Consider the following 57671-nt stretch of genomic DNA (forward strand, 5'->3'; position numbering starts at 1 on the left):
CGCCCTTACCGGCGCGGCGATCGGGGCTGCTGCAGGAACCTTGGTCGGTGTCGCACAGACCCGCAACGGCGTGCAATATTGCCGCTACCGTGACCATAACGGCCGCGTTTTCGAAGCACGCTGCCGCTAGGTCGCCAAAACGTCTCTGACATGGTCTCTCGCCAGCCTTGATGATAATCTGCTGGCAGTTGCCTTTTATTGACCTGCACAAAATCGTCGATCCCACATGAAGGATAAAATGATGTGGCGCGTTTTTTTCATCACCCTGCTCATGATGGTCTTTGTTTGCTCGGCCGCGGTCATTGCTCCCGCGCCAGCCTTTGCTCAGGGACGCTCCGTGCAGGTCGGAACCACCATCAATCACGGTCACCGCATCGGTTGTATCCAGGGCAGCAGATTGTTGCGCATGCGCGGGTTTCACACTGTCCGCACTCTTGACTGTCGTGGCAGCCATTTCCTGTATCGGGCCACCCGGTTGGGGCGGACCTATGACATCACCATCAGGGCGCGTGACGGACGCATCACCCATTCACGCCCGTTCAGAGTGCGCCGCTGATGCACCTGCTTGGCGGCTGGGCGACAGGTGAGAAGGACGTGATCCCGTTATCGACACGGGATCAAGGGGGGCCTGCGCCTGATGCGGGCTTTCGCCTGTGCGCTCGCAGATCGTTTTCGCGGCGATTGCGCGGTCATGCAATCGCGCGCTCAACCGCGACAGCCGCGCTTAAAGCAAAGGACCGCGTTTGAACCAGCGCCTGATTGTTGCCCTGTTCCTGCTGATCGTTAGCGGCTGCGCCGGCAACCGGGCGGTCACCGGGCTTGATACTTCTGCGCCGCAGAACCAAGGCGGCGCTGTGGTTTCGCTCAATGTTGCAGGTGTGCGGCAACGTGATGACCAGCCGTCGATCGCCTATTCGCGGGTACGGGCACCGGGGCTCAATCTGTCGAGGATCCGCGTGCATATTCCCCCCGGTCATCGCCCCGGCAACGTCGAGACATCCTCGGTCCGCCCCGACCCCCAAATCCATTTCCGCGCTTCCGATTACCAGCCCATTGCCGACCGGGCAGCAATGATCCGCGCGCTCAACCAGCAATTGTCCGCGCGGGCGCCAGAACAGCGCGAAATCTTCATTTTCGTGCATGGCTATAACAACAACTTTGCCGAGGGCCTGTTCCGCAACGCACAGATCGTCCATGATTACGGCGTCAACTCGGTTCCCATCCATTTCGCCTGGGCCTCGGCCGCATCCTTCACCCGCTATCTCTATGACCGCGACAGTGCCATCATCGCGCGCAGCGGACTGGTCGAAACCCTGGAAATCGCAGCACGCACAAAAGCCAGGGGCATTGTGGTTGTCGGACACTCGATGGGTGCGGTGGTGGTGATGGAAGCGTTACGAACATTGGCAATCGGTCAACGCCGCGACGTGCTGACGCGCATAAATGGCGTGCTGCTGGCCGCAGCCGATATTGACCCCGACCTGTTTCGCGCCCAGGTCGAGGACATCGATGAACTGCCGCAACCCTTCACCATCGTGGTGTCGCGCCGCGACCGCGCGCTTGATATATCGCGTCGTCTGGCCGGTGGCGCACCGCGGATCGGCAGCGGCTTTGACATCGCCTTCCTGCAGAACAAGAATATTCAGGTGCTCGACATTTCTCAGGTCGACCGCGGCGGTCACAGCCTGTTTGCAAGTTCCAACACCCTGATCAAACTGCTGGGATCGGGCTTCCTGCTGCGGCGCCTCATCACCGACGAATATGCGGGCTTGGATGACAGTTTCGTTGCCGCCGGGCAGGGGGCTTTCGAACAAGCCTCGCTCGCCCTGCATCTGCCCGTGCGCGTGATCGATCGCCTGCAGAACCGTTAGCGCGACAGGCCGCCATCCTCGACAATGAACTCAATGACCCGGTCAAGTCCGCTGCCGCGCGTGAGGTCGGTGAAGCCAAAGGGTCTGCCGGCGCGCATCCGTTGCGCATCGGATCGCATCACATCGAGATCCACATGCACATAGGGTGCAAGATCGCTCTTGTTGATGATGAGAAAGTCCGATCGCGTGATGCCGGGACCGCCCTTGCGCGGGATTTCCTCGCCTTGGCAGACCGAGATCACATAAAGAGTGAGATCCGCAAGATCCGGAGAGAAGGTGGCTGCGAGATTGTCTCCACCCGACTCGATAAACACCATATCGAGATCCGGGAATTTCCGGTTCATCTCGGCAATGGCCTGCAGGTTGATCGATGCATCCTCCCTGATGGCCGTGTGCGGACAACCACCGGTTTCAACGCCTAGAATACGGTCCTCCGACAAAGCCTGGCGCCTTGCCAGGATCATGGCATCCTCCTTGGTGTAGATATCGTTTGTGATCACCGCGATCGAATACTGCGCACGCAGTGCCTTGCACAGATGTTCGGTCAAGGTCGTCTTGCCAGAGCCAACCGGCCCGCCAATTCCAATGCGCAATGGTCCATTGTTCGAAGCCATCAAAGCTTTCCTCCCAATTCAAATTGACAGGCACTACCGCGATTGCTCATGCTCATGCTCATGCTCATGCTCATGCTCATGCTCAGGGCTGTGGCTGTGACTATGGGTGTGCCTGTGTGGTTGACCGTGTGGATGACTGGGTTGATGACTGGGGACATCGCCATGGCTCTGCGCATGCGGGTGATTATGATGGTCATGACTGGCGTGGCCGGAATAGGCGCCGCGCAACGGATGGAACGGTGCCACAATCTCTTCGACGTGCGCCCCCAGCCCCTCCAGCATGGTCTTGATGACATGATCGCGCAGGATCAAGATCCGCTCGGGCGAGATTTCGGCTGGAAGGTGTCTGTTGCCGATGTGCCAGGCAAGCGCGCTCAGCGCAGTCGCACTTGATGCGGTGATCGCATAAAGCGCTTCATCCATCGCCTCGATCAACACCAGCGCGCCATCCTCAAGAATGAGCAGGTCGCCGCTTGTCAGAGCAACCGGCTGTGGCAGATCAAAGAAAATCCGGGATCCATCCGTCAGGAAAACCGCCTTGCGACGCAGATGCCGCCCATCATGGGCAAGGATCAGTTTTGCGGTTACCGCCAGGCTCTCATCCCGACCGATCGCGGACACGGGTCGGATCGCTGTCACTTTGCGCATAGGTCCTCCACTAACTTCAAAGTGTTACGAGAAGAAGACAAGACTTAATCGGGTCCGCTTGATTCCGGATACAGGAGCAGACCCTTTTACAATTAAGCTTGTACAAGACAAATTGTCGAGTTATTGTCTTTCAACTTTAGCTTTTTTAGCATTTTCTTGCCGGATATCCCAATCGCATCGAAGTTCTTAAGCTCCATGGGAGTAGCAGTCGTTGATGAGCAAAGGGTGGCATGCCGAGCTCGAACTGTGGTTCGAGCACAACACCTCCTCCACCCGGCTCGTTCGGCGGCGGCATGTGGGTCCGCTTGCAGTGCAACGACCATTCTACCCGGAAGCCGATGGCAGTGCGCATGTCTATCTCCTGCATCCGCCTGGCGGGGTCGCAGCCGGCGATATCCTCTCGATTGACTGCCATTTGGGGGATCGCTCCAGAACCGTGCTGACGACACCGGGCGCAACCAAATTCTATTGCTCGCAACAGCAAAACAGCACCCAGTCGACCCGCATCGCGGTCGGGGCGGGCGGCATATGCGAATATCTCCCGCAGGAAACCATTGTCTTCAATGGCGCCCGCGCCGCAATCAGCACCAAAGTCCACCTGACCGGCGACGCGCGCTATCTGGGATGGGATATTGTCTGCCTGGGCCGGCCAGCCTGCGGAGAGCGTTTTAAGCAGGGTGAAATCCGCCAGCGTCTTGAAATCCTTCGCGATGACAAGCCGATCTGGTTCGAGCAGTTCTGTCTGAAAGGCGGCGACGCGGCCGGTGACGCCGCCTTCGCATTCAACGCCAGACCCATTGTCGCAACCCTGGTCTATGCCGGAGAGGCCGAGGAGGACGCGGTTGATCGCATCAGGGCAGCACAATCGGGCCCATGCGCAAGCCTGTTCTCGGTCAGCCGGCTCGATCGGGTGATCGTCTGTCGGTATCTCGGCGGACGCATGTCCGAGGCCAAGCAACTGTTGCGACAGGCATGGGAAATCCTGCGCGAAACGGGCCTCGGCAAGGTGGCGGCCCCACCAAGGATCTGGGCTACATAAATCAGTTTGGAGAGGGTAAGCCGATGGAATTACTGCCACGCGAAAAGGATAAACTGCTGATCTTTACGGCAGCACTGGTTGCCGAGCGCCGCAAGGCGAGGGGATTGAAGCTCAACTACCCCGAAGTCGTGGCCTATATTTCGGCCGAGATCCTTGAGGGGGCTAGAGACGGCAGAACCGTTGCGGAACTGATGTCATTCGGTGCGACGCTCCTCACCCGTGATGACGTGATGGATGGGGTCGCCGAGATGATTCACGACATCCAGGTCGAAGCCACCTTCCCGGATGGAACCAAGCTCGTCACCGTTCATAACCCCATTCCCTAGGAGGGTCGCATGATACCCGGAGAATATTTCATCGAAGACGGGTCGATCACGCTCAATGAAGGTCGGGAAACCCGCAGCCTGCGGGTTGAGAATAAAGGTGACAGGCCAATCCAGGTCGGCTCGCACTATCATTTCTTCGAAACCAATGAGGCGCTGATCTTTGAACGTGAAACCACACGCGGATTCCGGCTCAATATCCCGGCCGGCACTGCGGTGCGTTTTGAACCCGGACAGGATCGGGTGGTCGAACTGGTGGCGCTCGACGGCGCTCGAGAGGTCTATGGCTTCAACGCCCGGATCAATGGCAAGCTCTAGGAGGGACAGATGGCAAGCATTTCCAGACAGGCCTATGCCGAACTCTACGGTCCCACCACCGGCGATCGACTGCGCCTGGCGGATACCGAGCTGATCATCGAGATTGAGGAAGATCGCTGCATCTATGGCGAGGAAGTCACCTTCGGCGGCGGCAAGGTCATCCGCGACGGTATGGGCCAGGGACAACGTCCCGCAGCGCAAACCGCCGATCTGGTCATTACCAATGTGATCATTCTCGACTATTGGGGGATCATCAAGGCCGATGTGGGTATCAAGAATGGCCGCATTAGCGGGATCGGCAAGGCCGGCAATCCCGACATTCAACCCGGTGTTGATATTGTGATAGGTCCCGGTACCGATGTGATTGCCGGTGAAGGCAAGATTCTCACCGCCGGTGCCATCGACACCCATATCCATTTCATCGCCCCGCAACAGGCAGAGGAAGCGCTGGCCAGCGGAACCACCACTCTGGTAGGGGGGGGCGCCGGTCCCACCGTGGGAACACTCGCCACCACCGTCACCGCAGGCCCCTGGGCGATCCACCGCATGCTCGAGGCCATCGAAGCCCTGCCCATCAATGTCGGCCTGCTCGGCAAAGGCAATGCGAGCATGCCCGAGCCATTGCGCGAACAGATCCGGGCCGGTGCGGTCGGTCTCAAGCTGCATGAGGACTGGGGGACCACACCTGCGGCGATCGACACCTGTCTGAGCGTCGCCGACGAGGAAGATATTCAGGTGGCCCTTCATAGCGATACGCTCAATGAGAGCGGCTTTGTCAAGGACACTTTCGCGGCCATGAAAGGCCGCACCATCCATAGTTTTCATACCGAAGGTGCCGGTGGCGGTCATGCCCCCGACATCATCACAGCGGCGGGGGAAGAGAACATCCTTCCCTCCTCCACCAATCCAACCCGTCCCTATACGATCAATACGGTTGATGAACATCTCGACATGCTGATGGTCTGCCATCACCTCAGTCCGAAGATTCCCGAGGACGTGGCCTTTGCGGAATCCCGGATCAGACGCGAGACCATCGCCGCCGAGGATATTCTTCATGATCTCGGTGTCTTCTCGATGATGTCATCGGACTCCCAGGCCATGGGCCGGATCGGCGAAACCACCCTGCGCTGCTGGCAGACCGCGCATAAAATGAAGGTCCAGCGCGGCCGGCTTCATCCCGACAGCAGCCGCAATGACAATTTTCGCGCCAAGCGCTACATCGCGAAATATACCATCAATCCGGCCATCACCCATGGCTTCGCCCATGAAATCGGTTCGGTCGAAATCGGAAAGCGAGCCGACCTCGTCTTGTGGAAACCCGAATTCTTCGGGGTGAAGCCGAGCCTGGTCATGCTGGGCGGGATGATTGCTATGGCACCGATGGGTGATCCCAATGCCTCCATTTCCACGCCGCAGCCGGTCCACTACCGGCCGATGTACGGGATCATGGGCCGGGCCATCGGCTCGACGGGCGTCACCTTCGTGTCCAAGGCCGCGCTCGATGACGGGATTGGCGAAAAGCTCAAGCTGCAAAAGCAGCTGGTCGCGGTCAAGGGAATCAGAACAATCCGCAAGAAGGACATGATCCACAATGGCCTGACGCCGAAACTGGAGGTCGATCCGCAAAATTATCAGGTGCGGGTAGACGGGGACCTTATCAGCTGCGAACCGGCCGACGTCTTGCCGATGGCACAGCGTTATTTCCTGTTCTAGCAGAAGGGGGACAGGAGGAAGAGGGGAACACCATATGCCGGCTTCAAGCTTGAGTGACTATCCTGCATTACGCTTTGTCGACTGGACCTTGCGCGGCATCTCCCAGGTTGTGTTTCAGAACAATCCGCTCTCAGGCCTGATCATTTTGCTGGGAATCCTGTTCAACTCCTGGATCTACGCCGTGATCTGCCTTTCAGGCGTCGTGGCCAGCACGCTGACTGCCCTGCTGCTCAAAGCCGACCGGGCGCTCATTCGCGACGGACTTTATGGCTTTAATGGTTGTCTGGTCGCGCTGGCGCTTGTCGCCTTCACCAGCGCGGATTTTCAAATGGGTGCCTTACCGTCACCGGCCATGGCCGTCTATCTGGTTTGCGGCGCAGCCTTTTCCACCATGGCCTTTGCAGCCATTGCGACGGTCATGGCGCCCTATAAAGTCGCCCCGCTGACCATGCCCTTCGTGCTGGTTGGCTGGCTGCTGCTGTTTGCCATCCTCAAATTTGATGCCATTGATGCCGGCCCGATGGCAAAGCCGGTCTCACCGGAACAATTCTCCTATGCCGCCCCCTATCTGCTGCCGACCTGGTATATGGGGATCGGCACGGCGATCGGGCAGATCTTCTTCCAGGATAACTGGATTACCGGCTACATCATCCTTTGCGCCATCGCCGTCAATTCCCGCATCTCCGCGATGATGGGACTTATGGGTGCCGGCACCGGTGCTCTGGTGGCTGCTCTCTTCGGGGGACCGGAAGGCGCCATTCGCGATGGGCTGTTCGGCTATAATGCCGCGCTCACCGCGATGGCACTGGGCGGCTTCTTTCTCGTGCTGAACTGGGCCAGCTTCCTCTATGCACTCTTCGCTGCCGTCATCGCCACCTGGCTCTGGGCATCGGTTGCAATCTTTCTCAAGCCGATTGGCATGCCGGTGCTCACCTCGACATTCGTCATCGTCACCTGGATCATGCTGTTGGGGCAATATGCCTTCAAGGCGCTGATACCGGTGCCGCCGGCCGAGGCAACCACACCAGAGCAAAATCGCGCGGCCTTCGGCAATGCCGAGCGATCAGGACCGGAATAGCCGACTATATTGGGTTTCGTGCCAGGCACTGGCCATCGCCAATGCCGGCGCCATATTGCCAATGTCTTCGTCGCTCAAGTTTGCGGCCTTTTGCGCCGCAGTCTCAATGGCGTCAACGGCTGCAATGAGAATCCTCTGACCTGCCGTATGACCGAGCGGCACCAGGCGGATGGCAGCCGTCACCTGACTTTCCACCACCGTCCACATCAGACCCCGCAACGCATCACATGCCGCGATACCCCAGTGATGAGCCGCAAGCGCAAAGGCTGCCGGATAGCTCGCATGCCCACTGAAGCTGAACTGCGCGATACCGTCTTCATTCAAACTGCGCAGCAATGACAACAGGGATTCCGCCATTCGCCGGTCTTCGAGTTCCAGTTCACGGCTTTCGCGGCTGGCGGTGAGCCAGTCATTCAACCGCTCGAATTCGGCATGATCCTGCCGCTGCAAGGCCTGCATCATCCGCCAGAACAGTGCCCCGTCCAGCGTCGCATAGCTGTGGTTGAGCAGCCCGATGATCCAATCCGTACAGCTTTTGGCATCGACGACGATCTCTGCGTGAACCGCCCATTCCAATCCACGCGAATAGGAGAATCCCCCCACCGGCTGGTTGGGACTGACAAGCCGCAGCAGATGCAGCGGCGAGGCGCGCAGCACATCATTGTCCGCACCAGCCTCAAGGTCGGTATCGGTGTCGGATGGCTTGCGCGCAAATGCCGGGGAAACAGGGCTCACTCTATCCAATGGCCAGATAGACCCCGCTCAACGCGGCCAGCGAACCGGCGATGCGGACAGCGAGCTGCCCGGTTCTTCCCTTCGCCAGACTGCCAAGCGCAAGGCCGGCAGCAATGCCTGAAACATGCAGCAAGGCGGTGGCGAGCGCGAAACCGGTTGCATAGGAGAGGAAGCTGGCGCCGCCGATTTCGCCGCCATGGGCAAACCCATGAAAGAATGCGAAAAAGCCGACAATCAGTGCAGCATTGCGTGTTGAGGCGTGAAAGGCCAGCGCCACCAGAAGACCTATCACAATGACCGAGGCAAGAATGACCGGCTCCACATAGGGCAGCGGCAATCCCGAAAGCGCTGCAACAAAGCCCAGAACCATCACGCCAACAAAACTCAAGGGTACCACATAAAGCGCGCGCCCCCCCAGCATAGAAGCCCACAGACCGACGGCGACCATGGCCAGAATATGGTCAGCGCCGGTCAGCGGATGGGTGAAACCCGCAGCAAACGAGCCATGTTCCGCAGGGTTCAAATGCGCGAATGCAGGCGTGCTTGTTATCACGAGCACAAGAACTGCAAGAGCCGAAGACCTTTTCATTGTCGCGTCCTTTCGACAAAAGAGCACAGATTAGAACGAACCAAACATCGATCCCAGCATGAAGACGGCGGCCAGCGAAATGATAACCCCGACAATCACCGTCATCACCATGTCAAAATAGCTCGAGGCATGGGTCTGCTTGCTGATCTGCAACAGCAACAGCACGGTGCCGTTATGTGGCAATGCATCCAGCGTTCCGGCACTGATCACCGTCAGGCGATGCATCAATGCCGGATCAATGCCATATTGGTTGGCAAGCTGCATATATTGCTCGCCCAGCGCATTGAGTGCGATCGCCATGCCGCCTGAAGCAGTGCCGGTCAGCGCCGCCAGCGCGTTCATGGCGACGACCAGTGAAACCAGCGGGCCGCCGGGAACCTCCAGCACCGCATCGCGCACCAGCGTGAAAGCCGGCATGGCCGCAACCACCGCGCCAAAACCAACAAGACTGGCAATCGTCAGAATCGGCAGGACCGAGGAATTGGCACCGGCATCCAGGCTTTCGCGAATGGCTTTCAAGCGCGTAAAATTGGCGATAATCAGGGTGATGATCGCAGCGGCAAGCGCAATCAGCACCGCCCAGAGCCCGATCGCCGAAGAGACATCAATCCCCCAGGGCGGTTGGCTCAGGAAGGAAAAATCCAGCCGCGGAAGAATGATCAGCGCCATCAGAAAATTGACGACGATCACCACCAGAAGCGGCAGCAGCGCCACGAAGAAGGAGGGCTTGTCGGTGGCGCGGACGCCATGGTCGAGTTCGGCCGGATCGAAGTCCCCGGTCAGGGTGGATTGTTCCCTGAGCTTCTCGGTGATTTCCACGCCACTGGGCTCATCGACATAATTTTCCCCCGCCAGCCGCGCCCGCGCTTCCGCGCGCTGCAACCACCACATGCCAAAGGCCAGCGTGATGATGGAGGCAATGATCCCCAATCCCGGCGCGGCAAAGGTCGTGGTGCCGAAATAGGGCATCGGGATGGCATTGTTGGTCGAGGGCGTGCCCGGCATCGCCGACATGGTGAAGGTAAAGGCGCCCAGACCAATCGCCGCCGGCATCAGCCGCGCCGGTATATTGGCCGCCTTGAACATCTCGCGCGCCATCGGAACCAGCACGAAAAACGCCACAAACACACTCACCCCGCCATAGGTCACCACCGCCGAAGCGAGCACCACCGAAAGCATCGTCCGCTTCACGCCAAGCCGCTCTGTCAGCGAATGGGCGATCGCGGTGATCGATCCGCTGTCATCCATCAGCTTGCCGAAAATGCCGCCCAGCAAAAACAATGGAAACCAGCGGGCCACGAAATTCGCCGTCCCGGACATGAAGGTCGTGGTCCAGTTGGCCAGCAGCGGCTCGCCGGAAATCAGCGCCGCCAACAGCGCAGCCGCCGGCGCGAGCATCAACACGCTCCAACCGCGATAGGCAAACCACATAAGAAGAACGAGGCCGAGTAATATTCCGAGCAAACCCATATTATCTGACCCCTCAGTCGATACTGGTAAGAATGCCTGCGAAATTTCCTTCATAAAACAACTTTAATTTGAAGAATACAAGTATCATAATGAAACGATATTTGTGACGGCGCTGTTATGCTCGAATAAAGTTCCAATCAACTGTGGTGTCCCAAGTCCTCGCAGCCATTCATGAAGTCGGAGCAACGATGGATCCTTTCTTGCCGACGCAAGCCGTTGGGCTGCAACAAATCGTGCCATTGACCGGCCGCAGGCAGCCGGCGGTCGCAGCTTTGCCCGTGGCTTTACTGTCTTGTCCATACCGCAGCGCGCAGCGGGCAATCAGGCGGGGGCGCAATATTCAAAGGCAAGCAGGGTCTTGATGACGGAACTTCTCGCACTGCAATCAATCATGCTCAATCTTTGTCTGGCGCTGCTGCTCGGATCGGCCATCGGGCTGGAACGCCAGCTGCGGCAACGCCATTCCGGACTGGTCACCCATGGCCTGGTGGCGCTGGGGGCTGCGGCTTACGCCTCTCTCCCGCATGCGCTGGGGATCGTTGCCGATCCGCGCATGGGTGCCCAGGTGGTCACCGGTATCGGCTTTCTGGGGGCCGGTCTTATCATCAAGGACGGGGCCAGCGTCAAGGGCCTGAGCACTGCGGCGACCATTTGGAGTACCGGGGCCGTCGGCGTGCTGACCGGATATGGTTTCTGGTTTCTGGCGATTGAGACCGCGTTCTTCATTGTCTGCCTCAATCTCTCGCTGCCCAAGATCGCCACGCTGGTCGACCGCTACTCCTTCATCACCCCGCAGAGCGAGCAATATTATCGGGTGCGGTTCCGCTGCCCGCCTGAAAGCGAAATCGCGGTGCGGGCCTTGCTGATCCAGGCGCTGGATCTGAAAAAACTGCGCTTCCACGCCATTCGCAGCCATCGTCTGGAAGGCAGCGATGACATGGAAGTCGAGGCAACCCTGTTTACCGGCAAAGAACAGGATGGAGCGGTGGAGGCACTGGTGGCCCAGTTAAGCTTGCGTTCAAGCATAAGTTCGACCAGCTGGGTAAAACTCGAGCAGAGTGACTGGCCGCATGAGCATTAACTTTGCCAATATTATGCTCTGTACTCTCAAATACAAACGTGCTCATATGAGCAGACCATCACATATTACCCGCAAGCAGTCAGTCCGTTTTCAACCCTGTGAGGATTGAGGGATGAATGTTCCCCAACTGCTGAAAATGCAACGCAGGAGCGTTGAGCAGCGCAAATGGCGCGGCTTCCTGCTGCTGGGCATGCTGCTGCTGCTGGGCGGGGTGGCCTGCCTGCTCTTGCCGGTCTTTTCGGAATTTGCGGCCAGTACCGTGTTTGGACTGGTGCTGGTGGCGATCGGCGTCATCAAGATCATCCAGTCCTTGTGGGTGAAGAGCTGGGCCGGATTTGTCTGGCAGGAATTGTCCGGCGCCGTCGAGCTGGTCGGCGGTATCATGATCTGTCTTAATCCGCTCAAGGGCGCGCTGGCGATCACGCTTTTGATCGCCATTGTGGTCTTTGTTCACGGCTTTCTTCAGATCGCCATGTCGTTGAAGATCCGACCCGAGGGCGGATGGTGGTGGTTCACCCTGTCGGGGATCATTGCCTGGGTGGCCAGCGCCGCGCTTGTTCTCAAATGGCCGCTGATCCGCGAGCTGCCTTCGGGATCAATCGCCGGCATTGCCCTTCTGATCGCCGGAATAGCTTATGTGGGAATTGCCTTTACGACCAGAAATGCGTGACTGAACACCCACCATCTTGAGGGAGATCCGGCGGTGAAAAGGGCTCTGGTTCATCAAAATCTGAAGGGGGCCCTGCTTCTGGCGGTTCTCATCATGGCATCGGCCACCGCAGGCAAGGCGCAACAGCCGCAAGCCGGGCCGGCACCCGCTGTTGTTGTCGAGACGGTCGCTATCGCCCCTGCTGCGGCACCGCAACGGTTCAACGGACAAATCGAAGCCATCGAGGCCGTCGATATTCAGGCGCGTATCACCGGCTTTCTCAAAGCCAAAGCCTTCGAACAGGGTGCGCGCATCAAGACCGGTGATCTGCTTTTTGAGATCGAACCCGATGCGTTGCAGGCGGCGCTCACGCTGGCGCAGGCGCAGCTCGCGCGCGCAACCGCCAATCAGAACGCCACCCGTCAGACGCTGCAGCGAACCAGAACGCTCGCCAGTCGCAATACCGCCTCGCAGGCGGCGCTCGATGACGCCCAGGCTGCCTTCGATATTGCGAGCGCCGATGTCAAGGGTGCTGAGGCCAATCTCAACACGGCCCGCCTGAACCTGTCCTATACAAAGATCCGCTCACCGATCGATGGCACCATCGGCCGCTCGCTGGTGACGGTTGGCAATCTCGTTGGCCCGGGCAGCGGACCGCTGGCGCGTATCGTGCAGCTCGATCCGGTGCGTGTGGTGTTTTCTGTCACCGACCGGGCCCTGGTCAGCCTGCGCCAGCAGGAAGCCGCCGGACAGGCGATCACGCCGCAACAGTTCAAGCTGAGCCTTGTTCTTGCCAATGGCAGCACCTATCCGCAGCGTGGAACCATCCAGTTCATCGATAATGAAGTCAGTACCCAGACCGGAACCGTGGCCGTGCGTGCGCTGTTTGCCAATCCAGATCAGATTCTCGTGCCGGGCCAGGTGGTCGCTGTTCAGCTTCTGGATGAAGCCATCGGTGAGCTTCCCGTCGTTCCGATGTCGGCGGTGCTGCAGGATCGACAGGGCAAATATGTCTTCGTGCTCGGTAAAGACAATAAGGTTTCGCGACGCCCAATTGTCACCGGTGCCCGCATCGGCAATCGATGGGCCGTCACAAGCGGCGTCACGCAAGGCGAACAGATCGTCACGCAAGGGCTGCAACGCATTGCCGATCAGCAGCTGGTCTCACCGCGCGAAGCCAATGATAACGAAGGGGCGGAACAATGATTTCCGAGATCTTCATCCGCCGCAGCCGCCTCGCCATCGTTATTTCAATCCTGATCTCCATTGCCGGTGCCATTGCGATCTTCGCGCTGCCTATCCAGCAATATCCGCAGATCTCGCCCCCGACCGTTACCGTCTCCGCCTTCTATCCCGGCGCCAGTGCCGAAGTCATCGCCGATGTGGTGGGCGGGCCGCTCGAAACCGCCATCAATGGCGTCGATGACATGATGTATATGTCATCCACCAGTTCCAATGCCGGACAATATGCGCTTTCGGTGACGTTTGAAGTGGGTACCGATCCGGAACTCGCCCAGATCAATGTGCAAAATCGCGCGCAGCTGGCGATTTCGCGCCTGCCTGCCGCCGTCGCCCAACAGGGCGTGTCGGTGCGCGCCCGCTCGCCGGACTTCGTGCTCGGTATCGCGTTTTATTCCCCCGATGAGAGCCTCAACGCCCTCGAGATCACCAATTTTACCACCACAACCATCGTTGATGCGATTTCCCGGGTCGCCGGGGTCGGTGAGGCAAGCGTGGTGGGGGCTTCCGAATATTCGATGCGGGTGTGGCTCAATCCGCAAAGAATGGACGCGCTTGGCATATCGGTCGATGAGGTTTCAGCCGCAATCCAGCGCCAGAATATCCAGGCGACGCTCGGCCAGGCCGGTGCGCCGCCGATGCGGGAAGCCACCGAACTGCAATATACGCTGGTCGCGGAAGGCCGCCTGCGCGATGCCGAGGAATTCGGCGCCATCGTCATCCGCACCGGCGCAGACGGGGCCAAAGTCTTCCTGCGCGATATTGCACGGCTGGAACTGGGTGCCCGCAATTACGCCTCCAGCGCGAGTTTTGCCGGCCATCAATCGGCGATGCTGCAGATCAATCAAGCGCCCGGTGCCAACGCGATCGAGACCGCACAGGCCGTGGAGGCAGAGCTTGAGCGTCTGTCTGCACGCTTTCCAGCCGGCCTGCAATATCATGTGGTCTATGATGCGACACGCTTCGTCAAGGCCAGTCTGCAACTCACCACGCGAACGCTTCTGGAAGCCTTCCTGATCGTTCTCGCCGTCACATTCGTGTTTCTGCAGGACTGGCGCGCCACCCTAATTTCCGCCCTTGCGATCCCCGTCTCCATGCTCGGGGCCATCGCGGTGCTTTTGGCGCTCGGCTATTCGCTCAATATGATATCGCTGCTCGCCCTCGTCCTGGCGATCGGACTGGTGGTGGATGACGCCATTCTGGTGGTCGAAAATGTCAAACATGTGCTCGATGATGCACCGCAAATCAGCGTCATCGACGCCACCCGCACGGCCATGCGCCAGATCACCGGTCCCATTATTTCCACAACGCTGGTCCTGCTCGCCGTCGTGACCCCGACAGCTTTTCTGGAGGGAATTGGCGGACAGCTCTATCGGCAGTTCGTTGTCACCATTTCATCGGCTCTGATCATCTCGTCCTTTGTCGGTCTCACACTCAGTCCTGCACTCGCGGCACTGCTGCTCAGACGCGATCAGACCGGTTTCAAACGCGGCCCGTTCGCCTGGTTCACCCGCTTCATGGAACGCACCCGCGATGGTTATGGTCATCTTGTCGGGCTGACGGTCAGACACTGGTATATCCCGCTTGCCGGCATTGTTGCCTGCTTTGCCGGCGCCTATCTGCTGTTTGCCAATCTGCCGGCAACCTTTCTGCCCGATGAGGATCAGGGCGCGCTGTTTGTGGATATTCAGCTGCCCAGTGCCGCATCGCTTGAACGCACCAATCGCATTGTCGAGGATGTGCGCAAAGTGCTCAGCGAGACTGCGGGTGTTGCAGACGTCATTACCGTGTCAGGCTTCAGCATCCTGCAATCCACCAGCACGCCCAATGGTGCCATGGCGGTTGCAGCCCTTGCCCCCTGGGAGGATCGCGAGACCCGGGCCCTGCAGCTCAATAGCATTATCGCCTCCCTGCGTAGCCAGTTCATGCAGATCCCGGGGGCCAATGTCGCCGTCTTCGCGCCGCCGGCCATTGCCGGTATCGGCTCGGTTGGCGGCCTCGATTTCCGCCTGCAGGCCCTTGAGGGCCAACCACCCGAGGATATCGCACAGGTCACCAGCGCTCTGCTTGGCTATATCAACCGGCAAGCGGATATCGGTGGGGCGGCAACCACCTTCAACGCCAATGTGCCGCAAATCTATGTCGATGTAGACCGGACCCGCGCCGAGGCACTTGGCCTGAGCGTCTCCGATATCTATGCCACCATCGGTGCCAATTTCGGCTCCCGCTACGTCAATGATTTCACGCTCAATGGACGGGTGTTCCAGGTTAATCTGCAGGCGGATTCCGACTTTCGCGCCCATGCGGAAGATATCCTCAAGCTGCATGTCAGAAATCGCACTGGAACTCTGGTACCTCTGCGCGGTGTGGTGTCACTGACCACCGTGCTGGCACCCTTCGTCATCACACGCTACAATCTCTCCGTCTCCGCCCAGATCAATGCCGTCCCTGCGCCCACAGCCAGCAGTGGCGAGGCGATGAGCGCGATGGCGAATGTTGCGGCAACCGCGCTTCCCGATGGCTACGGCTATGAATGGTCCGGCCTGTCGTTTCAGGAAAACCGCAGCAGTGGCCAGGAGGCTCTGGTCTTTGCGCTGGCTTTCCTGTTCGCCTATCTGTTTCTGGTGGCGCAATATGAAAGCTGGAGCCTGCCGCTGGTGGTCATTGTGTCATTGGGAGCTGCTCTGCTGGGCGCTGTCGCAGCACTCAGCCTGTTTGGACTGCAAAACAGCCTCTATGTCCAGATCGCGCTGGTGTTGCTGATCGGTCTCGCCGCCAAGAATGCCATTCTCATCGTGGAATTTGCCAAGGAAAAGCGCGAGAGCGGCCTGAGTGCCGGTGACGCCGCCCGACTGGGCGCCGAGCAGCGTTTTCGTGCGGTGATGATGACCGCCGTCTCCTTCATCCTCGGTATTCTGCCGCTCGTTCTGTCATCAGGGGCCGGCGCCGGCGCGCGCCAGGCCGTCGGTGTCACGATTTTCGGCGGCATGGTCGCCGCAACCACCGTCGGCCTGCTGCTGACGCCGGGCATTTATTTCCTGGTGCAGCGGCTGAGCGAAACCGTCACCAAGGCTGAACCTGCGCGAAAATCGGACAATCCGTAGCAGGGCTGTCACGGCTACCCGCAATCACTGCGCGCACGAAAGTCTGAGCCCGTGCAAGTTTCGCATTGCGCATGTCTGGGTCCACATAAGCCTGGGTCCACACAAATCTTGGACCACCAAGGTCTGCTGCGAAGGTTTGCGGGAACAGGCAGGATCAGGGTGCCGACGACAGCCGCGCGGGTGGCGGCAAAGCTTGCGCGGCCCCCGCAATTCATCCTGGATCAGGCGCTGTCTGATCGCCCGCGCTGCGCCGCACAACCCACGCCAGGATGCAGCTCTCACCGTCAGGCTTCGGCGCGCCCTTGGTCTGACAATACTGCGTCCACAAAGGCTGCAAAGGCATTTCCTATAGTTTAAAACTAGAATAGTTCCAATAATTGAAAAGTATTGTCGAAACTATTTCCAATTACATCGAGACAGGGACTTGATAAATTAAAATGACCTCTAGATAATTTTAATTGAAATCGAGGCTTGGAGGCACGGATGCATTGGCTTCACTCAATATTTCAGCAGGCTCCGGAAATAGCGCTGTTCCTGTCGCTGGCAGGCGGCTACGCGATCGGCAAGATCAATTTCGGCAAGTTTCAACTGGGTGGGGTTGCTGGTGCATTGCTTGTCGCGGTGCTCATCAGCCAGGTCGGGATTGAGATTGATGATGGTGTGAAGGCCATTCTCTTCGCATTGTTCATTTATGCTGTCGGCTTTGAAAGCGGGCCGCAATTTTTCCGTTCGCTGGGACGGCAATCCATCCGCGAAATCGCAATGGCTGCGGTGCTGGCGATCAGCGGGCTTGCGACCGTGGTCATCATGGCCCGGATTTTCGGTCTCGACAAAGGCATTGCCGCCGGTATTGCGGCCGGTGGGCTCACCCAGTCGGCAATCATTGGTACGGCAAGTGCGGCCATTTCAAAATTGGGGGTGGCTGCCGAGGAAGCGCAGCGGCTGCAGGCAAATGTCGCCGTGGGTTATGCGGTGACTTACATTTTCGGCTCTTTCGGCGCAATTATCATCTGCGTGAACCTGTTGCCCAGGATCATGGGCCGGACGATCCGCGATGATGCGATCAAGGCGGAAGCGGCACTCCTTTCGGGCCTCAGGGTTTTGGGCCAGGGGGAAAGCGATGCCGCGCCTGATCTGGTTGGCCGTATCTACCGTGTTCAGGTCGCAGCCGGCAAGACCGTTGCCCAGAGCGAGGCACTCGCCGGGCGTGATAGTCCCATTACCATTGAACGGGTGAAGCGGGCAGGGAAGATCATCGGCGTGACGCCGGATCTCACACTTGAGGAGGGCGATGTCATCCTTGTGGTCGGACGCCGCAAGGGCGTTGTGGCGTCGGGTGGGAAAATTGGAACGGAATTACAATCCTCCGACGGAATGGATGTGGTGGTGGCGCTTCATGACGTGACGATCACCTCTCATGACTATATCGGCAAGACCGTCGCAGCCATCCGGGACGGGATCAGCCCTGATCTGCGCCATGGCGTCTATGTCGTGGGTGTCAAACGCGCAGACAAGCCTTTACCACTCCGTCCGGACACCGTGATACAGGCCGGCGACGTTGTCTCCCTTTATGGCACGCAGCAGGATCTGCAACGCGCCGCACAATCGATCGGCCCCGTCCTGGTGGCAAGCGACAAGACCGACTTCGTGTTTCATGGCCTTGGTATTGCCCTGGGGCTGCTGATCGGGCTTGCGGTTATCCGCCTCGGCTCGATTCCGCTCACTCTGGGAAGTGGTGGCGGTGCGCTGCTGTCGGGATTGCTGTTTGGCTGGTATCGCAGTCGCAACATGACCATCGGCAATATGCCAAGCGGCGCATCGACCCTGCTCCGCGATCTTGGCCTTGCCGGCTTTGTCGCGGTCGTCGGCCTGCAGTCGGGCCTGCAGGCGGTGCAGACCATCATGAGCAGCGGCCTGACAATTTTTCTCGTCGGCATGGTGGTCACCATCCTTCCCTTGATCATCACGCTGTTTTTTGGGCTCTATGTGCTCAAATACGATAATGTGGCGATATTTGCCGGGGCACTTTCCGGATCGCGCAGCGCAAATCCAGCCTTCGGCGAAGTGCTCGACAAGGCAGGCAATTCCATTCCCACCACCCCATTCGCAATCACCTATGCGCTGGCCAATGTCTTCCTGACATTGCTCGGCCCGCTGGTTGTGGCTTTTTCCTGAGGAACAGATCATGGTGAAGACTGATTACAGCAAATTTGCCCAGCTCAGCCCGTTTGAGCTGAAAGACGCGCTTATCGCAGTTGCCTCGGGCAAGAAGAACCACGCCATGCTCAATGCCGGACGCGGTAACCCGAACTTTCTCGCCACCGTGCCACGGCGCGCTTTCCTGCGGCTGGGCCTTTTTGCAGTTGCTGAAGCGGAGCTTTCCTATTCCTATCTGTCAAACGGCATTGGTGGATTGCCGAAAATTGAAGGTATTGAGGGCCGATTTCAACGGTTCATTTCCGACCATAGCGATCAGGAAGGGGTGAAATTCCTCGGGCGCACGCTGTCCTATGTGCGCGATCAGCTCGGCTTGTCTGCCTCTGAGTTCCTGCATGAAATGGTGGAGGCTATCCTGGGTTGCAATTATCCCGTCCCACCCCGCATGCTCAAAGTCAGCGAAGAGATTGTGAAACACTATCTGGTCCGCGAAATGATCGGCGGCTATATGAGCTCTGAAACGATCGATCTGTTTGCGGTGGAGGGTGGAACCGCCGCAATGACCTATATTTTCGATACACTTAAACAAAACAGGATTCTCGAGGAAGGCGATACGGTGGCGATCGGCATGCCGACCTTCACGCCCTATATCGAAATTCCGGAGCTGAACAATTATCGCTTGAAGGAGGTGCATATCAATGCGGACCCCAAAGCGGGCTGGCAATATCCGCAAGCCGAACTCGACAAGCTGCTCGACCCTGCCATCAAAGTGTTCTTCCTGATCAATCCAAGCAATCCGCCTTCCGTCAAGGTCGATCAGCGCGGACTTGAACAGATTGGCCGTATCGTCAAGGAAAAACGTCCTGACCTGATCATTCTGACCGACGATGTCTATGGGACCTTTGCTGATGACTTCAAATCGATATTCGCGGTCTGCCCCTATAACACGATGCTTGTCTATTCGTTCTCCAAATATTTCGGTGCGACGGGCTGGCGGCTGGGGGCGATTGCAATGCATAAGGACAATGTGCTCGATGCGAAACTCAAGGCACTCCCCGCAAATGTGCAGAGGGAGTTGCGCGGGCGCTACGCATCGCTCGTTCCTGATGTCGCAACGCTCAAATTCATCGACCGCCTGGTCGCCGACAGCCGCACCGTCGCGCTCAACCATACCGCCGGTCTTTCAACACCGCAGCAGGTGCAGATGGTGTTGTTTTCCCTCTTCGGCCTGATGGATGAGAAAGACGCCTATAAGGCCCAGCTGAAGAAGCTCATTCGCAATCGCGAGGCCGCTCTCTATCGTGAATTGGGCCTGCCACCGCAGTCCGATGAGAACGACGTCGACTATTATACGCTGCTCGATCTCGAAGATATCGCAAGGCGGCTTTATGGGGATGACTTCGCGGCCTGGGTCAAAAAGAATATCTCGCCCACAGAACTGCTGTTCCGCATTGCGGATGAAACCGGGATTGTCTTGCTGCCGGGGACCGGCTTCGGCACCCTGCAACCGGCAGGACGCGCTTCCCTGGCCAATCTCAATGAGTATGAATATGCCGCGATCGGTCGTGCGCTCAGGCGCATGGCCTGCGAAATACACGACAATGATTATCAAAAGCGCAAGGAGGCTCGGTGATTCAATCGAACCAAGCTGTCAACTGTCGCTTTTCGTCTGCGCGCATGTAAATCGGGCGCCAGGCTTCGTCGGAGGCTGTTGATCAAGATCGCAGTCATTCCGGCAGTGGCGGCTTGATCTGATTGAAGCCTCCCAATGCCGGGCAAAGGTATGCAGCCAGAAGACGAGCGTGGTTTCGGGCTGCAGCAGCTTCCGCGGGGCGTCATTTCTGCGTCGGGATCGTGGTCTCAACGCTGGCTGTTGTCTGCGGCTTTTCCATCTTTGTAGATTGCGCGCTATGGCCTGGACAGTCCGCCATCGCAAATGTCACGGACAAAACGAGCGCTGCTGTCGTCAAGAAAGCGAGTTTCATGGCTGTCTCCTGGCTTTTGTTTGGTGCATTGACGCAGCCATCCTAGCAAATTTTGCGCGGCGAGTCTGTTCACGTCTCACTTGTCCATCCTGGCCGCAACGAACCCAGCCCTTGTCTGAACGGGCTTACGCCTTGAGATAATGAATATGCGGGCGCAGCGAATGGGCGGAAATCTCAACCCGCGCATCGACATGAAACACCTCCTTGAGCAGCCTCTGATGGATCACCTCTTCGGGTGTGCCATAGGCCACAATCCTTCCTGTCTGCAGCACCATCACCCTATCACAGAACATTGCCGCATGGTTGAGGTCGTGCAAGGCGATGATGCTGGTGATTGGCAGGCTGGAAATCAGTTTCAAGAGGCTCATCTGGTGCTGAATATCGAGATGATTGGTCGGCTCGTCGAGAATGAGTTCCTGTGGTTTCTGCGCCAGAGCCCGCGCGATATGGGCGCGCTGCTTCTCGCCACCCGACAGGCTCTGCCAATGATCCTGTCGCTTGTCCTGCATGCCGGTGCGCGCAAGTGCATCCTCGACCGCATTTTCATCGGTCCCCGTCCAACCAGAAAACATCGATCTGTGTGGAAAGCGGCCGAGCCTGACCACGTCAAGCACCTTCAGATTGGCATTGGTGGTGGCATGTTGCTCCACAAAGGCCACGCGCTGCGCAAGCTTGCGCCGCGGAATGGTGTTAAGATCAGCCGCATCCAGAACCACGCGGCCACTGCTTGGGCGCTTCAACCCGGCGAGCAGGCGCAGCAAGGATGTCTTGCCCGAGCCATTGGGTCCCAAAAGCCCGAGCATCTGCCCGGGCGTTGCCGCAAATGACACGCCATCCAGCACGGTCTTGCCGCCAATTTTGAAGGTGATATTGTCCGCCTTGATCGTCATGCTGCGCGCTGAAACCGGTAAAGAATGATCGAAAAGAACGGCACGCCAACCAGGGCCGTCACCACGCCAATCGGAAGAACCTGCTGCGGAACCAGGGCGCGCGAGGCAATATCGGCCAGCACCATGAAAATCGCGCCGCCGATCGCACAGGCCGGCAGCAAGCGGATATGCAACGGCCCAACCAGAAAACGCGCCGCATGCGGGACAACCAGTCCAACAAAGCCAATGGAACCGACCATGCTGACAATGGTCGCTGTCATCATCGCGGTCAGCGCAAACAACACAATGCGGGCGCGCCCAACGTGAACACCCAGCGATGCCGCGGCCTCGTCACCAAAGGCAAATGCGTCCAGCACCCGCGCATAAAACAGACAGATCAGCAGCCCCAGGCCGATCACCCCGCTCACCAGCAGAAATTCCGGCCAGCGCACGCCGCCAAAGCTGCCAAGCAGCCAGAACATAACGTCGCGTGCCTGCTGGGCATTGCCGGATGTGGTGACGATATAGGAGGTTGCGGCATTGAAAAGCTGCGAGGCCGCGACCCCCGCAAGTATGGTGCGATCGGCGCCGCCGCGCGTCCCATTGGAGAGAAGGGCAACAAACAGGAATGCAAGAAAGGCGCCTGCAAACGCGCCCGCTGACAGCGACAGCGCACCCGCCCCCAGTCCGAGGATCACCACGGCAACCGCACCCGTCGAGGCACCCGCCGAAATGCCCAGCACATAGGGTTCGGCCAGGGGATTGCGCAACAGCGATTGCAGGATCGCACCCGACAAGGCGAGACCTGCCCCGCAGAAGGCCGCGACCAGCGCACGGCTCAGGCGATAGTCCCAGATCACGGTCTCATGAATGCGGTTGAGTTCAACACCACTCCAGCCAAGCCGATTGGTCACAGCGAAAAACGTCGTGGACAGCGGGATCGGCAGATCGCCAATCCCCGTGCTGATGCCCACCACGAGGAAGATTGCCAACAGCGATGCCAGGAGCACGATAGCACCCGTTACGCCTGTCCAAACGCTCCGGCGATACGCCATCACTGAAGCAGACCGAGCGCTTCGAGCTGTTGAGCGACCTGTTCCGCGCCATAAAGGGTGCGGATCGTTGGGTTCATCGCCTGTCCGTCCATAACCACAATGGCCCGGTTCTTGACCGCCGGCATTTCCTTGACCGCCGGGTCGGAATTCAGGAAGGCGATCTTGGCTTCCGGCTTGTCGAGCTCCCAGCGATTGCGATCCAGATTGGCGACAACGATGACATCAGGATCGGCAGCGATGATGCTCTCCCAGCCAAGCGTTGGCCATTCGGCTTTGGCCTTGATGGCATTTTCCCCGCCCAGTATATCGGCAATATAACTGGAGGCGCCATTGCCGCCACCCAGATAGGCGTCAGCGGAAGGCGACTGGCTGGAGAACCAGAACACGTAACCAAGCTTCTTGCCACCGGTTGCAACACGGCCCCGCAGCGCGGTCTCACGCGCCTTGAAATCGGCGATCAGCGCCTGGCCGCGATCGGCCACATCAAAAATCTGCGAAAGCTCGTCAATCTCCTGATAGAGAAGATCCATGGTCCATAATTGCTCGCGACTGCCATATTCATCCTTGACCTCAGTGGTGCTCAGGCAGGTGCTTGGCGACAGATAGCTCGGGACGCCGACCTTGTCGAAATCCTCGCGTTTGGCGACCTTGCTGCTTGGACCCACCAGGCTGGGCAGCGCTGCGGCAACAAAATCCGGGTCCTGCGCAAGCAGCGATTCAAAAGTCGGGAACTCGACGGTCAGCAGCTTGACTTTGGCATTGGCGCTCGCAAGCTCCGGCAGAACCTTGCTTGGCCAGAAAGCGGTGGCTGCCATCCGATCCTCAAGACCGAGCAGAAGCAGGATCTCGGCGCTGTTTTGTCCAAGCCCGATGGCACGCTGCGGCGCCTTGTCAAAGCGAATCTTGGCACCGCAATTCTCAAGCACCAGCGGATACTGCGTCGGAGCCGCGGCAGCAAGATCGAACGGGAATGCCAACAGAGCCGAAAAGCACGCGGCGGCCAGAAGAGACTTCATTGTGATCACGGGGGGAGGTCCTCGGTTTCATGCGTGGCGTATCAGGGCCAGTTCGGCCCGGTTGTCCTATAATCCGAATGAATGGACCAAAACAAGAGCAGAGAACTCATATTTATCGGCTTTCACGCCGGCAAAGCGCTGCAACGCCAATCCCATCCCCGCGCTCGCGGATCTTGCAGCAACAGGACAAAAATGCAGCGCGCGCGAATTCACACGCCCACCCGCAGGACGATCACGATCGAACAGGCTGCGTTGCGTTGGAGCTGCGCGCCAAGCCGTGGCTCACAGTCTCCTAGCCGAAGCTGCCGGCGTTGGACAATCTTACTCGGGACAATAAACGCGAGCGCCGTCATCTTTTGCAAACAGCACGCAGGGTCCCTGTGAGCCGCGCGGGTCATAGGCAAAGCCTTTGTCGGTCAGGGCCTGGGTGATGTCGCGGATGCCGGCAAGGCCGTAAAGATGGTCGTGCAATTCGAGGAAAACGCGATCAATACCTGGCAGAGCAGCGTTGGAAAGCAGATCGCGTTCCGCTCCCTCAATGTCCATGACGAGAACGTTGATGGCGTGAGCGGTGATGAAATCATCAATATTGGCGGATGGCAGTTTTATACAGGTCTCATAAGGACCCTGGGTTTCATCCATCGATGACATCCACAGATCCTGCCTGACATAAAAGACATGCGATCGCGGCTCTCCTGCAGTGAGAATGCCCTGGTTCAAGACGACGTTGTGGATTTCATTGGCCGCAATCACCCGTGCGGCGAGGGCGGCCGTGGCCGGGTTCGCCTCAAACGCCCAGACTTTGACATCGTCAATGCTGGCGATGGTTGCGGTGATGATGCCGATGCCCGCGCCCAGTTCCAGAACCCGGTCGCCGGGTTTGACCGCCTTGAAGACCGACCGCGCCTCCTTGGCCTCATAAGACTGGTTTTCAAGAGCCTGCCAGATGATCGGAGAAACCTCCTCCGATGTGATCGGCACACGAATGCCATGTACGTTCAACACGTCTTTGCCCGGTTTCCCTGCGTCTGACGCAGTCGAGTTTGCGATGGCACCTGACCTAGCTGATTTGCAAGGCCGCCGCCAGCGCTAAGCGATGCGACCGATTGAGAGGATCAAATCGCCGCTTTCAGATCGTAGCGGTTGCTTTGATGCATATTGCGGAGTTTTGATGCCGGAACCGGTTTGCCGATCAGATATCCCTGCACCTGATCGCAACCCAGCCGCTTGAGACATTCAAACTGTTCTTCGGTCTCGATCCCTTCGGCAATGGTGATCATTTTGAGGCTGCGTCCGACGCCGGTCACAAGTTCGACAATCGCCAGCGCGTCAAGGCGCGTGGTGACATCGCGGACGAAGGAGCGGTCGATCTTGATCTTGTCAAACGGAAAGCCGCTCAGACTGCCCAGAGAGGAATAGCCAGTGCCGAAATCATCCATGGCAATCTGGATGCCGAGCGCCTTCAATTGCCGCAACGTATTGAGCGTCTGCTCATTCTTGTCCAGCAGGACAGATTCGGTAATCTCGAGTTCCAGCCGATCGGCTGCAAGCCCGGTTTGCTCCAGAACCTGCGTGACACTCTCAATCAGGCCCGCGCTGCGAAACTGCACCGGCGAAAGATTGACGGCTATCTTTAACGGCCTGTTCCATTTTACCGCTTCAAGACATGCTGCCCTGAGCACCCATTCCCCCAGCGTATTGATAAAGCCGATCCGCTCGGCAACCGGGATGAACTCCATTGGTGAAACCGCGCCACGCACAGGATGGTTCCAGCGAACCAGCGCTTCATAGCCACAGATCTCCCTTGTGTCTGTCCGCGCCTGCGGTTGATAGAAGACGGTCATTTCCCCGTTGAGCAGCGCCTTTTGAAGATCCGCTTCAAAGGATTTCTTCTCGCGCAACCGCGTTTGCATCTGCGACCGGAAGATACTGGCATGGCCCGGTCCGAGCGCCTTGGCTTCATAAAGCGCAAGATCGGCATGTTTGAACAATTCTTCCGTATTGGGCTCGCCCTGCGAGATCGCGACACCGACGCAGGTTCCAATCTTGATTTCCAGCTCGCCGATCAGATAGGGTCGGCTGATGGCCTCCATCAAATCCGATGCAAGTGAGAGCGCGTCCGTTTCGGAAATGCCGGTGGTTAGAAGCGCGAACTCGTCGCCGCCCAACCGGCAGACCACGTCACCATCCCCACCAATCTTTGCCAATCGACTGGCAACCGCCTGCAGCAAGGCATCGCCGACATCATGGCCGAGCGTGTCGTTGACGTCCTTGAAACCGTCGAGATCAAGAAGCAGGATCATTGCCGACTGCCGGCCGCTCTGCGCTGCGCGTAGCCGCTCCTCCAGATCTTGCCGAAACAGCACGCGATTGGGCAAACCCGTTAGCGCGTCGTGATGGGCATCATGTTCAAGGCGGTAATTCTGGGATTGCAACTCGCCGGTCGCTTGCTGAAGGTCATTGGTCAGTCGTTGCATCTTGCCATGCGCGCGATCCAGCAGCTTGTTGTGGCGCAACAACAGCAGCACAAGAACAACACCACACAGGATCAAACCGGCTGCAAGTCCTGTATAGATGAGATGCAGTTGCCGCACTTCCGCCTGGGCAGTGTCGATGAGGCCGACATCATACTCAACCGCTGCGGATGCAAGCGCAGTCATCGGGCCGTCAAGCGTGGCCATGGCCTGCAATTGCTGTTTGAGCGTCTCGCCATCCAACTGCTCGAAACCGGTGTCAAGCTCGTGCAGGCGGCTGCTGAGCGCAAGAAACAGCGCGCGGCGCTGCGGATCATCCTGAATGAAGGCGCGCAGATTGCCCTGCTGGAGCAATTCAAGGCGTCCCAGCATGATGTCAAGCCGCAGACGCGCCTCTTCGCGCTGCTCATCGGTTGGATCAAGTGCATAGGCGGCCAGGACGTGCTCCAGCCGCATATATTCCGATACGGTCTGGCCGATCGACCAGGAATCATTATAGCGCGAGAATTTCTGAAGCGCAGTCTGTCGCTCGGCAATGACATAGGCAATATAAGCCGTTGCCAGCACGAAACAGAATATAATCACGCCCAGGATACGTCTCACATTTTGCCTCTATTCAACGATGAGCTTGGCTACCTGCCATGCAGAGCGCGTGTAGTAGGTCTGACTCTGGAGCTGCGGGTCGCTGTCATATGGGTAAATGATGAACAGCGGCCCCTTGTCGCGGACCGCCATGTAATTGCCATCGCGCTTCATCGCGAGAATGACGTTGAATTTCTTGAAATCCTCCATCGGCAACGAACTGACATAGTCGTTCAACGCCACCGCAGTCACCTTCGTTCCCTCGGCGCCGACCAAATGCATCAGCTTGTCGATGGATACGCCCTCAAAACGCACACGACCATCATACCAGGGATTAGCCGTTTCAACGGTTTCAAGGCCGAGCGCTTCCAGCATGTCGCGGTCAAACTGGGCAGTATCGCCGACATTGGTATTGGCAATCTTGCCGGATATCACCAGGATGGGCTTTCCTGCAGGCCTGGCAAGCGGCTCAGCTTGGGCACCGCCATTCCACGACAGTGACAAACACAGGCAAAGCGACAGGCAAAGGGATAGGCAAAAAAAGGAACGAATAAGCTTCATCGCATTTCTCCATGATAGGTAAGATCACTAAAGAGAATTGCCTAAATCAATGTGAAGATGGCATATTTTATCTATATATTCACGTGCTTAAATAATCCGGTCCAGCACTATTTCCAGTTTGTGCACAAGTCCCGGTTTGTCGCACAGCACAACCCATTGCGTGTTTCGCGCGGGACGGGTGCTTTGACGCCTGCTCCAATCAGGGTCCTTTGATCGGGTGTTTGATCGGGTGGTGGCCGGACTTGTGTTGAAGCGCCGCGACGGCCGATCGAGAGCGGCGCATTTGCAGCGACATTCTCGAAAATATCAGTGGCCAGGCTGGCGGCGCCGACGATAGCCGTCAGCTCGTGGTCAAGGGTGCAGTCAACTCTGGGGGTGGGATGGCAATGGCGGAAATCAGAACAGGGTTGACAGGCGACCTACTAGAAGGTAGGTAGCGATATGACCGCATACTCAACAACCGCCGATGATATTCTCGCCTGCGCAAAACGCCTGATCCTGAAGGGCGGCTATAACGGTTTCAGCTATGCCGACATCGCCGCGGTGGTGTTGATCCGCAAGGCCAGCATTCACCACCATTTTCCCAGCAAGCTCGATCTGGTGACCGCTCTCATTCATCGCCACCAGACGGAAACGAAAGCAGGGTTCGCCCAGCTTGAGGCCGCGATCGCGGAACCTGACGGGCAATTGCGCGCCTATATCCACTATTGGCGCGACTGTATTGCGGGCGGGGAAACGCCGTTTTGTGTCTGCGCATTGCTGGCAAGCGAATTGCCGGTTCTGCCTGAGCCGCTGATTGTCGAGGTCAAGGCCTATTTCAAGTCCTTGTCGCGCTGGTTGACCGCCGTGCTGGAGCGCGGACAGGCGGATGGCTCGATCCATCTCAAGCAATCGCCGCAGATCGAGGCTGAAACCTTCATGGCTGGCGTGCATGGCGCCATGCTCTCGGCACGCGCCTATGGCGATCCGAGCATGTTTTCGACAATTACCGAACCGCTTTTGCAGCGCCTGATCGAGCGATGATTAAGTGATGATCGCGCGCTGATTCCGAAGGGCGCGATGGGCGCCCAACTGCTCTGAAAATCTACCTTCTAGTAGGTATGCCCGTTCATCAAGCCGCTTGTTTACTGGAGTTTTACCATGTTTGGAATTTCCCCCCTGGGCTGGTTGCATACGCTGGGCAGTCTCCCGGCAATCCCGCTGGCCCTATACATGTTCCTGCGCTACGGTCGAATTGTGCCTGCATCCTTGGCGGGCAGGCTCTATCTGCTGTTCATGCTGATTGGCGCATTGACCACCTTTCTCGTCGCGCGACAGGCGGTGAGCGCAATCATTGGCGCCGTGACGCTCTTAGTCCTGATCGCCGGCTACAGCGTTGGCCGCCTCAGATCTTTGGGCGCTGCGTCGCGCTATATCGAAACGCTGCTGCTCAGCCTGTCAGCCTTTCTGCTGATGGTGCCAGCGGTGAGCGAGATCCTGCGCCGTGTTCCCGAAGGCCACCCTCTGGTGACCGACTTGCAATCGCCGCTATTGCTCGGGGCCCAGGCGGGATTGCTGGTTCTTCTGGTCCTGGGCGTCACGCTGCAGTTCATCGCTCTTGGCCGTCGCAAAGGCCGGCCGCTTTAAATGATCCCGATGCGCCATCAGCCGCGTCTGCGGACGCGTCTCGCCATGGCCCGAAAAGCTTCCATTCCGGACGAAATGATCCGCGCTCAGCCAAGCGCGCTTGCCCGCTGTTCTAGTCGTCCTGGCGCTCCAGATAGGGCAGGTCATATGGCTCGATCGTGCCGGCAATGGTTTGAACGCGCAGCATCGCGCGCTCATGTGAAATCTTGAGATGATCGACCAATGCCGCCTGCGCGCCCTTGAGATTACCCGATTGCAATGCATCTACAATCGCCAGATGCTCCGGCAAAAATGGCTCTGTCTCAAAAAGTTGCGAGGTCCATTGATAGAGGAAGTGGTGGGCGACCAACAAGGTCTGTGGCAGTCGCACCGCTTCCAGAAGCGCCTGGTTGTCACAATATCCAAAGAGCTCGACATGAAGCTCCTGTTCCAGCGCGTCCAACGTTGCCGCGCTCACCTGCGCGGCGAGCGTGGCCGCCTCGAGATTGGCGCGTAACCTATTGAGCAGACCCTCGGGAAGACGCGGCAGCGCCTTCTCAAGCGCCAGCGGCTCAAGAACCCAACGCAGTTCGAACAGATCATGCAGGCGCTTGTCAGTCAGTGCCGGCGCAAGCCAGCGACCGCCTTCCGCCTTGTCGATGATGCCCCGCTGCTGCAAACGCGCCACCACGTCACGTGCAACCGTCCGACTGACACCATAATGCCTGGCGAGCGCCAGTTCATTGACCCGCCAGCTGGCAATCGAGGTGCGGGCAAAAATCTCCCGCTCGATCTCACTATAAATGCGTTGCCAGCTCGGCAGAAACTGGATCGGGCCGCGCTTGGCAGCGCCTCCCTCATCAAAGCCTGTCTGCCCCCCAAATGCGGACACCACATAACCGCGGCGGCCCTGTTCCTTTGCGAGCAGGCCCTGCGCTGCAAGTTCGACAAGTGCCTGGCGCGCGGGCGCGCGACTGATGCCGAAATGCTCAGCCACCCAGGTCTCCGACAGGCGCTGGCCTTCGACCAGACCACCATTGGCGATGTCGAGCGCAAGCCTGTCGCGCGCACTCTGATAGAGCCTGGGTGCTGCACCCCGCATCACAATGTCCTTCCACTGATCGGCCGCATTGCTCTCGCTATCCGCGACTGCGCAGATGAATAGGCAGGCCCACAACCGGTTTCAGATCCAGAAAGACCACGTTCAACGCATTGAGTAAAGTGGCCTTTCGCATTCTTGCCGTGCTCAATCGCCGAGGACGGAGCACGACGAGAGGTGATCCTGCACGGCCGCTGAGCGCTAGGATTTTTCATGACAGACTGCGTTGACAGAGATTATTGTATAGTGCATGCATAAGACATTATGAGCTGGAGGAGTATCATAATGCAGCAGTCTGATCATGAGGCCGCCTTTTCACTCAGCGCGCTTGAGCGATTTTGCACGGAAGTTCTCACCGCCTGTGGCGCTGATGATGCGACCGCAAATGCCGCAACCCGCGCCATGATGCACGGCACCCGCCTGGGCGTGGACAGCCACGGTGTCCGTCTTTTGTCGCATTATGTCACCGCACTGCTCGGCGGCCGCATTAACAAGACACCAAGCCTTCGGGCGGTCCGCAGTCTCGGAGCCATCGAAACGCTCGATGCCGATCATGCCCATGGCGCTCTTGCGACTTTTACCGCGATGGCGCGGGCGACCGCGCTTGCCGATCAGTTTGGTATCGGTGCTGTCGCTATTCAGAACAGCTCGCATTTCGCCGCCGCCGGCGCCTATGCGCTTGAGGCCGCGCGTCAAGGTTATATTGGCATAGCGGTCTGCAATTCCGATAGCTTCGTGCGTCTGCATGATGGCGCCATGCGTTTTCATGGCACCAACCCTATCGCGGTCGGCGTTCCCACCACCGGCCCACAGCCCTGGCTGCTCGATATGGCCACAAGTTCAATCCCCTATAACCGCGTCATGCTCTATCAGAGCCTCGGCGTGCCGCTGCCACAAGGCGTGGCCTCCGATGCGGATGGCGTCGACACGCTTGAGGCAGAGAAAGCCGCCATGCTGGCACCAATGGGTGGTGAATTCGGCTTCAAGGGGGCAGCGTTGGCAGGGCTTGCAGAAATTCTCAGTGCCGTTCTCACCGGGATGACATTGAGTTTCGATATCGCGCCGATGGGCGGGCCGGATTTTTCCACCCCGCGCAAAATGGGGGCCTTCGTCCTTGCGCTCAAGCCGGGCGCCTTTATCGACCCTGCGCTGTTTGACGCCGGCATGACCCGCTATCTTGATATGCTGCGCACATCGCCGGCCCGACAGTCCTGCACTGTCATGGCCCCGGGCGATCGCGAATGGCAGGTGGCAGAACAGCGTGATGCGCACGGTGTGAAGATCGATCCGGTGACCATGCAGTCATTTGCCGATCTGGCAGAACGGTTCCGCGTGGCTCCGCCCGCGCCGATTGAACAATCGGCCTGACCACCGCCTGCTGCCCGCATTGACCAGCGAAGATACATCCCGGGAGGAAATTGGGAATGGACACTTCAAAAAAGGCGCCATTTGGTGCCACACGCTTCCGTTACTTCATTCTCTTCATGTGTTTCATCGGCATTGCGATCAATTATCTTGACCGCGCCAATATGAGCGTCGCGCTGCCTTTCATCGATCAGGAACTCGGCCTCAACCTCACCAATACCCAAAAGGGGCTGATCCTGGGGGCTTTTTTCTGGGCCTATGACGGCATGATGCTGTTTGCCGGCTGGATTACCGACAAGCTGGGGGCGCGCAAAAGCTTTTCCCTTGCCGCAGTGTGGTGGTCGGTCTTCACCGCGTTGACGCCGCTTGCCAACAGCTTCTGGAGCTTTTTTACCGTTCGCTTCTTTCTCGGCGCCGGCGAGGCGCCCGCCTATCCCGCAGCAACCAAAGCGGCATCGCGCTGGTTTCCCAGAAACGAACGCGCCTTCGCAACAGCCGTCATTGATTCCGGCTCGCGTGTTGGGACCGTGTTGGCTTTGCCGATCGTCACCTCGATCATCGCCTTTGCGACATGGCATTATTCCTTCATCATCCTGGGCGCCATCGGCATCGTCTGGGCGCTGCTGTGGTATAAAACCTATCGCGATCCCAATGACCATCCACGCGCCAATGATCTCGAGCGTCAATATATTATTCAGAATGGCGCCCGGACCGACGACAATGACGATCTGGAAGCCCGCAAAATCCGCTGGATCGATCTGTTTCGCTACCGCACTGTCTGGGGGATGATGCTCGGCTTCTTCTGCCTGAACTTCGTCATCTATTTCTTTCTGACCTGGTTTCCGACCTATCTGAAGACGGCACGCGGTCTCAACCTTACCGAGCTCGGACTTTACGGCATGTTGCCCGGGCTTGCGGCGGTGGTCACCGCCTGGATCGCCGGCCTTCTCGCCGACCGGGCAATCCAAAGCGGCGCCAACGTCACCACCGTGCGCAAGACGGTGATGGTGGGCGGCATGCTGGGCGGTGCAGCCATTTTGCCCGCCGCAATGGTTGAATCGCTTTACGCCGCGCTGTTCTTCCTCGCAGTTTCCTATAGCAGTCTCGCCATCGCCGCGACTGCGATCTGGTCGCTGCCGGCCGATGTTGCGCCAAGCTCGCACCATGTCGCATCGATTGGTGGCATTCAGAATTTTGCCTCCAATATCGCCGGGATCATCAGCCCGTTTCTGTTCGGATTCCTGCTCGATCAATTCGGAGGCAGCTACACGCCGTCCTTTCTGATGGCGGCAATCATGGCTGTGGTCGGCGCCTTTTCCTACGCCTTTATCGTCGGCCGTGCCGAACCGCTTCCCGTGCTTCCGCCGCGCCAATAGGCGAGATCATCGCCGCTCAGCAGCTCAGCCGCCGCTGAGCGGCCACTTGACGAGGCGGGGTCGCAGCGCCTTTGCTTAACGCTCACGCCGAACCTGACCGCCTTGTTCCTGCGATCGAATGGGACGCGGCAGGGTAGCAAATGTCTGCTCGCGCCAGGGATTTTTCCCGTCACGCAACCATCCGATGCTCTGCTGCCAGAAGCCCATGCGATGGCGATCGTGAAAAAGATCAAAATGCCCGATGCGGGCGCAGTGATAATCGGCCGGCGAAATCCTAATCAGCTGCGCATGCGCAGCGCTGTAATATGCCAGTGCGCGACGGATTGCCGGCTCAGTCGCTAGGGGGTCGTCGCGCACGGCCACGGCGAGAATGGGTGCGCGGAAAGCGCTCAGACTGTTGAGCACCCCGCCGCGCAATGCCTCCGGATAGCTTCGTTCAAAACGGGATCGACGCCCACTCCATTCATTGGCAACTCCTTTGGGCAGATCTTCAAGCCAACCCAGCCGTTTGCCGGGGAAATATCCAAACAATGCGGTGAGCGCAGGCATGACGACGTGCCACTTGAAGAAAAGCTGCAGTCTCCGACTTTTCTGATAGTCGCCCCACCATGCAAATTGCGCGCCCACCGTCAACATCCGGCTGATCAGAATATGGCTCGGTGCAAGACCGGGGAGAAACCCGCCGATGCTGTGACCGATTACCTGTGGCGGCAGCCCGCTATGCGCATATGTGAACCGCAACACCGCCTCAAAATCCTTCTCCCCCCAGTCATGCCAGCGAAACGAGCTGTGCCTGAGGCTTGCCGGGCGCGACGCACCGATCCCGCGATAATCATAGGTCAGCACCTCAAAGCCGTGCTCTGACAGAAATTGTGCATAGCGATGATAGTAATCTGCGCGCACACCCGTCGCCGGATTGATGATGACGACGCCGTGTGCTCGCTCATCCGGCGGGGTCCATCGATGTCCGTGCAGCCGGACACCATCGACACATTCGATCACGATGCTTTGTGGTTTCAGCTTCATCACGCCTGACGCTCCGCTGTTGGGGCTCCGTCAGCAGAATGAAGCCAATACCTCCTTGAGTATATTCACTAGTGGGTATACATAACGTCGATGGCTTTAAACAATGCATCCACACGTGAGCGCATCATTGCGGCGGCATCGGTGCTGTTTCACCAGCAGGGCATCAGGGCGGCAAGCGTTGATCTCATCGCCGAACGCGCCGGGCTTACCAAGCGGAGCCTCTATTATCATTTCCGCAGCAAGGACGATCTGATCGCCGCCTGCCTCGAGGCGCGTGACGCGCCAAATCTCTTAATCCTCAAGCAATGGTATGCCCGCAGCCCCGGTGACGTGGCGCAAAAGGTCAATGGTATTTTCTTAAGCCTCGCACGCGCCGCCCGCCGTAAAGACTGGAAAGGCTGCGGGTTTCTGCGCAGTGCGGTCGAACTCGCCGAGTTCCCGGGTCATCCGGCTCTGGTTGCGGGACGGACACATAAGAAGCGCGTTGAAGCCTGGTTGTGTTGCATGCTGGCAGGTGATGAAAATACCGCCGATGCAAAAAGGCTCGCCGCTCAGATCATGCTCCTGCTCGACGGCGCCTTTGCCACCGTGCTTCTTCATCGCGAACCGGCTTATTTCGAGACGGCCGGGCTTGCTGCCATGACGCTGATCCACAACGCCAACACCGACACCAACACCTGACTGTGGCGCATGTTCGAAAGGCTGTCATTATGGGCCGGGCGCAACAGTGGGGGCCATCACCTCGGTCCAGTCGTCAATGAAGCGCTTGCGCTGTGCGCCGTCCTGGGTTGCAAGCAGGGCAGGGCCAATGCGCACCAGGCGTCCCACCCCGCTTTCGATCAGCGATGGTGGTCCATCGACGCCGGAAGGCAGACTGCCATCACGCGAAAAGAAAAACGCTTGCTCACGCGCCACCCGCCGCCCGCGCTCGGACAGCAGATAATCGAGAAAACGCGCGGCCAGCGCCGCCTGGCGGGCCTGTTTTGGAATCAACGCCGCGCGACTTAAAACCAGCGTATAATCACGCGGCAGAACAATTTTGAGCTTGGGATTGCGCAGGCTTGCGGCATAGGCATAGGAACCAATGATATTATAGCCGATATAGATCTTGCGCTCGTCCAGATCGCTCAGGATCGAATTGTTGCAGCAACGCAATTGCGTGTCCACACGGCTCATGCTCTCCAGCAAGCGACCATAGGCGGTCGAATTCTGTTCCGCGTCAAGAAAGGCCAACAAATAGCCGACGCCCGATTCCCGCAGGTCGTAGGTGGCAACATGACGGCGGTAGAATTCCTGCTTGCGCCGCAACAGATCAGCGAGTTCAGCCCGGGTATGCGGGACCTCCTCCGGATCGACATAATCGCTGTGATAGACAATCACCGAGGGCTCGAAGGTAAAGCCATAGACCTCGTTGCGCCAGTTACTGGCATGATTTTCAGCGGCGCGCGTCTGCGCGGAGACATGGGCCAGCGCGCAGCCGTCATTGGCAAGCTTCACCATCTGATCAACCGAAGAAGACAGCAACAAATCACCGAAATTGCTGCCTTCGCGACAGGCTTTGTCTGCCTCGCGATACAATTGATTGGTGACGAAGTCGGTATAATCGATCGCGACATGCGGTTCGCTTGTCTGAAAATCGCGCAACAGCGGCTTGAGTGCCGAGGTGTCGGCCGCGCCATGGATCACCAGGCGGGCATGTTCCGTGTCAACTGCCGGAAAATGGGTTGTCGTTCCTTCATCCGACTGGGCCTGCGCATAGCTTGCTAGCCCTGAAAGCAGCAAGGCAAACAAACAAAGTCTCACCGTCCATCCTCCCCTGCGCGCGGTAAATCCAGGATCACCGTGAAGCCGGTCTCGCCCTTCTCGCGAAAGCGGAGGATCCCGTCATGAGCCGATGCAACCTCTGCCGCGATGGCAAAACCAAGCCCCGAGGCGGCGCCAGCCTTGGGTGATGCGGCATTGAACCGGCGTGCCATCTGATCCCAGTTTTCTGGTGCGATGCCCGGACCGTCATCCTCGACTTCAACGCAGATACGCTTATCCATCCGCCTGACGCGCACGTCGAGCCGCGAGATCGCGCCGTGGCGGAGCGCATTGCTGATGATATTGGCGATGGCTTCGCGCAGGCTGACGGGATCGCCTCGGACCATCAGTCCCGTCTCCGCGGCCTCAAATGATATCACCATGTCAGGGTCGATCGTCAGCGGGATCGCATGGTGAAATGCCGCTCGACTGACCTCAACCAGATTGATGACCTCAAGCTGCACCACCCCGGCACGATGAATGACCATCGCATGGCTGAGCAACTGGTTGGTCAATCGTGCCAATTCGCCTGTTCTGCGCTTGATGCGCCGTGTGCGTTCGCGGTCAGCTTCGCTCATGGCATCGGCATCCAGCATATCGACCTGAGCGGCAAGTGCCGTCAAGGGTGTGCGGATCTGATGGGCTGCATCGGCAATGAATTGCTGCAGTCGCACCACCCGTAGATCCAGTCTTGTCATGAAAGAATTGATCGCACCGACAAAAGGCCGCAACTCAGCGGGTGCCGGTGTCTGCATCGGCGTCAGATCCTCCGGATTGCGTTGCCGCAGCGCGTCAGCAAGGCTGGTGACAGGCTGCAGCGCATAACGCACCGCCAGGAATGTCCCGGCAAGTCCGAGCAAAACCATGACGCCGACGATCAGCATTGCGCCTTGTGTGACTTCAGCGGCGAGAGCGCGCCGCGCCTCGGTGGTTTGCGCCAGCACCACATAGACCCAGCCTGCCTCGGCCTGATCGGCCAGCGCCCGTGCGACCGTGATCATCCGCACCTCGGCACCGCGATAGATTTCTGTTGCAAGTCTTGGCTGACGCCGCGCAGCGCCAAGATCATCCTGGATATTCAAATCCGGATATCCGCTCACAACCGCACCATCGGGTCCGACAATGCGATAAAAAATCCTGTCTCTTTCCGCAAATCCCAGCAGTTCAAAGGCAGAGGGAGGCAGATTGATGATCAACTGGCCATCAATCTGGGTGACGCCCTCGGCAATCTGCATGGCAGCACCCCGCAGCAGCTGGTCATAGGTCTTGTTGGCAGCGGTCTGGCCGTAAAACCAGGCCGCGGTGATCAGAATGCTTGCCCCGACCACCAGAACAAGGCCGACCCGGATAAACAGCCGCGAGAACAGCGAGGGTTCATGCGCTTTCATCGATCACCAATTGATAGCCCATCCCGCGTTGCGTCATGATCGATACGCCCGATCCCTCGATCTTCTTGCGAATTCTGCTGATGTAAAGCTCAACCGCATTGTGGTTGACCCCCTCATCGAAGCCAAACAGCGTGTCCATCAGCTCATCCTTGCTGAACAGTCGGCCGGGCCGGCTGGCAAGGACCTCCAGAATGGCGATTTCACGGCGCTTGAGCTGGACCTCGCGATTGCCGATCCGCACATTGCGGCTGTGCCGGTCGAGCTGAAGATTGCCGCAGATGATAATGTTGGTGGTCTCGCCGCTGTTGCGGCGCAACAAGACCCGGACCCGCGCCTCCAATTCGCGAAAGTCAAACGGTTTGACCAGATAGTCATCGGCACCCAGATCAAGCGCGCTGACCCGATCTTCAATCTCCGAGCGCGCGGTCAGCACAAGCACCGGAACCGGCTTCTTCGCGGCGCGCAGCCGGCGCAGGATGTCGAAGCCGCCAAGCCCGGGCAGCATGACGTCGAGAATGATCAGATCGTAATCGGTGAAGTCGAGAATCTCGGCGGCAGCCAGTCCGTCCGTCTCCCAATCGACTGAATGCCCCACCCGCACCAGCCGTTGATTGATTGCCTCCCCGACATCCCGGGTGTCTTCAACCAGAAGGATGCGCATTGCAGATAGATTGCATAGAAAAAGTCCATCGGCAACTAAAACCTGTCCATTCATGACAGGTTCCTGACAGTTTCATCGTAGAATCTCTGTATTCAGAAAGGCTATTCGTAGGAGCGAATGACTTTTCTATATCCGTGGGAGGATATCGATTTACTGAAAGCTTTAACCTGCATGAATAAATGCGGGAATACTTTATTGCGGGCAGAAAAAATCGATAAAATGTGTCAAAATGAAAGTATAGTTTCATCTTTTGACGCAGCCATCTCCCAGGCAATTGGAATCATTCTGGGAGGACCTGCACAGTGAAACGCACTCTATCTTATGGCCTGATCACCGGAACGGCATTGATCCTGTCCGCCACAGCCGGCCTTGCTGCAGCCAGTGAACTTGTTGAAGCGGCGCGCAAGGAAGGCTCGGTGACCATCTATTCCGCCACCGACCAGGCCCAGGCCCAGGCGGCTCTCGACGCCTTCGCCAAAAAATATCCCGATATTCGCGTCGACTACAATGATATCGGCACCAATGGTGTCTATAACCGGGTGATCTCGGAGGCTGCGGCGCGGCAGGTGGGGGGTGATTTGTTCTGGACATCGGCGATGGACCAGGGGATCAAGCTTGCGGTTGACGGCTATCTCGCGCCCTATCAATCAACACAAACGGCTGCTCTGCCCGACTGGGCTGTCTATAAGGACGTCGTTTATGCCACCTCGATCGAACCCATCGGCATGATCTACAACAAGACCGCGCTGAAAGAAGACAAGGTGCCGCAAACCCGCCAGGAGCTGATCGATTTCATTGCCAGCGGCGCCTATGATGGCCGACTTGCGACCTTTGATCCGGAAAAATCCGGTGTCGGCTTTCTGATCCAGACCAATGATCTTGACGAGACGCCGAACTTCTGGGACCTCACCAATGCTCTGGGGAAGGCCAAAGGCAAGTCCTATTCCTCGACCGGCTCGATGCGGGAAACCGTTGTTTCGGGTGAAAACGTGCTGGCCTATAATCTGATCGGCTCTTACGCCCTTGACTGGGTCAAAAGCGCTCCCAATCTCGGGGTGGCGTTCGGCAAGGATTACACGCCTGCCTTCTCCCGCGTGACCGGCCTGCTCAAGGATGCCCCGCATCCCAATGCCGGCAAGCTGTTTATCGACTTCCTGCTCTCACAGGAAGGCCAGACAGCGCTTGCTTCCAAGGGCATGCCAGCACTGCGCAAGGACGTGAGCGAAGGCTATAATATTGACAGCCTCAACACCCTTGTCGGCGGCAATCTCAAGCCGATCGCGCTTGATGAAACCCTGCTCAATTTCATGGATCCGCAAAAGCGGATCAAGTTTCTCACGCAATGGCGGGCTGCGCTGAAGGGCTGATAAGGCACCGCTGAGCCAGCCTGGTCCGGCCGGCTGCCCCTCACGGCAGTCAAGCCGGGCGGAACCGTCAAGGTCAGCCATCGACCGTCGCGTCGCGCACCCGATTGCGGCCTGTCGCTGAGGGGAGGGCTGGCTTCCCTTTCATCGCGCGTTTTCCCGGAGGTCAATCCATGCCGGCGGATAGCTATACTCAAAATCTCACCCACACCACCGCCCGAAACGGTGGAAAAAAGACATTGCGGGCGCCAGGCGAGGCGCTGGCGTTCCGACGGCTGGTGATCGGGCTGCTGACACTGTGCGTCCTCACCCCGATCACGCTCATCATCTATCAGAGCTTCCTCGATGGCCCGTTCTTCAGCGCCAGCGCCACGATCGGACTGAGCGCCTATCAATATATCCTTGTCGACCCGATGTTTTACGACGCCCTGTGGAACACGGTCATCATGGCCGTGGGCATGGTGGCGATCGCCGTGCCGCTGGGCGCCGCCCTTTCTTTCCTGCTGACCCGCACCGATGTGCGGTTTCGCAAGGCGCTTGAGGTGATCGTGCTGGTGCCAATGTTCATCTCGGCTTTGGTGCTTGCCTTTGGTTATACTGTGGCGATCGGGCCTTCCGGTTTCCTGTCGATCCTTGCACGAGACATTTTCGGCTTTGTGCCCTGGAATATCTATTCGCTGACCGGCATCGTCCTGGTCACCGGTCTCGCCCATGTGCCGCATGTCTATCTTTACGTCTCTGCAGCCATGCGCAACCTGCCATCGGATCTGGAAGAGGCCGCCCGCATCACCGGCGCTCCGATCTGGCGGGTGTGCTACGATGTCACCGTGCCGATGGTGATGCCAGCCCTGATCTTCGCCACCGCGCTCAATCTGCTGATCGGCTTTGAGATGTTTGGCGTTCCGCTGGTGCTGGGCGATCCCAGTGGCATCAATGTTCTTACCACCTATATCTATAAGCTCACCACCTTGTTCGGTGTGCCGACCTATCAGTTGATGGCCGTGGTCGTGGTACTGCTGGTTCTGCTCACCTTGCCGCTGGTCTGGTACCAGCGACGCCTGTTGCGCCATAGCCGCCGCTATGCCGCGCTGGGGGGCAAGGGCGCGCGGACCACCGTGATGCGTCTGGGTCGCGCCGGCCAGGTCATCGCCCTCTCGCTGATCGGATTCTGGTTGTTCCTGTCGGTAATCCTGCCGATCGGCGGCATCGTGCTGCGCGCATTTGTCGATGCCTGGGGGCAGGGCGTCAATCCCTTCGCGCACCTGACCACCCGGCATTTCAACGCGCTGTTTGAGGTGCCAAGTCTTTATCGCGGCGTCTTCAACACCATCATCCTCGCCGTGGTGGGAGGGGCGCTGGCGGTCGCATTCTATCTGATCGTCGGCCTCGCAGGTCATCGCAATCGCGATGTGTCAAACACCGTTCTCGACTACATGATCCTGCTTCCCCGATCCATGCCAAGCCTGATCATCGGTCTGGCCTTCTTCTGGCTGTTTCTGTTCATTCCTTTTCTGGTGCCGCTCAGAACCACGCTGATCAGCTTGTTCATCGCCTATCTCATTGTCGGCCTTTCCTACGGCCTGCGCCTTCTTCAGGGTACGCTCATCCAGGTGAGCCCGGAACTTGAGGAAGCGGCGCGCACCACCGGTGCGACCATCACCCAGACCTGGCGCGATATCGTCATCCCGATCGTTCGTCCCGGGCTGGTCGGCGCCTGGGCGCTCATCATGATCGTGTTCCTGCGCGACTATGCCACCGGTATCTATCTGATGAGCGCCGGCACTGAAGTGATCGGATCGCTGATGGTCTCGATGATCCAGTCGGGCGCGATGGACACCATTGCTGCACTTGCCTTTGTGAGTATCGTTCTTACCGGCGCAGGCCTAGGCCTCGCTCTTCGTCTGGGAGCCAAAATCCATGACTGAACTGACTGTCCAAAATGTTCATAAATATCTCGGTGGCCTGCATATCCTCCAGGGGGCGTCATTTACTGCCGAACGCGGATCCATCGTGTCGCTGCTCGGCGCATCGGGCAGCGGCAAAACCACCTTGCTGCGCTGCATTGCCGGTCTCGAACAGCCGGAGCAGGGCCGCATCAGCATCGGTGGCAAGCCGATGCTGGATGGAGCCAGCGGTTTGACTGTCGCCCCCGAAAACCGCAATATCGGCCTGGTGTTCCAGTCCTACGCGCTCTGGCCACACCGCACAGTGATGGAAAACGTCGCCTATGGGCTCAAGCTGCGCGGCATCGGCAAGGTCGAAGCCGGCAAGCGCGTTCAGGCGACATTGGAGAAAATAGGCCTCGGCCATCTCGCGGAACGCTTCCCCGACCAGCTTTCCGGCGGCCAGCAGCAACGTGTCGCGATCTGTCGCGCGCTCGTCTATGAACCGCGCGTGCTGCTGATGGACGAGCCCTTATCCAATCTCGACGCGAAACTGCGTGAAGAAGCCCGCTACTGGATCCGCAAGCTGATCCTTGATCTGGAAATCTGTGGGGTTCTTGTCACCCATGATCAGTCGGAAGCGCTTGCAGCCTCCGACAATATCCTGTTGCTGCGCAATGGCGCCATTGTCCAGGAAGGCAGCCCACAGGAAATCTATCAACGGCCAAAAAGTTTCTATGCCGCAGATTTTCTGGGCGCAAACAATGTCGCGCATGGTGAAATTCGCCGGGCCGGCGACGCTGCGGCCATTCATGGCAGCGACTGGCAGCTCGAAGGCGTGATGATCGGACAATCGGATGAAGCGCGCGACAAGGCGGTGATCCGTGTCGAACAGATTGCCGTGCATGACAGCCCCGGAGAGGCGAGGCAGCAAATGCAGCTCGACGCCTGTCTTTATCTCGGCGATCGCTGGGAATATCGCCTGCGCTCGGGCGAATTCGCAGCAAAGGCCTTCGGAGCGAAGGAATTGCCGGAAGGGCCGGTCTGGGTCGATATTCCTCGCGATAGTGTGTGGCTGTTTGCGCGCGCTTCCTGATGGTGATCGGGCTTGCGTGACGGGCCGGATTGGAGAGGTCAGGCCTCGCGAAATCGAGCAAAATCAGTGGCTTAACATCCGTACCGTAGGAAAGCCGGGCTTTATAAACACAGGGACCTGACAAAGCCCGCTGCCTTCTTTTGCGGTGGTTTTTGTCCCTTCGTTCCTGGCCGTAGGGCGGCCAGGATGCATATCAGCGCTGCGGCAGCTTCTGGGCGTGAAGCCACCTCATCCTTGCTTGAGATCCTGCAAGCCTTGCGGCCCGTGGCTCAAGGTTGATGAAGCCCTGCGTTCAACGCGATCGCGCAAGTCTATTGTCTGGATTGCGAGCGGCTCTTTGTAAGATCGGCCAGATCGATCACGATCGATGCCGCCTCGTCCTGCAAGGCGTCCTTCGCCGATTTACGGGCCTTTTCGCGCGCAAGCTCGTCGCTCAAGCTGCGTTCATTGGCCTGTAGACCATCATCAACGCTGCCGTCATCGCCATTCTCACCCTCGGCCCGCGCGCGCTTGGCCGCAGCCTCGATTTCTGCGCGCCGCTCATTCTCATTGAGCGATATGGTCGCCTTGTCGCGTTGTTTGGCCAGCGCATCGACGTCCTCCACGAAACGTTGAAACTCCGGATTGGTCTTCACCCGCTGTTCGTGGCGTTGCTGCAATTGCGCAAGCAGCGCCTTAGCGGCACCAAAGCTGCGATATTTTGCTGCTTTGATTTCCGTCCATGGCAGGGCGTTATCAAAACTTTCCTCGCCAACGGTCTTCAGATTAAACAGCCCCGGCAAGCGGATATCGGGCGTGACACCGCGCAATTGCGTGGTCCCGCCATTGACGCGGAAGAATTGAGCGATGGTGAACTTCAACTCGCCAAATTTCGGTGTCGGACTTTGGGCGACTTCATCGAGATTGACCACCGTCTGGACGGTTCCCTTGCCAAAACTCGGCTCTCCGATGACCACACCGCGGTCATAATCCTGAATCGCGGCGGCAAAAATCTCCGAAGCCGAGGCCGATCCACGATTTATAAGGACGCCAAGCGGTCCGGTCCAGGCCGCCTGCTTTAGCTTGTCGCTTTCCACCTGAATCTCACCTTTGGCATTGCGCTGCTGAACCACCGGCCCCTTGCCGACAAAAAGTCCGGTAAGGTCGATCGCTTCGCTCAACGAACCGCCACCATTGTTGCGCAGGTCGAGCAGCACTCCATCCACCTTTTCCTGCTTGAGTTCGCCAAGCAGCCGCGCAACATCGCGACTTGCACTGCGGTAATTCTTGTCGCCCTTGCGCCGGGCTTCGATATCCTCGTAAAAGGCTGGAAGTTTGATGATACCAATCTTCCTGGTCGTCTCGCCCTGCTGCAGACTAAACACCGATTTTTGTGCCGCCTGCTTGTCGAGGCTGATCTTGTCCCGCACCAGGCTTATGATCCTGTGCTGAGCATCGGGACCTGCCTCTGCCGGCAATATCTCAAGGCGCACGACCGAGTCCTTGTCACCCCGGATCAGTTGCACAACCTCGTCAAGGCGCATTCCGACGACTTCCTTGATCGCCCCGTCTTTGCCCTGGCCAACGCCCACGATACGATCGCCCACCGACAATTTGCCCGATAGTTGTGCCGGACCGCCCGCTGTCAGTTCCCGGATCGTGGTGAATTCATCCCGCTCCTGCAGCACGGCGCCGATACCCACCAGAGAGAGCTTCATGGATATGTCGAACTCAGCCGACGCATTGGCACCAAAATAATCGGTGTGGGGGTCGACCGATGTCGTATAGGCCGCCATGAACAATTGGAAAACATCGTCCGCCTTGGACTTGTTGGCGCGCGCCAGCGTGTTTTCATAGCGCTTTGTCAAAGTGTCACGAATAGCCGCATCATCTTTGCCCGCCAGCTTGAGCCGCAGCCAGTCGTTCTTGATCCTTTTGCGCCATAACGCGTCCCGCTCCGCCGCCGAGGCCGGCCAAGGCTTCTTGTCGCGCGCAATCGAATAGGTCTCGTTGGAACTGAAATCGAACTTCTCATCGAGCAAATGACGCGCAAAAGTCATGCGCTCATCAATGCGCTCGCCATAAATATTGAAGATCGCGAAGGGGATGCTCAAATCCTGGTTCTTGATACCGTCGTCGATCTCTTTGCTGCGCGTTTTGAAACTTTCAACATCGGCCTGCAGGAAAATCAGACGATCAGGATCAAGGGCATCAATGAAGCGGTCCATGATGCGGGCAGACAATGTATCATCGAGCTTGACAGGCTTGTAATGGAAACGCTGAAGAAACTCCGCCGTCAATTGCGCGGCTTCGGCCTGTTGCTGCGTGGGCTTGAGGACGGGTGCACTGCTTGGCTCGAGTGCTTTAACTGGAGAAACAATCGCCAGCAGGAGAAAGAGAGAGATAAAACCAGTACGCAAACTTTTGTCCCGCTATTGGTGTTTCAGCATCGCTTGAGCAGACTACTTGAAGCAATTAGTGCCGTTTGGCAACCTGTTCGACAGGGACACACCCGCCAAAACCTGGTTGTTGGATAGACGTTGTTGGATAGACATTGATTGGGCCAAGAGCATGACGCGCAATGTCGTCGCAGCCTCTTCACCGGCGCGCCGACTTTACCCCAGACCATACAGCGCACTGCGCTTGCAAAGTTCCAGGGTGGCTGTCGATCATGTCAGCATGTCTCACCGATAAAAGTCCCCGGTCGGATGAGGTCACGACCGGGGTTGTCATGGTGCGATGGAAAACGCCTCCGAAACCGTGACTGATGCAAATCTAGGTCGATGACGATAAAGGTCAACTGACATCGGGCTTCAATCGAGATTTACGCGGCAATAGTTTTCGTTAACCGCCTCTATGCCTGCGAAGGACGCCCGCTGCAGCGATTTCAGTCAATGCTGCAAAGGCGCCTCCCTTTATCGGACTTCGAGGACGTCACCGGTCAGACGATCGATCACCACACGCATATCATTGTCGCGGCGATCTAGACCGCGCACCACAAACACACCCCGACGCCGCGCGATGGTTTCCACTTCATTCATGCCTTCATCGCGCGCAATCCGCGCGGCGCGCCGCTCGCTGATCTCACCACGATCGGGCCGTCGGTCACGCATCACGCCGCGTTCGCCATCCGGGTTGACCTGAATGCCATTGGGACCAATCTCGATGCTCTGCGCATAAACGGGCGCAGCCGATATCAGCACTGATGCGATCACCGCAGCCATAGTCGAATATTTCATCATGACGCCTCTCCTTCGAGCGTGTTACGCCACCCGGAGCCAAACGGCTTCAAGACAAGCGCGTTCCCCGCTGAACGCTCAAATCTGCTAACAGCTGCAATATCTTGTGAATGTCCGCCGATCGTGGAAATGGCGAGCGTCTGTCTTGGGAGGCAGCTCGCTTAAGCCACGACCTGCAATTCCGTGCAGACCCGGTTGCGGCCCAGGCTCTTGGCCCGATAAAGAGCAGCGTCAGCGCGCTGAAAAACCACGTCAAATTCCCGGTCTGCAAGGGTGAAAAAGGCAATGCCGGCACTTGTTGTTGTCTGAAATGGTCCGGCATTTCCGAAAAAGGTGCGGGCAGACAAATCGTCCCTGATCGCCTCGGCGATTGTCAGTGCGCGGAAGTTGGATATATCCCTGATCACCACGAGAAACTCTTCCCCGCCAAGCCGGGCCGCCAGTCCGCTCTCCCCCACCAGGGCGCGCAGAATATTGGCAAATTCCTCCAATACGCGGTCCCCTGCTGCATGGCCGTGGCTGTCATTGATCACCTTGAACCCGTCGAGATCAAAGGCAATCGCCGCATCACCGGCTTTGAGCGGGGCGGTTGCAAGCAGACTGAACACCGCCCGTCTGTTCAACAATCCCGTCAGGCTATCGATCCTGGCTTCATTGGCATGCCGCTTTGCAATGCGCGCCTGCGTAAAGCTCAAGGATAATGCACCGATGCCGGTAATGCCGATGATCGCCATGATGGCATTCAGATCCTCGGCCCAGTTGCTTGGAATTGTGCGCATGGTCCATTGCTGCTCTGCCACAATGACCAGCGCACACAACACAAAGGAAACTGCAGTCAGGAAATAAAGCCCTACCATGCCAGACACCGGTACCGGTGCCTCCTGATACACGGACATGAAGGCGATCCCGATCCTGGTGAGGATGAGGGCGGCAAAAAGATTGAATATCGCAATGCCTATTCCGGCATAACCGATCATGATCGGCGTAATAATGACGCCGGTCATGATGACTGTCGCAACCACAAGCAGGCTGGTCGATATAGGCAGTTTCGAAACCGTATTGGCGCCGACAAGCAACAGCATGAAGCCGCAGGTCATGACGCTAAAAGCGATAATGGAGGAAGGAGCCAGCGCCAGATCCGAGGAATAATAGAATACAGATCCCACCCCGAGCACAATCATGCCCAGACAGCCCCACAATAAAAATCGATCCCATCGGTTCTGATACCAGACCGTCAAAATGGTCAGCGCCACAGCGAGGGAGCAAACGCCTGCGGCAAAGAAAAGAGTGTTCTGATCGAGTTCCAACGGTCGCTCACAGGTGCTGGTGGTGCATCTGCGAGGTTCTAGCCTGAAAACATTAAGGAATCGAGATATAAGCTGCCAGGCGCTCGCAGTGGGTTTTCGCATCAAACCACATCAGGATAATCGACAGGTTGGAGGCATGAGCGATGCCGGCAAGCGCTCTCGCGCCTTAACGAGCACGCCGTTTCTGGTTGAACAAGCATCAGAACGGCGCCGATCCACTTGATCCAGCACCAGGCAGCGTGTCGGACTGACACAGGGCCGCAAAGACCCCTTGTTTTGGCCCCTTGTTTTGGCCCTTTGTTTTGACCCTTGCCTTCACCTTGTTGCGGCAATGCGAATTGTTGTCGTCAAAAGCCGGTGATGTGTTTAAAAGGGCATCGACAAGCGGTGAAGACAAGAAAGATCAAGCAGCAATGAGTCACCAACTCCATGATCCTGGCGGCAAGGTCCGCCTCAAAGTCAAATCCGAGATCAGGAGCGATGCGATTTTCTCCGCCTGTGGCCGGTATCGCCGGCTTCTCAAGCGGGAATGGGATGGCGCCGAGAAACAGGGTTACGTGCTGTGGATAGGCATGAATCCCAGTACAGCCGATTTTAATGTCGACGATCCAACCGTGTTCAAGGAGCAGAAATTCACCCGCCGATGGGGCTACGGACGCTTTGTAAAATGCAATGTCATGGATTATCGCGCAACCAACCCCAAGATGCTGCTTGCAGACGGCGTGATACCGTGTACTGCAGAAAATCTGCAAACCATTGTCGAACAGGCTGTGGGCGCGGAAATCGTCGTCATGGCTTATGGATCGCTGCACAAGAAACTGGCGCATCACGGCCAGGCGGTAACAGATGCTTTGCGCGCTGCCGGCGTGAAACTGAAGGCGCTCAAGATCACCAATAATGGTTCCCCCGGCCATCCGCTCTATCTCAAGGATACCAGCGAGCTGATCGATTACTAGCCGCGAGACAGGCCGCGACCCCGGGGGCTTGCGGCAAGAATGGAAAGACACAGACGTGACGAACAAGCTTCTTCGCAACCAGGCGCAATTTGCAACACGCGCGGTCCATGTCGGTCAGGAGCCTGACCCCTTGACAGGCGCGGTGATCCCGCCCGTCTATCACGCCACAACCTACGTTCAGGATGGTATCGGAACCAGCAAGGGCTTCGACTATAGCCGCAGTGGCAACCCCACACGCAACGCGCTTGAAACATGCCTGGCGGATCTTGAGGGCGCGAGACTGGCCTTTGTCTTTCCCAGTGGCCTTTCTGCCGCTGCAACCTTGTTAGAAACACTTCCCGCCGGCTCGTCGATCGTCGCGCATAACGATCTTTATGGCGGTGTCTATCGTCTGCTTGCCGATGTGCGACCGCTCACGGCAGGCCATAAGGTTCATTTTGTCGATTTTTCGGACCAGGCTGCGCTTTTAAAAGCCGTGCAGGATCACAAGCCTGCCCTGTTGTGGTTTGAAACACCCTCCAATCCGACCCTGCGGATTGTTGATCTGTCGGTGGTGGCACAACTGGGAAGAAATGCCGGTGCTGTCACCGTCTGCGACAGCACATTTTCGTCGCCCGCAGGGCAGCGTCCCATCGAACATGGGATCGATGTGGTTGTTCATTCGGCAACCAAGATGCTCAATGGACATTCCGATCTGCTGGGCGGCGTGGTTGCCGTGTCCGCGCATGCGCCCGCCCAATTGGGTGAACGCCTGCAATATCTTCAAAATGCCCTCGGCGCCGTGATGTCCCCGCCCGATTGCGCGCTTTTGCATCGCTCGCTTAAAACGCTGGAAATCCGCTGCATAAGGCAGGCGGACACCGCGCTCAAACTGGCGCAGGCCCTTGAACAACGCGGACCGGAACTGGGATTGCGCAAGGTCATCTATCCCGGATTGTTGAGCCATCCCCAGCATGAACTTGCCAGGCGGCAGATGTTCAATTTTGGCTGTGTGCTCTCCATCGATGTCGAAGGGGATCTGGCAAGGGTCGAGCGGATTTTGACAACGACCCGCTATTTTCACTTTGCCGTGAGCCTCGGCAGCGTTGAAAGTCTTATCCAGCATCCGTTTTCGCTCACCCACGCCGTTGTCCCCGAAGAGCAGAAAAATGACCTTGGCATTGGTCCGCAATTGATAAGGATTTCCGTGGGTCTTGAAGACCCTGCAGACCTTGAGGCTGACCTCGTGCATGCGCTGCTGTCCAGTCAGAAAGGCTGAACGCGCAAATCCCCCTTGGTCTGTTGCGTCGGGGGAACGCGCCTCGCGCTGATCGGCCTTGCTGACGCTCTGCGGCGAGGCCAAAGCGATTTCCGCCTTGATGGCGCCGGTAAAAGAGCCTTGCAAGCCAGGCGTGCGGCATGTCGGCTTGCACGCCTGCACGATGCAGTTCACTATTGCTGGCCTGGCCCCTGCGCTCAGCCGCCAAGACTGCCCATCCTGCGCAAAGATGGCAGTATGCGGCCCGAAAAACGCAGGCGTCGTGTCGGAAGGAGCTTGCTTATGGACCCTAGCAGCAAACCACCCGTTCTGATCGTCGGTGCCGGCCCGGTCGGGCTGACCCTTGCTCTTGAACTGAGCCGGCTCAATATCGCTGTGCGCATCATCGACAAGGCAACCGCCCCAACACAGCAGTCAAAGGCGCTGGTGATCTGGAGCAGGACGCTTGAATTGCTGGGTGCGCGCGCGTCAGCCTTCATTGAGGCCGGTCTTGAGGTGACCCAGATATCGATCTTCAATCAACAAAGCCTGATCGGTCGTCTTGACGTCAGCGCGGTTCCCTCCGCCTTTCCATTTGCACTGATGATCCCGCAATCTGAAACCGAGCGCCTTCTCGAAGCCATGCTCAACAAACAGGGTGTCCGGGTTGAACGCGGTGTCGAAGCGGTAGCAGCCCGACACCATGATGCGGGCGTCCAGCTCGACACAATCAGCGCAATGGGCGCACACGAAACGCTGCATGGCCAGTGGCTGGTTGGGTGTGACGGCGCGCATTCGCTGCTGCGCAAATCAACCGGCGGAACGTTTGCGGGTGAGACGCTGGATAGTCATTGGGTGCTGGGCGATGTCCATATCCCTGATGCTCCACTTGCCGCAGAGGTTTCTGTGCATTGGCACCGCAGCGGCATATTGGTTATCTTCCCAATTTCTCGGCAACGGTTTCGCGTCGTTGCCAATATTGACAGCAATGAGAGCGACGAAGCTTTGCCGCCGTCGCTTGCCGATCTGCAGCGTTTGATCGATGAGAGGACCGGCTTTCGCTGCACGCTCCGTGATCCGGTCTGGCTTGCTGGCTTCCGGATCAATGATCGCAAATTGCGTTGTTATCGATACGGACGCATTTTTCTGGCCGGCGATGCCGCCCATATCCACAGTCCCGCCGGGGGGCAGGGGATGAATACCGGTATGCAGGATGCGTTCAATCTGGCCTGGAAACTGGCTCTGGTCATCAAGGGCATCTGCAGAGAGGATTTGCTCGATAGCTATTCGACAGAGCGAAGCCTTGTCGGCGATCAGGTGCTCAAGTCTTCCGGCCGATTGACCAGAATTGCCACCTTGAAGAACCCCGTCCTGCAGACGTTGCGCAACTTTGCTGCCCATCACATCCTGGGAATGGCTGCCGTCCAGCAACGGATCGCCAGCGCGATCACCGAACTCTCCGTCCATTACCCGCAAACTGCGCTGAACGGGCCGGCAGCGTCTTCAGGGCCGCAGCCCGGAGAGCGTTTCATCAGGCCGGCTACGCGGCAGGCAGCGCAGCCATCGATGGACGGACGTTTTACGCTTTATGCCGGTAAACCCGAGATCGCAGCGGAGACCCTTTCGCAGTTTGACACTCTCGTTGAGCCGCACATTCAGGAAAATGACAGCTCTGACATGTTTTATCTGGTCAGACCCGATGGTTATATCGGCTGTGTTACACAGGATGTGCAGGTGATCTTGAAATATCTGAACGATCTGGCGAGATAGCTTGAAGCCCTCATATGTCCGCCCGATTGGAAAATGAAGTCGCGCCAAGGTCCTGGGGGTGCCAACAACAATTGCGACCCGTTGCACTATGGAACCTGGGTACCCAGCCGTGTCAGCGCCGTCCTCAGCGGTGCGTCTGAAAGACGGATGAAGCCCGCATAGGGGTTTGCCATATCCACGATGGCAAAGATTGCGCCCGCGACAGAGAGCGCGCAGACGACAAGGATTGTGAGGACAGTCGGATTGGCCGGCGCCTGCAGGCCAAATGTTCCGAACAGCAGCGCAAGCCAGTAGATCAGAACCACGAGAAAGCCGAATGGCAGTCCCTCGTCGGATGACGCGACCCGCAGCCACTGCGCCTCGGCGAGCGTCCCACTGACTTCAAGAGCGCGGTTCTTGATCAGTTCGTTGGCCGAACGAGAGGGGATCAAGGCGCGCAGGGCCTGTTGAACCCTTTCAATGTCGAGCGAGACCGCTTCGGACCCTGTCGGGTTGAACGGTGCTGATTGAACACTCCAGCCCTGTTGCAAACGCGCACCGATCAGGTCCCGTAACTGCTGACGCGCCTCTCTCGTTTCCGTCCCGTATTGCGCCATCAAACGATCGACAAGCACGATGCGCGCCGCCGTGCTGGCCAGTTCGCGTTGTGCATCATCATAATCGGACTTCGCCGAGGCGATCAGCAAGCCGAGCGCCAAGGCTGAAAGCGTCGCGACGATCGCGGTCGCCAGACGGATGACATCCTTGGATTCCGCATTCAGATGGTGCGGGGGCAATCGGCGACGCAACACCATTCCGATCGCTGTTGCAAAACCGAGAGCGATAAAAATACCTGAGGCAAGCAGTACGGCATTCACCGTCATTCCCCTTCCGCTCATCGATGAAGGACCCGCCGTCGCGGACACTCGACCACCGTTGCCATCGCGCTTGCCGCGTTAACAGCGTGTTGTGGGTGTTTGTCGATGCTACGCACGCTTGGCTGTCCAACAAGCGCTTCAACGTCTTCAACCGCCGCCATGCTGCGCTGCATAGTCAATGCCGGCCTGAACCTCCGCCATCGCCTGCTCGACAAGCTGTGCGGCCCTTTCCTTGTGACCTCCCTTGTTTGGGGTCGCCTGATGCAAGGAATCGAGCGCATTTTGCAACTGCCGCAGCGCGGCGTCCATATTGCCCTGCGCAGCCCTGGCAGCCTTAGGGACGAACCCGACAAGCGCGCTGGCAGCAATCGCTAGCCCTGCGCCTGAGACGACATCCCGTCTTAAGTAATTAATGTCAGACATTGTATTTCTCTCTCTTTTTATAGCGTTTGACCGATTTCAATCCGTGCCGCTTAAGCGCTTGTTGCGGCCCAGGGCAGGGCAACTGTTTTCCATTGTCATTGGATGTTCCATGACGAGGCAGCGGCCAGAATATGCAATCGTCCCCACGAAGATACGCAAACAAGGTGCGGCAGCGACGGATCCATGCCGGCGCATTAATCGCTGCCTGGTAGCTATCGCTGATCATCGCGTTGCCTGCCATGACGTCGCGTTCCACAACGCTTGCTCGGTGCGGCTTTGACATTACCTGTATTTTGAGAGTAGCAAAAATACAGTGAAAATCCACAAGAGACACGCTGCCAACGGTCACTAAAAGCTCGCGCATCAGAAAAATGCAAGTAATGGCTGAAAATTTACTGCCGGTGTGACAGCGATGAACTTGAATCGCCGCTGCTGCATAGCACAAATCTCGAGCCTGGTTGCTGCACTTGCAGTTTGCAATCGCAACAATCTGTCATTTCGTTTCCTCCAAAACAGCCTCACCCTCGACGTGATCCCTGTTCGCAGGAAGCCCGCGTATCGCGGGCCAATGCAGCCCGCCCCCAGCGCGATACGGGAGGACTGATCTTCTGCTTCAAATGACTTTAGCAGCCAGACTATTGTTATGATCACACTAAAATAGTGGGATTAAGTACTTGTGGATACTTGTTGCTTGACGGATCAATTGCTGATAGAAGACCGGCCTCTGGGAGGAAAAACCGTCTGTGCGCGCTTGTCGCTGCCGGGCGGTTTTCCATTTTCAGACCCTGCGCATAACAGCCATGCATTTTTGCATGTTGTGAGAACCCGCGAAAATGCGTAGTTAGAACATGTTCAGTCTCACTCCTCCTCCCAGGGGCTGAACATGAAGCGCGGCACTCCTCCTCCCAAACGCCGCGTTTTCCAGATCAGCCCGCTTCGCACTCCTCCTCCCAGCGAAGCGGGCTTTCTTGTCTCTAGAGCCCAAAGCAGGCCGCGGGCTTTCCTGTGCGGATAATAGCATTTTCCACAGCGATAGATGGCGTGCGCGCCTGAAATTGCGCCACCGCTGATCCTCCGCGGATTGCGATGGAGTTCCGTATCAAACTGACGACGGGTCCCCTGGTATTTCTCACCCTTTATAGGGCAGTCTTGCGGCGAAAACGCGTCTCCAGTGCCACGAAACCCGCATTGATCAGAATGGCCAGACCCGCGACAATGAAGCCGCCCTGCAGGACGAAGGCGGTATTACCAGTCAAAAGGCCCGCGACAATCACTTCGCCCAATGTGCTTGCGGCTACCGTCGAGCCGATCGTGGCAGTGGATAGCGAGATGATCGCCGCCAGGCGCACCCCCGACAGGATCACCGGAAGCGCCAGCGGCAATTCAACATTGATCAGCAATTGCCGGTCTGTCATGCCCATTCCGCGCCCAGCGTCAACGACCGCAGGTTCCAGTTCCGTCAGACCGGTCAGTGTATTCTCGAAGATCGGCAGCAGGCCATAGAGCAGCAGCGCAATGAAAGCGGGAACCGAGCCGAAGCCAAAGATCGGAACCGCGATCGCCAGAACCGCCACCGGCGGAAAGGTCTGGCCAATATTGGCGATGGCGCGCGACAGCGGCAGAAATTCCCGGCCACCAGGACGCGTGGTCAGTACACCCAGCGTCACTGCAATCATCGTCGCAACCGCGGTCGCAAGTCCTACCAGCACCAGATGATTGATGGTGAGCGCCAGCAGGGAATTCTGTGTATAGATGGCCGGCGCATTGTTACGGGTGAAGGGCGCCAGAGCGCCTGCAAACCATTCCGGCTTCACAATGAAGCAGGATAGAACGATCAGCAATGCAGTTTTTAAGACCCAACCCGTTTTCATGCAATTCTCCGGGCATGGTCTTCAATTGCTCCTCTGGTCACCCGGCCAATAACCGCGCCATCGCGGCTCACTGGCAAGGCGCCGCGCCCTGACCACAGGCTTGCCCCAAGCGCATCGCGTAAAGACATATCGCTTGCGATCGGTTCCCCTGGCGCATCGCCGGGTTCGACGAGCGTGTCGACAGTGACCAGCGACAGCAGGCGAAACACCCGGTCACTGCCCCCACCCAGCAGGTCATGGACAAATTGGGTTGCGGGATGGGCTATAATCTCTTGCGGTGTGCCATATTGCAGAAGACGCCCCTTATCCATCACCGCAATACGCGTTCCCAGACGGATCGCCTCCTCCATGTCGTGGGTGACAAGCACGATTGTCGTGCGATAATGTTTCTGGATTGCCAGAAGATCTTCCTGCGCCTTGTCACGAATAATAGGATCCAGCGCACCAAAGGGTTCATCCATCAACAATATGGCCGGATTGGAGGCCAATGCCCGCGCCACGCCGATGCGCTGTTGCTGGCCGCCGGAAAGTTCATGCGGCATCCGGTCGCGATAAATGGCCGGATCCAGGTGGAACAGCGAAAGCAACTCGTCCACACGCGCGGAAATCCGTGCACGGTCCCAGCCCAGCAGGGTCGGAACAGTGGCGATATTCTCGGCAATGCTGCGATGGGGGAACAGGCCATGACCTTGAATGGCATAGCCGATGCCGCGACGCAGAATATGGGCACTCACCTCCCGATTGTCCTTGCCGTCGATCCTGATCACGCCAGCGCTCGGTTCCACCAGCCGATTGATCATGCGCATCAGTGTCGTCTTGCCAGAGCCGGACGTGCCGACAATGACCACGATTTCACCCGCATTGACGGTCAGGGAGACGTCATCAACAGCCTTTTGCGCGCCATAAAGACGAGTGAGGTTGGAAATCTCGATCATTGGACCTGTTCCTTGTTCTGTGGCGCACGGCTGATTTCAATCAATGCGTCAAGCAGGATAGCGGCGATGAAAGCCATGGCGACAGTTGGCAAGGCGCCGAGCAAGACGAGATCGGTCGCCGTCTGGGCAATGCCTTGAAAGACGAACATTCCAAGACCACCACCGCCGACCAGACCGGCAATGACGGCGAGGCCGATATTTTGCACAAGTACCACGCGGATTCCGGTCAGTATCACGGGAAAAGCCAGTGGCAGTTCAATCGATACGAGCCGTTGTCGGCGGGTCATTCCCACACCGCGTGCAGCATCCACCACAAAAGGCGAGACATTATCAAGTCCGGTCACTGTCGCCGAAACGATTGGCAGCAACGCATAGGCAACCAGAGCAATGAAAGCAGGGGCGGGACCAATGCCTGCAATCCCCAGTGCGGCCGCCCCAGGCATGTGAGCCCCCACCCAGGCCAAAGGGGCGATCAGTACACCGAACAAGGCCATGGAGGGAATGGTCTGGATCACATTGAAAAACGAGATCACCCCGTCGCGCAAGCGTTTGAAGCGATGAATGAGGATGCCAATCGGTGTGGCAATCAGAAAGGCTGCGATCAGTGATCCGATCGCCAGCAGCGCATGGGTCCGAAGGGCGCTGGCAAAGGCATCCCGGCGTGAGGCATATTCCTTGAGGATGGAAATATCACTCCACACACCACTGTAAAGAAGCAGCCCCAGCAGTGCCACGAAGATAAACAAAGCCGCAAGCCGCGACAGCGGCGCCAGACGCATGCGAACCAGTGTGTCGCCGATGGCAAGTGCCAGTGCGAAGGCGAGCAGCCAAACAGCTCCCCCTGGAGAAACGCGCGCGTAATTATTGCCAGCAGGGGGCAGGTAGCGGGCACTGAAGCCGATTGCTATCGCGGTCGCAACAAGCGTTGCCACCAATGCACAAAGACGAAGCTTGAGCGGAGAGCGCACGACCAGCAAGCAAACCGTGATCAGCATCAAACCAATCAGCAAAAGCGCCTGAGCAAGCGGGAGCGCGTTGAGAACTTGCACCGCAGCCGTCGCCGCAACCCGATTGGGTCGCAGGAGCGCGAAGGGCTGAAACAGCAATGAGAGAATAACAATGAGGGCGATCACCACCCCCAGTCGATCGATGCTGAAGCGTGAAGAGGCTGCAGTGTCTCGACCTGCGGTCATCTGCATGATGGATCCTGTTCATCCATTAAAGCCATCCGCGGAGCAAACCCCTGCCCAATTCTGCGCAGAGGAAAGCGACGATCGCAAGATCCTGTCGGATCCTGATCCGAAAGCATCCGGAATTATTTGATGAAGCCGTTCTTGGTGAGGTAATCACGGGCCACATCGCTCGCCGGTTCACCGCCGACCTGAACGCGACCATTGAGTTCCTGCAGGCTTTCAAGCGTGAAGGATTCAAAAACCGGCTTGAGAATATCAGCGATCTGCGGATGCTGTTTGAGGACCGCCTCCCGAATGATCGGTGTGGGTAGATAGACCGGCTGCACGCCCTTGTCGTCCTCAAGAACGACCAGATCAGCAGGCGCAATCCCACCATCCGTGCCATAAACCATCGCCGCATTGGCGCCGGACGTCTGTTGCGCTGCAGCGGCAATTGTTGCGGCCGTATCACCGCCCGAAAGGGTGATGAGCTGATCGGGTTTGAGTGTGAATTGATAAGCTGTCTGAAACGCCGGCAATGCAGTGGCAGAGCTGACAAATTCCGACGAGGCCGCAAGCTTCACGCTACCGCCATCACTGACATATTTACCAAAATCGCTCAGCGTTTTCAGCTTGTTTGGCTCTGCCACATCGCGACGCAGTGCAATGGCCCAGGTATTGTTGGCATTGGCCGGCGTCAACCAGACAATCTTGTTGGCGTCATAGTCGAGCTTCTTCGCCTCTTCATAGCCTTGTTGCGGCTTGTTCCAGACATCCAGATCGCCCTTGTTGAAGAAGAAGGCGGCGTTTCCGGTATATTCAGGATAGATGTCGATCTGACCCTGGGTAATCGCCTCACGGACGATCGGTGTTGCACCAAGCTGGATCTTGTCGACCACCGCAATATCATTGGCCTTGAGCACCTGCGAAATGATGTTTCCCAAAACACCACCCTCAGTGTCGATCTTCGACCCCACCACCACATCAGCCGCAAAACCAGGCGCCGCCGAAAAGACCATGCCAGCCAGCATGCCGGCCAAAATCACCGATGTCCTCATCCTATGTTCTCCCTCACAGTCATTGGCTGTTTACGTTTCAGGCTATTTAAAAACACCGGGCCGGGATATATCCCAGATTCCGAACAGAGGATGTCTCGACGAATGCAAGCCATCCCCATCTCGTTTATAGGCCTCTCAAACAACCCACCGCGAGGAATAAATTTCTACGGGCTATCCTCAGTGAGCAGCGAGACCATCTCATTTAACATCTTTGGTGCGAAAGTGTTCCGTCGCCAGACGAATGAAAGTATCTGGCGATGCTCGGCGCCCAAAGGGTACTGGGTGATGGGAAAGGGAAGACGGGCCACCACCGGTTCGGGCAGGATCGAAAGATAGCCATGGCGGGTCACCAGATTGATGATGACCGGAATTGAATCCATTTCAATCAGTCGAAGCTTGGATTGCGTCAGCGGACCAAGCACCCCTTCAAGATAATGCATCGCATGCTGTCTTATCCCGCTCTTGACACTGGGAAGCGCCAGCGGATGCCTTTGCAGGAATTGTGCCATGTCGCCTTCAAGCTGTGCCATAATCCGGTGATCGCCAATCAAGGCAAGCGGCGCATCGGAAACCACATGGCCGTCAAATTCCTTCGAGAAGTCGGCATGATCAATGAGGATCGCGTCATAACGCCGGCTTTTGAGGCCCGACACCAACTCTTCCGCGGTATTGGCCGAGATCGAAAGTGGCTGACGCGGATGCAGGCGTTCCCAACCGACCGTCAGATTGGCAAGGATCTGGGCGATGCTGCTTTCATGGCCCAGCGGCATCACCGAGCCGATCCGACAGGTCACCTGCTCACGGCGAAACCGGTCGGTGGCCGCATGGGACAGTTCTTCCCAGGTGCGGATAATCGCCTCGACAAGCGTCATCACCATCTCGCCTCTCGCCGTGCAACGCACGCCAGTTCGAGTGCGCAAAAGCAGCGCGCAATCGAGATTGCGTTCGAGTTCCGAAAGCTGACGCGTCAATTGTGGCTGGCCGACGCCCAGCTCTTTTGCGGCGGCACGTATGCTTCCGGTCTTCGCGGC

Annotated in this window: 53 protein-coding genes (2 of these 53 running past the window's edge); 25 read left to right on the forward strand and 28 right to left on the reverse strand. The window is 58.0% G+C overall.

All coding sequences use genetic code 11. The annotated features are described in order from the left end of the window. The 3 genes from ABWV94_RS19310 to ABWV94_RS19320 all read left to right on the forward strand — a co-directional run. Nucleotides 1–130: the end of a YMGG-like glycine zipper-containing protein gene (locus tag ABWV94_RS19310; RefSeq protein ID WP_113500265.1), read on the forward strand. 155 nt of this gene lie to the left of the window's left edge; 130 of the gene's 285 nt are visible here — the last part of the coding sequence; its start codon lies off the left edge, out of view; it ends in the stop codon at nt 128–130. A 96-nt stretch (nt 131–226) separates the two neighbouring features. After that, nucleotides 227–556 carry a hypothetical protein gene (locus ABWV94_RS19315; protein ID WP_353415008.1) on the forward strand — a complete coding sequence of 110 codons (330 nt, stop codon included), beginning with the start codon at nt 227–229 and terminating at the stop codon, nt 554–556. A gap of 187 nt (nt 557–743) precedes the next feature. Next, nucleotides 744–1871 (forward strand): alpha/beta hydrolase, encoded by a 1128-nt coding sequence (locus ABWV94_RS19320; RefSeq protein ID WP_113500268.1) that lies wholly within the window; start codon nt 744–746, stop codon nt 1869–1871. On the opposite strand, the gene ureG is transcribed toward ABWV94_RS19320, so the two are convergent. Together ureG and ABWV94_RS19330 are read right to left on the reverse strand one after the other, a co-directional pair. Then, the gene (gene ureG, locus ABWV94_RS19325; RefSeq protein WP_113500269.1) at nt 1868–2485 is read right to left on the reverse strand and encodes an urease accessory protein UreG; all 618 of its coding nucleotides are present in this window, start codon (nt 2483–2485) and stop codon (nt 1868–1870) included. The two genes, ABWV94_RS19320 and ureG, sit on opposite strands and share 4 nt — an antisense overlap. Nucleotides 2486–2518: 33 nt before the next feature. Beyond that, entirely contained in the window at nt 2519–3133 is a 615-nt protein-coding gene (locus ABWV94_RS19330; protein WP_353415011.1) for an urease accessory protein UreE, read from the reverse strand. 214 nt (nt 3134–3347) lie between these two features. Here ABWV94_RS19330 and ABWV94_RS19335 point away from each other — a divergent pair, with 214 nt between their 5' ends. The 5 genes from ABWV94_RS19335 to ABWV94_RS19355 are packed head-to-tail and all read left to right on the forward strand — an operon-like array spanning nt 3348 to nt 7604. After that, nucleotides 3348–4172 (forward strand): urease accessory protein UreD, encoded by an 825-nt coding sequence (locus tag ABWV94_RS19335; protein WP_353415013.1) that lies wholly within the window; start codon nt 3348–3350, stop codon nt 4170–4172. 23 nt (nt 4173–4195) lie between these two features. Beyond that, nucleotides 4196–4498, forward strand: coding sequence for an urease subunit gamma (ureA, locus tag ABWV94_RS19340; RefSeq protein WP_112814101.1), 303 nt, complete (start codon nt 4196–4198; stop codon nt 4496–4498). 9 nt (nt 4499–4507) lie between these two features. Then, the gene (locus ABWV94_RS19345; protein WP_113500250.1) at nt 4508–4813 is read left to right on the forward strand and encodes an urease subunit beta; all 306 of its coding nucleotides are present in this window, start codon (nt 4508–4510) and stop codon (nt 4811–4813) included. A 9-nt stretch (nt 4814–4822) separates the two neighbouring features. After that, nucleotides 4823–6526: an urease subunit alpha gene (gene ureC, locus ABWV94_RS19350; protein ID WP_353415016.1), complete on the forward strand. Its 1704-nt coding sequence runs from the start codon at nt 4823–4825 to the stop codon at nt 6524–6526. Nucleotides 6527–6560: 34 nt separating this feature from the next. Further along, the gene (locus tag ABWV94_RS19355) at nt 6561–7604 is read left to right on the forward strand and encodes an urea transporter (protein ID WP_353415018.1); all 1044 of its coding nucleotides are present in this window, start codon (nt 6561–6563) and stop codon (nt 7602–7604) included. Here the strand turns inward: ABWV94_RS19355 and ABWV94_RS19360 are convergent. The 3 genes from ABWV94_RS19360 to ABWV94_RS19370 form a co-directional block, all read right to left on the reverse strand. Next, the gene (locus ABWV94_RS19360; protein ID WP_353415096.1) at nt 7590–8261 is read right to left on the reverse strand and encodes an urease accessory protein UreF; all 672 of its coding nucleotides are present in this window, start codon (nt 8259–8261) and stop codon (nt 7590–7592) included. The genes ABWV94_RS19355 and ABWV94_RS19360 overlap by 15 nt on opposite strands. 79 nt (nt 8262–8340) lie before the next feature. Next, on the reverse strand, nt 8341–8928 hold the full coding sequence (locus ABWV94_RS19365; protein ID WP_353415020.1) for a HupE/UreJ family protein: 588 nt from the start codon (nt 8926–8928) through the stop codon (nt 8341–8343). Between the two features lie 30 nt (nt 8929–8958). After that, complete coding sequence (locus ABWV94_RS19370; protein ID WP_353415022.1) at nt 8959–10398, reverse strand: GntP family permease; 1440 nt, start codon at nt 10396–10398, stop codon at nt 8959–8961. A gap of 361 nt (nt 10399–10759) precedes the next feature. Between ABWV94_RS19370 and ABWV94_RS19375 the strand changes: the two genes are divergently transcribed. The 6 genes from ABWV94_RS19375 (at nt 10760) to ABWV94_RS19400 (ending at nt 20261) form a co-directional block, all read left to right on the forward strand. Further along, entirely contained in the window at nt 10760–11479 is a 720-nt protein-coding gene (locus ABWV94_RS19375; RefSeq protein WP_353415024.1) for an MgtC/SapB family protein, read from the forward strand. A 112-nt stretch (nt 11480–11591) separates the two neighbouring features. Further along, complete coding sequence (locus ABWV94_RS19380; RefSeq protein WP_353415025.1) at nt 11592–12149, forward strand: HdeD family acid-resistance protein; 558 nt, start codon at nt 11592–11594, stop codon at nt 12147–12149. Between the two features lie 33 nt (nt 12150–12182). Continuing rightward, the gene (locus ABWV94_RS19385; protein WP_353415026.1) at nt 12183–13334 is read left to right on the forward strand and encodes an efflux RND transporter periplasmic adaptor subunit; all 1152 of its coding nucleotides are present in this window, start codon (nt 12183–12185) and stop codon (nt 13332–13334) included. Continuing rightward, nucleotides 13331–16471, forward strand: coding sequence for an efflux RND transporter permease subunit (locus ABWV94_RS19390; RefSeq protein ID WP_353415027.1), 3141 nt, complete (start codon nt 13331–13333; stop codon nt 16469–16471). Before ABWV94_RS19385 ends, ABWV94_RS19390 begins: the two co-directional genes overlap by 4 nt. A 483-nt stretch (nt 16472–16954) precedes the next feature. Then, entirely contained in the window at nt 16955–18646 is a 1692-nt protein-coding gene (aspT, locus tag ABWV94_RS19395) for an aspartate-alanine antiporter (RefSeq protein WP_353415028.1), read from the forward strand. Between the two features lie 10 nt (nt 18647–18656). Then, on the forward strand, nt 18657–20261 hold the full coding sequence (locus ABWV94_RS19400; RefSeq protein WP_353415029.1) for a bifunctional aspartate transaminase/aspartate 4-decarboxylase: 1605 nt from the start codon (nt 18657–18659) through the stop codon (nt 20259–20261). Nucleotides 20262–20463: 202 nt separating this feature from the next. Here the strand turns inward: ABWV94_RS19400 and ABWV94_RS19405 are convergent, their stop codons facing one another. The 7 genes from ABWV94_RS19405 to ABWV94_RS19435 all read right to left on the reverse strand — a co-directional run bounded on the left by ABWV94_RS19405 (nt 20464) and on the right by ABWV94_RS19435 (nt 27170). Beyond that, complete coding sequence (locus tag ABWV94_RS19405) at nt 20464–20613, reverse strand: hypothetical protein (protein ID WP_162761728.1); 150 nt, start codon at nt 20611–20613, stop codon at nt 20464–20466. Nucleotides 20614–20738: 125 nt separating this feature from the next. Next, the gene (locus ABWV94_RS19410) at nt 20739–21503 is read right to left on the reverse strand and encodes an ABC transporter ATP-binding protein (RefSeq protein ID WP_113498140.1); all 765 of its coding nucleotides are present in this window, start codon (nt 21501–21503) and stop codon (nt 20739–20741) included. Next, nucleotides 21500–22537 (reverse strand): FecCD family ABC transporter permease, encoded by a 1038-nt coding sequence (locus ABWV94_RS19415; RefSeq protein WP_353415030.1) that lies wholly within the window; start codon nt 22535–22537, stop codon nt 21500–21502. The genes ABWV94_RS19410 and ABWV94_RS19415 overlap by 4 nt, the downstream gene beginning before the upstream one ends. Then, nucleotides 22537–23562: an ABC transporter substrate-binding protein gene (locus tag ABWV94_RS19420; RefSeq protein ID WP_353415031.1), complete on the reverse strand. Its 1026-nt coding sequence runs from the start codon at nt 23560–23562 to the stop codon at nt 22537–22539. The genes ABWV94_RS19415 and ABWV94_RS19420 overlap by 1 nt, the downstream gene beginning before the upstream one ends. Before the next feature lie 312 nt (nt 23563–23874). Beyond that, entirely contained in the window at nt 23875–24558 is a 684-nt protein-coding gene (locus ABWV94_RS19425; protein WP_353415032.1) for an FkbM family methyltransferase, read from the reverse strand. A gap of 110 nt (nt 24559–24668) precedes the next feature. Next, nucleotides 24669–26630: a putative bifunctional diguanylate cyclase/phosphodiesterase gene (locus ABWV94_RS19430; RefSeq protein WP_353415033.1), complete on the reverse strand. Its 1962-nt coding sequence runs from the start codon at nt 26628–26630 to the stop codon at nt 24669–24671. Nucleotides 26631–26639: 9 nt separating this feature from the next. Continuing rightward, entirely contained in the window at nt 26640–27170 is a 531-nt protein-coding gene (locus tag ABWV94_RS19435) for a putative pterin-binding protein (protein ID WP_353415034.1), read from the reverse strand. 441 nt (nt 27171–27611) lie between these two features. Between ABWV94_RS19435 and ABWV94_RS19440 the strand changes: the two genes are divergently transcribed. After that, nucleotides 27612–28193: a TetR/AcrR family transcriptional regulator gene (locus ABWV94_RS19440; RefSeq protein ID WP_353415035.1), complete on the forward strand. Its 582-nt coding sequence runs from the start codon at nt 27612–27614 to the stop codon at nt 28191–28193. 117 nt (nt 28194–28310) lie between these two features. Beyond that, nucleotides 28311–28796 carry a hypothetical protein gene (locus tag ABWV94_RS19445; protein ID WP_353415036.1) on the forward strand — a complete coding sequence of 162 codons (486 nt, stop codon included), beginning with the start codon at nt 28311–28313 and terminating at the stop codon, nt 28794–28796. A 112-nt stretch (nt 28797–28908) separates the two neighbouring features. On the opposite strand, the gene ABWV94_RS19450 is transcribed toward ABWV94_RS19445, so the two are convergent. Next, the gene (locus ABWV94_RS19450; protein ID WP_353415037.1) at nt 28909–29877 is read right to left on the reverse strand and encodes a GntR family transcriptional regulator; all 969 of its coding nucleotides are present in this window, start codon (nt 29875–29877) and stop codon (nt 28909–28911) included. Nucleotides 29878–30159: 282 nt separating this feature from the next. Here ABWV94_RS19450 and ABWV94_RS19455 point away from each other — a divergent pair, with 282 nt between their 5' ends. Both ABWV94_RS19455 and ABWV94_RS19460 read left to right on the forward strand, forming a co-directional pair. Next, nucleotides 30160–31242 (forward strand): Ldh family oxidoreductase, encoded by a 1083-nt coding sequence (locus ABWV94_RS19455; RefSeq protein ID WP_353415038.1) that lies wholly within the window; start codon nt 30160–30162, stop codon nt 31240–31242. 56 nt (nt 31243–31298) lie between these two features. After that, on the forward strand, nt 31299–32615 hold the full coding sequence (locus tag ABWV94_RS19460) for an MFS transporter (RefSeq protein ID WP_353415039.1): 1317 nt from the start codon (nt 31299–31301) through the stop codon (nt 32613–32615). A gap of 75 nt (nt 32616–32690) precedes the next feature. Here the strand turns inward: ABWV94_RS19460 and ABWV94_RS19465 are convergent, their stop codons facing one another. Then, nucleotides 32691–33641: an alpha/beta hydrolase family protein gene (locus ABWV94_RS19465; protein ID WP_353415097.1), complete on the reverse strand. Its 951-nt coding sequence runs from the start codon at nt 33639–33641 to the stop codon at nt 32691–32693. Between the two features lie 90 nt (nt 33642–33731). On the opposite strand from ABWV94_RS19465, the gene ABWV94_RS19470 reads away from it, so the two are divergent. Then, on the forward strand, nt 33732–34322 hold the full coding sequence (locus ABWV94_RS19470) for a TetR/AcrR family transcriptional regulator (protein ID WP_113500128.1): 591 nt from the start codon (nt 33732–33734) through the stop codon (nt 34320–34322). A 27-nt stretch (nt 34323–34349) separates the two neighbouring features. Here the strand turns inward: ABWV94_RS19470 and ABWV94_RS19475 are convergent, their stop codons facing one another. From ABWV94_RS19475 to ABWV94_RS19485, 3 genes are read right to left on the reverse strand one after another with little or no spacing between them, the layout of a single operon-like run. Beyond that, complete coding sequence (locus tag ABWV94_RS19475) at nt 34350–35444, reverse strand: ABC transporter substrate-binding protein (protein ID WP_353415040.1); 1095 nt, start codon at nt 35442–35444, stop codon at nt 34350–34352. After that, nucleotides 35441–36832, reverse strand: a complete 1392-nt coding sequence (locus tag ABWV94_RS19480; RefSeq protein WP_353415041.1) for a sensor histidine kinase — start codon at nt 36830–36832, stop codon at nt 35441–35443. Before ABWV94_RS19480 ends, ABWV94_RS19475 begins: the two co-directional genes overlap by 4 nt. Further along, complete coding sequence (locus tag ABWV94_RS19485) at nt 36819–37493, reverse strand: response regulator transcription factor (protein WP_113500134.1); 675 nt, start codon at nt 37491–37493, stop codon at nt 36819–36821. The genes ABWV94_RS19480 and ABWV94_RS19485 overlap by 14 nt, the downstream gene beginning before the upstream one ends. Before the next feature lie 302 nt (nt 37494–37795). On the opposite strand from ABWV94_RS19485, the gene ABWV94_RS19490 reads away from it, so the two are divergent. From ABWV94_RS19490 to ABWV94_RS19500, 3 genes are all read left to right on the forward strand, one after another. Beyond that, complete coding sequence (locus tag ABWV94_RS19490) at nt 37796–38860, forward strand: ABC transporter substrate-binding protein (protein WP_113500132.1); 1065 nt, start codon at nt 37796–37798, stop codon at nt 38858–38860. Between the two features lie 170 nt (nt 38861–39030). Next, nucleotides 39031–40782: an ABC transporter permease gene (locus tag ABWV94_RS19495; RefSeq protein ID WP_353415042.1), complete on the forward strand. Its 1752-nt coding sequence runs from the start codon at nt 39031–39033 to the stop codon at nt 40780–40782. Beyond that, a complete protein-coding gene (locus tag ABWV94_RS19500; protein ID WP_113500185.1) occupies nt 40775–41836 on the forward strand; it encodes an ABC transporter ATP-binding protein in 1062 nt (353 codons plus the stop codon). Before ABWV94_RS19495 ends, ABWV94_RS19500 begins: the two co-directional genes overlap by 8 nt. Nucleotides 41837–42147: 311 nt before the next feature. Here the strand turns inward: ABWV94_RS19500 and ABWV94_RS19505 are convergent, their stop codons facing one another. The 3 genes from ABWV94_RS19505 to ABWV94_RS19515 form a co-directional block, all read right to left on the reverse strand. After that, entirely contained in the window at nt 42148–44235 is a 2088-nt protein-coding gene (locus tag ABWV94_RS19505; protein WP_353415043.1) for a carboxy terminal-processing peptidase, read from the reverse strand. Between the two features lie 495 nt (nt 44236–44730). Continuing rightward, complete coding sequence (locus ABWV94_RS19510) at nt 44731–45057, reverse strand: PepSY domain-containing protein (protein ID WP_353415044.1); 327 nt, start codon at nt 45055–45057, stop codon at nt 44731–44733. A 158-nt stretch (nt 45058–45215) separates the two neighbouring features. Next, on the reverse strand, nt 45216–46361 hold the full coding sequence (locus tag ABWV94_RS19515; protein ID WP_353415045.1) for a GGDEF domain-containing protein: 1146 nt from the start codon (nt 46359–46361) through the stop codon (nt 45216–45218). 413 nt (nt 46362–46774) lie between these two features. On the opposite strand from ABWV94_RS19515, the gene ABWV94_RS19520 reads away from it, so the two are divergent. The 3 genes from ABWV94_RS19520 to ABWV94_RS19530 all read left to right on the forward strand — a co-directional run bounded on the left by ABWV94_RS19520 (nt 46775) and on the right by ABWV94_RS19530 (nt 50324). Beyond that, nucleotides 46775–47317 (forward strand): DUF1643 domain-containing protein, encoded by a 543-nt coding sequence (locus tag ABWV94_RS19520; RefSeq protein ID WP_113500197.1) that lies wholly within the window; start codon nt 46775–46777, stop codon nt 47315–47317. 55 nt (nt 47318–47372) lie between these two features. Then, nucleotides 47373–48575, forward strand: coding sequence for a trans-sulfuration enzyme family protein (locus ABWV94_RS19525; protein WP_353415046.1), 1203 nt, complete (start codon nt 47373–47375; stop codon nt 48573–48575). Between the two features lie 282 nt (nt 48576–48857). Then, nucleotides 48858–50324 (forward strand): FAD-dependent monooxygenase, encoded by a 1467-nt coding sequence (locus tag ABWV94_RS19530; RefSeq protein ID WP_353415047.1) that lies wholly within the window; start codon nt 48858–48860, stop codon nt 50322–50324. An 86-nt stretch (nt 50325–50410) separates the two neighbouring features. Here the strand turns inward: ABWV94_RS19530 and ABWV94_RS19535 are convergent, their stop codons facing one another. From ABWV94_RS19535 to ABWV94_RS19570, 8 genes are all read right to left on the reverse strand, one after another. Beyond that, a complete protein-coding gene (locus ABWV94_RS19535; protein WP_162761804.1) occupies nt 50411–51181 on the reverse strand; it encodes a bestrophin-like domain in 771 nt (256 codons plus the stop codon). A gap of 147 nt (nt 51182–51328) precedes the next feature. Further along, nucleotides 51329–51604, reverse strand: a complete 276-nt coding sequence (locus ABWV94_RS19540) for a hypothetical protein (RefSeq protein ID WP_113500191.1) — start codon at nt 51602–51604, stop codon at nt 51329–51331. After that, nucleotides 51597–52049: a hypothetical protein gene (locus tag ABWV94_RS19545; RefSeq protein ID WP_353415048.1), complete on the reverse strand. Its 453-nt coding sequence runs from the start codon at nt 52047–52049 to the stop codon at nt 51597–51599. The genes ABWV94_RS19540 and ABWV94_RS19545 overlap by 8 nt, the downstream gene beginning before the upstream one ends. A gap of 691 nt (nt 52050–52740) precedes the next feature. Further along, entirely contained in the window at nt 52741–53475 is a 735-nt protein-coding gene (locus ABWV94_RS19550) for an ABC transporter permease (RefSeq protein WP_353415049.1), read from the reverse strand. Beyond that, complete coding sequence (locus tag ABWV94_RS19555) at nt 53472–54410, reverse strand: ABC transporter ATP-binding protein (protein WP_353415050.1); 939 nt, start codon at nt 54408–54410, stop codon at nt 53472–53474. Before ABWV94_RS19555 ends, ABWV94_RS19550 begins: the two co-directional genes overlap by 4 nt. Then, the gene (locus ABWV94_RS19560) at nt 54407–55609 is read right to left on the reverse strand and encodes an ABC transporter permease (protein ID WP_353415051.1); all 1203 of its coding nucleotides are present in this window, start codon (nt 55607–55609) and stop codon (nt 54407–54409) included. Before ABWV94_RS19560 ends, ABWV94_RS19555 begins: the two co-directional genes overlap by 4 nt. A 116-nt stretch (nt 55610–55725) precedes the next feature. Beyond that, complete coding sequence (gene osmF / locus ABWV94_RS19565; RefSeq protein WP_502905195.1) at nt 55726–56613, reverse strand: glycine betaine ABC transporter substrate-binding protein OsmF; 888 nt, start codon at nt 56611–56613, stop codon at nt 55726–55728. A 191-nt stretch (nt 56614–56804) separates the two neighbouring features. After that, nucleotides 56805–57671, reverse strand: the 3' portion of a protein-coding gene (locus tag ABWV94_RS19570; RefSeq protein ID WP_353415053.1) for a LysR family transcriptional regulator. Its footprint extends 303 nt past the window's final position; only the last 867 of its 1170 coding nucleotides appear in the window; the start codon falls outside the window, past its right edge — the gene reads right to left on this strand; the stop codon is at nt 56805–56807.

The sequence above is a fragment of the Brucella sp. NBRC 12953 genome (assembly GCF_040369775.1).
Classification (GTDB): Bacteria; Pseudomonadota; Alphaproteobacteria; order Rhizobiales; family Rhizobiaceae; genus Brucella; species Brucella pseudogrignonensis.

Bases quoted from the DNA above. Each gene is read 5' to 3' on its own strand.
- ABWV94_RS19315 (WP_353415008.1), top strand. From the start codon at position 227: ATGAAGGATAAAATGATGTGGCGCGTTTTTTTCATCACCCTGCTCATG.
- ureG (WP_113500269.1), bottom strand. From the start codon at position 2,485: ATGGCTTCGAACAATGGACCATTGCGCATTGGAATTGGCGGGCCGGTT.
- ABWV94_RS19330 (WP_353415011.1), bottom strand. From the start codon at position 3,133: ATGCGCAAAGTGACAGCGATCCGACCCGTGTCCGCGATCGGTCGGGAT.
- ABWV94_RS19335 (WP_353415013.1), top strand. From the start codon at position 3,348: ATGAGCAAAGGGTGGCATGCCGAGCTCGAACTGTGGTTCGAGCACAAC.
- ureA (WP_112814101.1), top strand. From the start codon at position 4,196: ATGGAATTACTGCCACGCGAAAAGGATAAACTGCTGATCTTTACGGCA.
- ABWV94_RS19345 (WP_113500250.1), top strand. From the start codon at position 4,508: ATGATACCCGGAGAATATTTCATCGAAGACGGGTCGATCACGCTCAAT.
- ureC (WP_353415016.1), top strand. From the start codon at position 4,823: ATGGCAAGCATTTCCAGACAGGCCTATGCCGAACTCTACGGTCCCACC.
- ABWV94_RS19355 (WP_353415018.1), top strand. From the start codon at position 6,561: ATGCCGGCTTCAAGCTTGAGTGACTATCCTGCATTACGCTTTGTCGAC.
- ABWV94_RS19365 (WP_353415020.1), bottom strand. From the start codon at position 8,928: ATGAAAAGGTCTTCGGCTCTTGCAGTTCTTGTGCTCGTGATAACAAGC.
- ABWV94_RS19370 (WP_353415022.1), bottom strand. From the start codon at position 10,398: ATGGGTTTGCTCGGAATATTACTCGGCCTCGTTCTTCTTATGTGGTTT.
- ABWV94_RS19375 (WP_353415024.1), top strand. From the start codon at position 10,760: ATGACGGAACTTCTCGCACTGCAATCAATCATGCTCAATCTTTGTCTG.
- ABWV94_RS19380 (WP_353415025.1), top strand. From the start codon at position 11,592: ATGAATGTTCCCCAACTGCTGAAAATGCAACGCAGGAGCGTTGAGCAG.
- ABWV94_RS19390 (WP_353415027.1), top strand. From the start codon at position 13,331: ATGATTTCCGAGATCTTCATCCGCCGCAGCCGCCTCGCCATCGTTATT.
- aspT (WP_353415028.1), top strand. From the start codon at position 16,955: ATGCATTGGCTTCACTCAATATTTCAGCAGGCTCCGGAAATAGCGCTG.
- ABWV94_RS19400 (WP_353415029.1), top strand. From the start codon at position 18,657: ATGGTGAAGACTGATTACAGCAAATTTGCCCAGCTCAGCCCGTTTGAG.
- ABWV94_RS19405 (WP_162761728.1), bottom strand. From the start codon at position 20,613: ATGAAACTCGCTTTCTTGACGACAGCAGCGCTCGTTTTGTCCGTGACA.
- ABWV94_RS19410 (WP_113498140.1), bottom strand. From the start codon at position 21,503: ATGACGATCAAGGCGGACAATATCACCTTCAAAATTGGCGGCAAGACC.
- ABWV94_RS19415 (WP_353415030.1), bottom strand. From the start codon at position 22,537: ATGGCGTATCGCCGGAGCGTTTGGACAGGCGTAACGGGTGCTATCGTG.
- ABWV94_RS19435 (WP_353415034.1), bottom strand. From the start codon at position 27,170: ATGAAGCTTATTCGTTCCTTTTTTTGCCTATCCCTTTGCCTGTCGCTT.
- ABWV94_RS19440 (WP_353415035.1), top strand. From the start codon at position 27,612: ATGACCGCATACTCAACAACCGCCGATGATATTCTCGCCTGCGCAAAA.
- ABWV94_RS19445 (WP_353415036.1), top strand. From the start codon at position 28,311: ATGTTTGGAATTTCCCCCCTGGGCTGGTTGCATACGCTGGGCAGTCTC.
- ABWV94_RS19450 (WP_353415037.1), bottom strand. From the start codon at position 29,877: ATGCGGGGTGCAGCACCCAGGCTCTATCAGAGTGCGCGCGACAGGCTT.
- ABWV94_RS19455 (WP_353415038.1), top strand. From the start codon at position 30,160: ATGCAGCAGTCTGATCATGAGGCCGCCTTTTCACTCAGCGCGCTTGAG.
- ABWV94_RS19460 (WP_353415039.1), top strand. From the start codon at position 31,299: ATGGACACTTCAAAAAAGGCGCCATTTGGTGCCACACGCTTCCGTTAC.
- ABWV94_RS19465 (WP_353415097.1), bottom strand. From the start codon at position 33,641: ATGAAGCTGAAACCACAAAGCATCGTGATCGAATGTGTCGATGGTGTC.
- ABWV94_RS19470 (WP_113500128.1), top strand. From the start codon at position 33,732: ATGGCTTTAAACAATGCATCCACACGTGAGCGCATCATTGCGGCGGCA.
- ABWV94_RS19480 (WP_353415041.1), bottom strand. From the start codon at position 36,832: ATGAAAGCGCATGAACCCTCGCTGTTCTCGCGGCTGTTTATCCGGGTC.
- ABWV94_RS19485 (WP_113500134.1), bottom strand. From the start codon at position 37,493: ATGCGCATCCTTCTGGTTGAAGACACCCGGGATGTCGGGGAGGCAATC.
- ABWV94_RS19495 (WP_353415042.1), top strand. From the start codon at position 39,031: ATGCCGGCGGATAGCTATACTCAAAATCTCACCCACACCACCGCCCGA.
- ABWV94_RS19500 (WP_113500185.1), top strand. From the start codon at position 40,775: ATGACTGAACTGACTGTCCAAAATGTTCATAAATATCTCGGTGGCCTG.
- ABWV94_RS19510 (WP_353415044.1), bottom strand. From the start codon at position 45,057: ATGATGAAATATTCGACTATGGCTGCGGTGATCGCATCAGTGCTGATA.
- ABWV94_RS19520 (WP_113500197.1), top strand. From the start codon at position 46,775: ATGAGTCACCAACTCCATGATCCTGGCGGCAAGGTCCGCCTCAAAGTC.
- ABWV94_RS19530 (WP_353415047.1), top strand. From the start codon at position 48,858: ATGGACCCTAGCAGCAAACCACCCGTTCTGATCGTCGGTGCCGGCCCG.
- ABWV94_RS19540 (WP_113500191.1), bottom strand. From the start codon at position 51,604: ATGTCTGACATTAATTACTTAAGACGGGATGTCGTCTCAGGCGCAGGG.
- ABWV94_RS19550 (WP_353415049.1), bottom strand. From the start codon at position 53,475: ATGAAAACGGGTTGGGTCTTAAAAACTGCATTGCTGATCGTTCTATCC.
- ABWV94_RS19555 (WP_353415050.1), bottom strand. From the start codon at position 54,410: ATGATCGAGATTTCCAACCTCACTCGTCTTTATGGCGCGCAAAAGGCT.
- ABWV94_RS19560 (WP_353415051.1), bottom strand. From the start codon at position 55,609: ATGCAGATGACCGCAGGTCGAGACACTGCAGCCTCTTCACGCTTCAGC.
- osmF (WP_502905195.1), bottom strand. From the start codon at position 56,613: ATGCTGGCTGGCATGGTCTTTTCGGCGGCGCCTGGTTTTGCGGCTGAT.